General features: G+C 69.4%; 56 protein-coding genes and 1 pseudogene (2 of these 57 only partly in view). 31 read left to right on the forward strand and 26 right to left on the reverse strand.

Features of this window, described 5'->3' with window-relative positions; translation table 11 throughout:
* The 3 genes in view from ACZ7L6_RS17900 to ACZ7L6_RS17910 are tightly spaced (at most 28 nt apart) and all read left to right on the forward strand, a layout consistent with a single transcriptional unit that may run on beyond the window.
* A protein-coding gene (locus tag ACZ7L6_RS17900; RefSeq protein WP_471924846.1) for an isoprenyl transferase crosses the window boundary here: on the forward strand, positions 1-75 show its final stretch. 765 nt of this gene lie to the left of the window's left edge; 75 of the gene's 840 nt are visible here — the last part of the coding sequence; its start codon lies beyond the left edge, outside the window; it ends in the stop codon at positions 73-75.
* A gap of 28 nt (positions 76-103) precedes the next feature.
* A complete protein-coding gene (locus ACZ7L6_RS17905; protein ID WP_471924848.1) occupies positions 104-643 on the forward strand; it encodes a YcxB family protein in 540 nt (179 codons plus the stop codon).
* The gene (locus ACZ7L6_RS17910) at positions 640-1,005 is read left to right on the forward strand and encodes a hypothetical protein (protein WP_471924850.1); all 366 of its coding nucleotides are present in this window, start codon (positions 640-642) and stop codon (positions 1,003-1,005) included. Before ACZ7L6_RS17905 ends, ACZ7L6_RS17910 begins: the two co-directional genes overlap by 4 nt.
* A 38-nt stretch (positions 1,006-1,043) precedes the next feature.
* Here ACZ7L6_RS17910 and ACZ7L6_RS17915 read toward each other — a convergent pair whose 3' ends face one another.
* From ACZ7L6_RS17915 to ACZ7L6_RS17930, 4 genes are read right to left on the reverse strand one after another with little or no spacing between them, the layout of a single operon-like run.
* A complete protein-coding gene (locus ACZ7L6_RS17915) occupies positions 1,044-1,466 on the reverse strand; it encodes a Fur family transcriptional regulator (protein WP_471924852.1) in 423 nt (140 codons plus the stop codon).
* A 59-nt stretch (positions 1,467-1,525) separates the two neighbouring features.
* The gene (locus tag ACZ7L6_RS17920) at positions 1,526-2,428 is read right to left on the reverse strand and encodes a metal ABC transporter permease (protein ID WP_471924854.1); all 903 of its coding nucleotides are present in this window, start codon (positions 2,426-2,428) and stop codon (positions 1,526-1,528) included.
* Entirely contained in the window at positions 2,428-3,195 is a 768-nt protein-coding gene (locus tag ACZ7L6_RS17925; RefSeq protein WP_471924856.1) for a metal ABC transporter ATP-binding protein, read from the reverse strand. The genes ACZ7L6_RS17920 and ACZ7L6_RS17925 overlap by 1 nt, the downstream gene beginning before the upstream one ends.
* Before the next feature lie 19 nt (positions 3,196-3,214).
* Positions 3,215-4,177, reverse strand: a complete 963-nt coding sequence (locus tag ACZ7L6_RS17930; RefSeq protein ID WP_471924858.1) for a metal ABC transporter substrate-binding protein — start codon at positions 4,175-4,177, stop codon at positions 3,215-3,217.
* 175 nt (positions 4,178-4,352) lie between these two features.
* Here ACZ7L6_RS17930 and ACZ7L6_RS17935 point away from each other — a divergent pair, with 175 nt between their 5' ends.
* Entirely contained in the window at positions 4,353-5,735 is a 1,383-nt protein-coding gene (locus ACZ7L6_RS17935) for a glycine--tRNA ligase (RefSeq protein ID WP_471924860.1), read from the forward strand.
* A 113-nt stretch (positions 5,736-5,848) separates the two neighbouring features.
* Here ACZ7L6_RS17935 and ACZ7L6_RS17940 read toward each other — a convergent pair whose 3' ends face one another.
* On the reverse strand, positions 5,849-6,976 hold the full coding sequence (locus ACZ7L6_RS17940) for an endonuclease/exonuclease/phosphatase family protein (protein WP_471924862.1): 1,128 nt from the start codon (positions 6,974-6,976) through the stop codon (positions 5,849-5,851).
* A 190-nt stretch (positions 6,977-7,166) separates the two neighbouring features.
* On the opposite strand from ACZ7L6_RS17940, the gene ACZ7L6_RS17945 reads away from it, so the two are divergent.
* Positions 7,167-7,778 carry a LysE family translocator gene (locus ACZ7L6_RS17945; protein ID WP_471924864.1) on the forward strand — a complete coding sequence of 204 codons (612 nt, stop codon included), beginning with the start codon at positions 7,167-7,169 and terminating at the stop codon, positions 7,776-7,778.
* A 13-nt stretch (positions 7,779-7,791) separates the two neighbouring features.
* On the opposite strand, the gene ACZ7L6_RS17950 is transcribed toward ACZ7L6_RS17945, so the two are convergent.
* Positions 7,792-8,847, reverse strand: a complete 1,056-nt coding sequence (locus ACZ7L6_RS17950; RefSeq protein ID WP_471924866.1) for a chitinase — start codon at positions 8,845-8,847, stop codon at positions 7,792-7,794.
* A 174-nt stretch (positions 8,848-9,021) separates the two neighbouring features.
* Here ACZ7L6_RS17950 and ACZ7L6_RS17955 point away from each other — a divergent pair, with 174 nt between their 5' ends.
* Both ACZ7L6_RS17955 and ACZ7L6_RS17960 read left to right on the forward strand, forming a co-directional pair.
* Complete coding sequence (locus ACZ7L6_RS17955; protein ID WP_471924868.1) at positions 9,022-10,029, forward strand: aldo/keto reductase; 1,008 nt, start codon at positions 9,022-9,024, stop codon at positions 10,027-10,029.
* A gap of 29 nt (positions 10,030-10,058) precedes the next feature.
* Positions 10,059-10,655 (forward strand): TetR/AcrR family transcriptional regulator, encoded by a 597-nt coding sequence (locus tag ACZ7L6_RS17960; RefSeq protein WP_471924870.1) that lies wholly within the window; start codon positions 10,059-10,061, stop codon positions 10,653-10,655.
* A gap of 4 nt (positions 10,656-10,659) precedes the next feature.
* On the opposite strand, the gene ACZ7L6_RS17965 is transcribed toward ACZ7L6_RS17960, so the two are convergent.
* From ACZ7L6_RS17965 to ACZ7L6_RS17975, 3 genes are all read right to left on the reverse strand, one after another.
* A complete protein-coding gene (locus tag ACZ7L6_RS17965; protein WP_471924872.1) occupies positions 10,660-11,301 on the reverse strand; it encodes a GNAT family N-acetyltransferase in 642 nt (213 codons plus the stop codon).
* Positions 11,298-11,516, reverse strand: a complete 219-nt coding sequence (locus tag ACZ7L6_RS17970; protein WP_398818137.1) for a hypothetical protein — start codon at positions 11,514-11,516, stop codon at positions 11,298-11,300. The genes ACZ7L6_RS17965 and ACZ7L6_RS17970 overlap by 4 nt, the downstream gene beginning before the upstream one ends.
* A 146-nt stretch (positions 11,517-11,662) precedes the next feature.
* Entirely contained in the window at positions 11,663-13,093 is a 1,431-nt protein-coding gene (locus ACZ7L6_RS17975; protein WP_471924874.1) for an MFS transporter, read from the reverse strand.
* A 110-nt stretch (positions 13,094-13,203) separates the two neighbouring features.
* On the opposite strand from ACZ7L6_RS17975, the gene ACZ7L6_RS17980 reads away from it, so the two are divergent.
* The gene (locus ACZ7L6_RS17980; protein WP_471925671.1) at positions 13,204-14,082 is read left to right on the forward strand and encodes a helix-turn-helix transcriptional regulator; all 879 of its coding nucleotides are present in this window, start codon (positions 13,204-13,206) and stop codon (positions 14,080-14,082) included.
* A 49-nt stretch (positions 14,083-14,131) separates the two neighbouring features.
* On the opposite strand, the gene ACZ7L6_RS17985 is transcribed toward ACZ7L6_RS17980, so the two are convergent.
* Positions 14,132-15,577, reverse strand: coding sequence for an MFS transporter (locus ACZ7L6_RS17985; protein WP_471924876.1), 1,446 nt, complete (start codon positions 15,575-15,577; stop codon positions 14,132-14,134).
* Positions 15,578-15,672: 95 nt separating this feature from the next.
* On the opposite strand from ACZ7L6_RS17985, the gene dusB reads away from it, so the two are divergent.
* Complete coding sequence (gene dusB, locus ACZ7L6_RS17990; protein ID WP_471924878.1) at positions 15,673-16,815, forward strand: tRNA dihydrouridine synthase DusB; 1,143 nt, start codon at positions 15,673-15,675, stop codon at positions 16,813-16,815.
* A 433-nt stretch (positions 16,816-17,248) separates the two neighbouring features.
* Here dusB and ACZ7L6_RS17995 read toward each other — a convergent pair whose 3' ends face one another.
* The 3 genes from ACZ7L6_RS17995 to ACZ7L6_RS18005 all read right to left on the reverse strand — a co-directional run bounded on the left by ACZ7L6_RS17995 (position 17,249) and on the right by ACZ7L6_RS18005 (position 22,553).
* A complete protein-coding gene (locus tag ACZ7L6_RS17995) occupies positions 17,249-19,000 on the reverse strand; it encodes an alkaline phosphatase family protein (protein ID WP_471924880.1) in 1,752 nt (583 codons plus the stop codon).
* A gap of 176 nt (positions 19,001-19,176) precedes the next feature.
* Positions 19,177-21,114 carry an amylo-alpha-1,6-glucosidase gene (locus tag ACZ7L6_RS18000; protein ID WP_471924882.1) on the reverse strand — a complete coding sequence of 646 codons (1,938 nt, stop codon included), beginning with the start codon at positions 21,112-21,114 and terminating at the stop codon, positions 19,177-19,179.
* A complete protein-coding gene (locus ACZ7L6_RS18005; protein WP_471924884.1) occupies positions 21,111-22,553 on the reverse strand; it encodes an MGH1-like glycoside hydrolase domain-containing protein in 1,443 nt (480 codons plus the stop codon). Before ACZ7L6_RS18005 ends, ACZ7L6_RS18000 begins: the two co-directional genes overlap by 4 nt.
* A gap of 120 nt (positions 22,554-22,673) precedes the next feature.
* Here ACZ7L6_RS18005 and ACZ7L6_RS18010 point away from each other — a divergent pair, with 120 nt between their 5' ends.
* The gene (locus tag ACZ7L6_RS18010) at positions 22,674-23,903 is read left to right on the forward strand and encodes an ROK family protein (protein ID WP_471924886.1); all 1,230 of its coding nucleotides are present in this window, start codon (positions 22,674-22,676) and stop codon (positions 23,901-23,903) included.
* Between the two features lie 417 nt (positions 23,904-24,320).
* Positions 24,321-27,041 (forward strand): pyruvate, phosphate dikinase, encoded by a 2,721-nt coding sequence (gene ppdK / locus ACZ7L6_RS18015; RefSeq protein WP_471924888.1) that lies wholly within the window; start codon positions 24,321-24,323, stop codon positions 27,039-27,041.
* Between the two features lie 331 nt (positions 27,042-27,372).
* Here ppdK and ACZ7L6_RS18020 read toward each other — a convergent pair whose 3' ends face one another.
* The 3 genes from ACZ7L6_RS18020 to ACZ7L6_RS18030 all read right to left on the reverse strand — a co-directional run bounded on the left by ACZ7L6_RS18020 (position 27,373) and on the right by ACZ7L6_RS18030 (position 31,222).
* Complete coding sequence (locus tag ACZ7L6_RS18020; protein ID WP_471924890.1) at positions 27,373-28,152, reverse strand: hypothetical protein; 780 nt, start codon at positions 28,150-28,152, stop codon at positions 27,373-27,375.
* Between the two features lie 1,817 nt (positions 28,153-29,969).
* The gene (locus tag ACZ7L6_RS18025; RefSeq protein ID WP_471924892.1) at positions 29,970-30,209 is read right to left on the reverse strand and encodes a hypothetical protein; all 240 of its coding nucleotides are present in this window, start codon (positions 30,207-30,209) and stop codon (positions 29,970-29,972) included.
* Between the two features lie 674 nt (positions 30,210-30,883).
* On the reverse strand, positions 30,884-31,222 hold the full coding sequence (locus ACZ7L6_RS18030; protein ID WP_471924894.1) for a DUF6233 domain-containing protein: 339 nt from the start codon (positions 31,220-31,222) through the stop codon (positions 30,884-30,886).
* Between the two features lie 1,251 nt (positions 31,223-32,473).
* On the opposite strand from ACZ7L6_RS18030, the gene ACZ7L6_RS18035 reads away from it, so the two are divergent.
* Complete coding sequence (locus tag ACZ7L6_RS18035; protein ID WP_471924896.1) at positions 32,474-32,935, forward strand: GntR family transcriptional regulator; 462 nt, start codon at positions 32,474-32,476, stop codon at positions 32,933-32,935.
* A gap of 1 nt (position 32,936) precedes the next feature.
* The gene (locus tag ACZ7L6_RS18040) at positions 32,937-33,503 is read left to right on the forward strand and encodes an HD domain-containing protein (protein ID WP_471924898.1); all 567 of its coding nucleotides are present in this window, start codon (positions 32,937-32,939) and stop codon (positions 33,501-33,503) included.
* Here the strand turns inward: ACZ7L6_RS18040 and ACZ7L6_RS18045 are convergent.
* Together ACZ7L6_RS18045 and ACZ7L6_RS18050 are read right to left on the reverse strand one after the other, a co-directional pair.
* Positions 33,491-33,964, reverse strand: coding sequence for an NUDIX domain-containing protein (locus ACZ7L6_RS18045; protein ID WP_471924900.1), 474 nt, complete (start codon positions 33,962-33,964; stop codon positions 33,491-33,493). The two genes, ACZ7L6_RS18040 and ACZ7L6_RS18045, sit on opposite strands and share 13 nt — an antisense overlap.
* A 2-nt stretch (positions 33,965-33,966) precedes the next feature.
* Complete coding sequence (locus tag ACZ7L6_RS18050; protein WP_471924902.1) at positions 33,967-34,683, reverse strand: helix-turn-helix domain-containing protein; 717 nt, start codon at positions 34,681-34,683, stop codon at positions 33,967-33,969.
* A gap of 541 nt (positions 34,684-35,224) precedes the next feature.
* On the opposite strand from ACZ7L6_RS18050, the gene ACZ7L6_RS18055 reads away from it, so the two are divergent.
* The 12 genes from ACZ7L6_RS18055 (at position 35,225) to ACZ7L6_RS18110 (ending at position 43,284) form a co-directional block, all read left to right on the forward strand.
* Positions 35,225-35,494 carry a DUF6284 family protein gene (locus ACZ7L6_RS18055; protein ID WP_471924904.1) on the forward strand — a complete coding sequence of 90 codons (270 nt, stop codon included), beginning with the start codon at positions 35,225-35,227 and terminating at the stop codon, positions 35,492-35,494.
* Entirely contained in the window at positions 35,491-35,682 is a 192-nt protein-coding gene (locus ACZ7L6_RS18060) for a hypothetical protein (RefSeq protein WP_471924906.1), read from the forward strand. Before ACZ7L6_RS18055 ends, ACZ7L6_RS18060 begins: the two co-directional genes overlap by 4 nt.
* Positions 35,679-36,548 carry a protein spdB gene (locus tag ACZ7L6_RS18065; RefSeq protein ID WP_471924908.1) on the forward strand — a complete coding sequence of 290 codons (870 nt, stop codon included), beginning with the start codon at positions 35,679-35,681 and terminating at the stop codon, positions 36,546-36,548. Before ACZ7L6_RS18060 ends, ACZ7L6_RS18065 begins: the two co-directional genes overlap by 4 nt.
* On the forward strand, positions 36,548-36,934 hold the full coding sequence (locus ACZ7L6_RS18070) for an RRQRL motif-containing zinc-binding protein (protein WP_471924910.1): 387 nt from the start codon (positions 36,548-36,550) through the stop codon (positions 36,932-36,934). The genes ACZ7L6_RS18065 and ACZ7L6_RS18070 overlap by 1 nt, the downstream gene beginning before the upstream one ends.
* On the forward strand, positions 36,934-37,251 hold the full coding sequence (locus ACZ7L6_RS18075) for a hypothetical protein (RefSeq protein ID WP_471924912.1): 318 nt from the start codon (positions 36,934-36,936) through the stop codon (positions 37,249-37,251). The genes ACZ7L6_RS18070 and ACZ7L6_RS18075 overlap by 1 nt, the downstream gene beginning before the upstream one ends.
* A 2-nt stretch (positions 37,252-37,253) precedes the next feature.
* Entirely contained in the window at positions 37,254-37,424 is a 171-nt protein-coding gene (locus tag ACZ7L6_RS18080) for a pRL2-8 (RefSeq protein WP_471924914.1), read from the forward strand.
* 148 nt (positions 37,425-37,572) lie between these two features.
* A complete protein-coding gene (locus tag ACZ7L6_RS18085) occupies positions 37,573-39,696 on the forward strand; it encodes an FtsK/SpoIIIE domain-containing protein (RefSeq protein WP_471924916.1) in 2,124 nt (707 codons plus the stop codon).
* 204 nt (positions 39,697-39,900) lie between these two features.
* The gene (locus ACZ7L6_RS18090; protein ID WP_471924919.1) at positions 39,901-40,206 is read left to right on the forward strand and encodes a hypothetical protein; all 306 of its coding nucleotides are present in this window, start codon (positions 39,901-39,903) and stop codon (positions 40,204-40,206) included.
* A gap of 20 nt (positions 40,207-40,226) precedes the next feature.
* Entirely contained in the window at positions 40,227-40,547 is a 321-nt protein-coding gene (locus tag ACZ7L6_RS18095; RefSeq protein WP_471924921.1) for a hypothetical protein, read from the forward strand.
* Positions 40,548-40,637: 90 nt separating this feature from the next.
* Positions 40,638-41,546 (forward strand): bifunctional DNA primase/polymerase, encoded by a 909-nt coding sequence (locus tag ACZ7L6_RS18100; protein ID WP_471924923.1) that lies wholly within the window; start codon positions 40,638-40,640, stop codon positions 41,544-41,546.
* Positions 41,543-41,890, forward strand: a complete 348-nt coding sequence (locus ACZ7L6_RS18105) for a hypothetical protein (protein ID WP_471924925.1) — start codon at positions 41,543-41,545, stop codon at positions 41,888-41,890. Before ACZ7L6_RS18100 ends, ACZ7L6_RS18105 begins: the two co-directional genes overlap by 4 nt.
* Entirely contained in the window at positions 41,887-43,284 is a 1,398-nt protein-coding gene (locus ACZ7L6_RS18110) for a DNA primase family protein (protein ID WP_471924927.1), read from the forward strand. Before ACZ7L6_RS18105 ends, ACZ7L6_RS18110 begins: the two co-directional genes overlap by 4 nt.
* A gap of 259 nt (positions 43,285-43,543) precedes the next feature.
* Here the strand turns inward: ACZ7L6_RS18110 and ACZ7L6_RS18115 are convergent, their stop codons facing one another.
* Complete coding sequence (locus tag ACZ7L6_RS18115) at positions 43,544-43,951, reverse strand: hypothetical protein (RefSeq protein WP_471924929.1); 408 nt, start codon at positions 43,949-43,951, stop codon at positions 43,544-43,546.
* 122 nt (positions 43,952-44,073) lie between these two features.
* Between ACZ7L6_RS18115 and ACZ7L6_RS18120 the strand changes: the two genes are divergently transcribed.
* Together ACZ7L6_RS18120 and ACZ7L6_RS18125 are read left to right on the forward strand one after the other, a co-directional pair.
* A complete protein-coding gene (locus tag ACZ7L6_RS18120) occupies positions 44,074-44,262 on the forward strand; it encodes a helix-turn-helix domain-containing protein (protein ID WP_128428301.1) in 189 nt (62 codons plus the stop codon).
* A gap of 78 nt (positions 44,263-44,340) precedes the next feature.
* Positions 44,341-45,576 (forward strand): tyrosine-type recombinase/integrase, encoded by a 1,236-nt coding sequence (locus ACZ7L6_RS18125; RefSeq protein WP_471924931.1) that lies wholly within the window; start codon positions 44,341-44,343, stop codon positions 45,574-45,576.
* 88 nt (positions 45,577-45,664) lie between these two features.
* Here the strand turns inward: ACZ7L6_RS18125 and ACZ7L6_RS18130 are convergent, their stop codons facing one another.
* Entirely contained in the window at positions 45,665-46,327 is a 663-nt protein-coding gene (locus tag ACZ7L6_RS18130; RefSeq protein ID WP_471924933.1) for an XRE family transcriptional regulator, read from the reverse strand.
* A gap of 125 nt (positions 46,328-46,452) precedes the next feature.
* Here ACZ7L6_RS18130 and ACZ7L6_RS18135 point away from each other — a divergent pair, with 125 nt between their 5' ends.
* Complete coding sequence (locus ACZ7L6_RS18135) at positions 46,453-47,841, forward strand: MFS transporter (RefSeq protein WP_471924935.1); 1,389 nt, start codon at positions 46,453-46,455, stop codon at positions 47,839-47,841.
* 209 nt (positions 47,842-48,050) lie between these two features.
* Here the strand turns inward: ACZ7L6_RS18135 and ACZ7L6_RS18140 are convergent, their stop codons facing one another.
* The 6 genes and pseudogenes from ACZ7L6_RS18140 to ACZ7L6_RS18165 all read right to left on the reverse strand — a co-directional run bounded on the left by ACZ7L6_RS18140 (position 48,051) and on the right by ACZ7L6_RS18165 (position 51,561).
* Positions 48,051-48,425, reverse strand: a complete 375-nt coding sequence (locus ACZ7L6_RS18140) for an NUDIX hydrolase (protein WP_471924937.1) — start codon at positions 48,423-48,425, stop codon at positions 48,051-48,053.
* A gap of 1 nt (position 48,426) precedes the next feature.
* On the reverse strand, positions 48,427-48,759 hold the full coding sequence (locus ACZ7L6_RS18145; RefSeq protein WP_471924939.1) for a MazG-like family protein: 333 nt from the start codon (positions 48,757-48,759) through the stop codon (positions 48,427-48,429).
* Positions 48,760-48,849: 90 nt separating this feature from the next.
* Positions 48,850-49,020 (reverse strand): LAETG motif-containing sortase-dependent surface protein, encoded by a 171-nt coding sequence (locus ACZ7L6_RS18150; RefSeq protein WP_471924941.1) that lies wholly within the window; start codon positions 49,018-49,020, stop codon positions 48,850-48,852.
* 77 nt (positions 49,021-49,097) lie between these two features.
* Positions 49,098-49,256, reverse strand: a pseudogene (locus tag ACZ7L6_RS18155) (hypothetical protein); the annotation flags it as partial.
* Positions 49,181-50,959 (reverse strand): SulP family inorganic anion transporter, encoded by a 1,779-nt coding sequence (locus ACZ7L6_RS18160; RefSeq protein WP_471924943.1) that lies wholly within the window; start codon positions 50,957-50,959, stop codon positions 49,181-49,183. The pseudogene ACZ7L6_RS18155 and the gene ACZ7L6_RS18160, both read right to left, overlap by 76 nt.
* The gene (locus ACZ7L6_RS18165) at positions 50,956-51,561 is read right to left on the reverse strand and encodes a carbonic anhydrase (RefSeq protein ID WP_471924945.1); all 606 of its coding nucleotides are present in this window, start codon (positions 51,559-51,561) and stop codon (positions 50,956-50,958) included. Before ACZ7L6_RS18165 ends, ACZ7L6_RS18160 begins: the two co-directional genes overlap by 4 nt.
* A gap of 190 nt (positions 51,562-51,751) precedes the next feature.
* Here ACZ7L6_RS18165 and ACZ7L6_RS18170 point away from each other — a divergent pair, with 190 nt between their 5' ends.
* The 3 genes from ACZ7L6_RS18170 to ACZ7L6_RS18180 all read left to right on the forward strand — a co-directional run.
* The gene (locus tag ACZ7L6_RS18170) at positions 51,752-52,609 is read left to right on the forward strand and encodes a response regulator transcription factor (RefSeq protein ID WP_471924947.1); all 858 of its coding nucleotides are present in this window, start codon (positions 51,752-51,754) and stop codon (positions 52,607-52,609) included.
* Positions 52,606-54,090: a sensor histidine kinase gene (locus ACZ7L6_RS18175; RefSeq protein WP_471924949.1), complete on the forward strand. Its 1,485-nt coding sequence runs from the start codon at positions 52,606-52,608 to the stop codon at positions 54,088-54,090. Before ACZ7L6_RS18170 ends, ACZ7L6_RS18175 begins: the two co-directional genes overlap by 4 nt.
* Positions 54,091-54,318: 228 nt before the next feature.
* Positions 54,319-54,519: the 5' end (the start) of an alkaline phosphatase PhoX gene (locus ACZ7L6_RS18180; protein WP_471924951.1), read on the forward strand. 957 nt of this gene lie beyond the right edge of the window; only the first 201 of its 1,158 coding nucleotides appear in the window; it begins with the start codon at positions 54,319-54,321; its stop codon lies beyond the right edge, outside the window.

Consider the following 54,519-nt stretch of genomic DNA (forward strand, 5'->3'; position numbering starts at 1 on the left):
CGTGACCGGCGGTTCGGCGGGGCGATCCCGAACGAGGAGCTGCTGGCCATGGAGGGCAGGCAGGGCGACTCCTAGTCACCGGCCGACGGTACGATCCCGCGTCATGGTCATGGACATGGGGCGGGATGCCGTACAGGACGGCGTGGTGGAGCTCGAGTACGAGCCGACAGTGCAGGACTTGACGCAGGCACTGCGGGCGCGGCTGCGCGCCAGCCGGTCGGGGCGGATGCAGCGGTGGCTGCCCGGCGCGCTGGCCGTTCTCGCCGCGTTGCAGCTGGCGCTCATGATCGCCACCGGCGGCGGCGGGTCGTTCGCGCTCGTTCTCTGGTCGCTCCTCGCGGCGGTGCTGGTGGCGGCCACGCCCTGGCTCCAGGCCCGCCAGATACACCGTTTCGCCCAACGGCAGGGCACGTTCCGTGCGGTGGTGTCGGACACCGGGGTGAGCGTCGCCACCGACACCACCACGATGACGATCAGTTGGGCCGCCATGCCCCGCTTCGCGGAGACACCCGACGTGTTCGTTCTGCTCAGCAGCGACAACAAGGCCGTCGGCGTCACGGTCCTGCCCAAGCGCGGTATCCAGGACCCCGCCGGCGCCGACCGCCTCCGCGCGCTGCTCGACCGGCATCTCACCCGCGTATGACCGCAGCCCGTGTCGCGCGTGGCTGCGCGGCGGCGGTCGTCTTCGCCTTCGCGGGGATCGTCGTGCTCTTCGGCTTCGGCGGAACGGTCGAAATGGAGTCGTTCCCGGGGCTGCAGCGGAACCACGCGCCGCTGGTCGTCCACATGCTGGTGTTCGCGGCGCTGCTCGCCGCGGGCGGACTCGCGCTCGCCGGGTGGCGGTCGTACGTAGGGTGGGCGGCCGTCGTCGTCCTGACCGCGCTCATGGCGCTGCGGATGTGGACGCTCACGCCGATGCTGCACTGCTGGTCGTACGACAGCGTGGGGCGGAACGACGACGGCTCCTACTCCTGTGTGAACCGAGGCGACAGTGGTGCCTCATGAGCCGCCGTGCCGGTCGCCGGCCCTCGGCGCGCGGTTCTTCAGTTCTCGGCCGCGGCGGCCGCGCACTCGGCGCAGGTTCCGAAGATCTCCACCGTGTGGGCAACATTCACGTACCCGTGCTCCGCTGCGATCGCGTCCGCCCACTTCTCCACCGCCGGGCCCTCGACCTCGACCGCCTTGCCGCAGACGCGGCAGACGAGGTGGTGGTGGTGTTCGCCGGTCGAGCAGCGGCGGTACACCGACTCGCCGTCGGAGGTGCGCAGGACGTCGACCTCGCCGGCGTCGGCGAGGGACTGGAGGGTGCGGTACACCGTGGTCAGACCGACCGAGTCGCCCTTGTGCTTGAGCATGTCGTGGAGCTCCTGCGCACTGCGGAACTCGTCGACCTCGTCAAGGGCCGCCGCCACGGCGGCCCGCTGCCGAGTCGCACGGCCCTTCACGGGCGGTCCAGCGGTCGTCACCGGTTGCCTCCTCACGTCTGCACTTGCCGGGCCATTGTGCCAGTCCGGCAGGGCGGCAGTCAGACGCCGACCTTCCCGTCGCTTCCCCGGCTGGCCGGAATTGCGCACTCCGCGGGGTCGCCGGCGGGCTGTGCGGCGGCCGCGGCGCGGGCCCTGCGGCGGGCCAGCGGGGCCGCCAGTGCCGTCAGCGCGATGAACGCGCCGATGGTCAGCAGCACGATGGTCGCGCCGGGCGGGACGTCCTGGTAGTACGAGGTCACCGTGCCGCCGATCGTCACCGCGACGCCGATGCCCACGGCGATCGCGAACGTCGCCGCGAAGCTGCGGCTGAGCTGCTGGGCCGCCGCCACCGGCACCACCATCAGCGCGCTGACCAGCAGCAGGCCGACCACCCGCATCGCGACCGTCACTGTCACCGCCGCGGTGATGGCCGTGAGCAGGTTCAGGGCGCGCACCGGAAGGCCCGTCACCCTCGCGAACTCCTCGTCCTGACTCACCGCGAACAGCTGGCGGCGCAGGCCGAGGGTGACCAACACCACGAACGCGGCGAGCAGGACGATCGCCGTCACGTCCGACTCGCTCACCGTCGAGAGGGAGCCGAAGAGGTACGAGGTGAGGTTGGCGTTCGACCCCGTCGGCGCGAGGTTGATGAACATCACGCCGCCGGCCATACCGCCGTAGAAGAGCATCGCGAGGGCGATGTCGCCGCGGGTGCGCCCGTACCAGCGGATCAGCTCCATAAGGACCGCGCCGAGGACCGACACCAGCGTCGCCATCCACACCGGGGACCAGGAGAGGAGGAAGCCGAGGCCTACGCCCGTCATCGCGACATGGCCGATTCCGTCGCCCATCAGCGCCTGGCGGCGCTGGACGAGGTAGATGCCGACGGCCGGGGCCGTGATGCCGACCAGGACGGCGGCCAGCAGCGCCCGCTGCATGAAGTCGTAGTTGAGGAAGTCCATCAGCTCAGCAGTCCCGTCCGGATCGGTTCGGCGTCGTGAGCCGCGTGCGGGTGTACGTGGTCGTGGCCGGGCAGCGCGTGCTGGCCGACGGCCTTCGGGGGCGGGCCGTCGTGCAGGACGCAGCCGTCGCGCAGGACGACCGCCCGGTCGATCAGGGGCTCCAGTGGGCCGAGTTCGTGCAGGACGAGGAGGACCGTCGCGCCCGCCGCGACCTGTTCCCTGAGCGTGCGCGCGAGCACCTCCTGGCTGGCCAGGTCCACGCCCGCCATCGGCTCGTCCATGATCAGCAGTTCTGGCGCGGAGGCCAGGGCGCGGGCTATCAGCACGCGCTGGTGCTGGCCGCCGGACAGGGCGTTGACGGAGTCCTTGGCCCGGTCCGCCATGCCGACGAGCTCCAGGGCGCGCCGTACGGCCGCGTGGTCGGCCTTGCGGAAGACGCCGAAGCGGGTGCGGGACAGGCGGCCGGACGAGACGATCTCCGTCACCGTGGCGGGCACACCGCCCGCGGCCGTCGTGCGCTGCGGGACGTAACCCACCCGCGCCCAGTCGCGGAACCGCCCCCGCGGGGTGCCGAACAGCTCGATCTCGCCCGCGCTGACCGGGACCTGGCCGATGATGCTGCGCACGGCCGTCGACTTGCCCGAGCCGTTGGCGCCGAGCAGCGCGACGACCTCACCGCGTCCCACGGTGAGGTCGATGCCGCGCAGGACGGGGCGCGAACCCAGCTCGGCGCGGACGCCGCGCAGCGATATGACGGGCTCGGTCATGCCGTCCTCCGTAGATTGGTCACTTGGCTCCCAGGGCCGTCTTCAGGGCCGTGAGGTTGGCCTCCATGACCCCGAAGTAGTCGTCGCCCTTGGACTTGTCGGTGATGCCCTCGAGCGGGTCGAGGACGTCCGTCTCCAGGCCCGCGTCGTCGGCGAGGGTCTTGGCGGTCTTGTCGGAGACCAGTGTCTCGTAGAACACCGTGGTGACGCCGTCGGCCTTGGCCTCCTCCTGGAGTTCCTTGATCCGGGCCGGGCTCGGCTCGCTCTCCGGGTCGAGGCCGGAGATGGCCTCCTGGGTCAGGCCGTAGCGCTCGGCGAGGTAGCCGAAGGCGGCGTGGTTGGTGAAGAAGACCTTGCTCTTGGTGTTCTTCAGGCCGTCCGCGAACTGCGTGTCGAGGGCGTCGAGCTTCTTGACCAGCGCGTCGGTGTTCTTCTTGTAGTCGGCCGCGTGGTCCGGGTCCGCCTTCTCGAAGGCCGCGCCGACGCCCTTGGCGACCTCGGCGTACTTCACCGGGTCGAGCCAGATGTGCGGGTCGCGGGCGTGCTCCTCCTCTTCGGAGTGCGCCTCCTCGCCCTCGTGCTCATGGCTGTCCTCGAGGTTGCCGTGGTCCTCCAGCGTGGTGAGCGAGGCGGCGTCGATCTTGGTCTTGACGCCGGACTGCGAGACGGCCTCGTCCACGGCCGGCTGCAGGCCCTTGAGGTAGAGGGCGGCGTCGGACTCCTCGATCTGCGCGCGCTGCTGGGCGCTGACCTCCAGGTCGTGCGGCTCCTGGCCGGGCTCGGTCAGGCTGGAGACCTTCACATGGTCGCCGCCGATCTGCTCGGCGAGGAAGGCCATCGGGTAGAACGACGCGACGACGTCGAACTTGTCCGAGTTGCCCGCGGCGGCGCTGTCGGAGGAGCAGGCGGAGAGAGTGCCGAGGCCGAGAGCCGTGACGGCCGCGATGGCGATCCCGGATATGTGCTGTCGTCGTACGTTCATGACAGTCATTTTCAGCCGTGATGGAAACCATTGTCAACAAGCGTGAGCGGTCGCCCACAGAGCGCTACCGAAGAGGGCCACCGATTTGGTTGAGGGGGATCCCCCGCCGGTACCCTGAAGCATTCGCTGTGAAGCGCCTCGCTTCGTCGCCCGTCGTCGTAATGAAGAGAGCACCGTGGCCGCCGACAAGATCGACACCATCGTCAGCCTGAGCAAGCGCCGTGGCTTCGTATTCCCCTGCAGTGAGATCTACGGCGGCCAGCGCGCCGCCTGGGACTACGGGCCGCTGGGTGTCGAGCTCAAGGAGAACCTCAAGCGCCAGTGGTGGCGGTACATGGTGACGTCGCGCGAGGACGTCGTCGGTATCGACTCGTCCGTGATCCTGGCCCCCGAGGTCTGGGTCGCCTCCGGCCACGTCGCCACCTTCACGGACCCGCTGACCGAGTGCACCTCCTGTCACAAGCGGTTCCGCGCGGACCACCTGGAGGAGGCGTACGAGGCCAAGAAGGGGCACCTCCCGGAGAACGGCCTGGCCGACATCAACTGCCCGAACTGCGGCAACAAGGGCCAGTTCACCGAGCCCAAGCAGTTCTCGGGTCTCCTCTCCACCCACCTCGGCCCGACGCAGGACTCCGGCTCGATCGCGTACCTGCGCCCCGAGACCGCCCAGGGCATCTTCACCAACTTCGCCCAGGTGCAGGTCGCGTCGCGCAAGAAGCCCCCGTTCGGCATCGCGCAGATGGGCAAGTCCTTCCGCAACGAGATCACGCCCGGCAACTTCATCTTCCGCACCCGCGAGTTCGAGCAGATGGAGATGGAGTTCTTCGTCAAGCCGGGCGAGGACGAGAAGTGGCAGGAGTACTGGATGGAGCAGCGCTGGAACTGGTACACCGGTCTCGGCCTGCGCGAGGAGAACATGCGGTGGTACGAGCACCCGAAGGAGAAGCTCTCCCACTACTCCAAGCGCACCGCTGACATCGAGTACCGCTTCCAGTTCGGCGGCAACGAGTGGGGCGAGCTGGAGGGCGTCGCCAACCGCACCGACTACGACCTCACCGCGCACTCCAAGGCCTCCGGCCAGGACCTCTTCTACTTCGACCAGGAGGCCGGCGAGCGCTGGACGCCGTACGTCATCGAGCCGGCGGCCGGTGTCGGGCGCGCGATGCTGGCGTTCCTGCTCGACGCCTACGTCGAGGACGAGGCGCCGAACGCCAAGGGCAAGATGGAGAAGCGGACGGTGCTGCGGCTGGACCACCGTCTGGCCCCGGTGAAGGTGGCGGTGCTTCCGCTGTCCCGCAACGCCGAGCTGTCCCCGAAGGCCAAGGGCCTCGCCCAGACCCTGCGCCAGCACTGGAACATCGAGTTCGACGACGCGGGCGCCATCGGCCGCCGTTACCGTCGCCAGGACGAGATCGGTACGCCGTACTGCGTGACCGTGGACTTCGACACTCTGGACGACAACGCGGTGACGGTTCGTGAGCGGGACTCCATGAAGCAGGAGCGCGTGTCGCTGGACCAGATCGAGGGGTACCTGGCGGGGCGCCTTGTCGGGTGCTAGTTGACTGACGGCCGGCGTCTGCCTGGCTTGTGTGATTCGTCGGCTGCGGGTTCGTCGTGGCTTGTCGCGCAGTTCCCCGCGCCCCTTGAAAGGGGTCGCGGGGAACGTGCGTTTCAGAGGTCCAGGTCGGCGTAGAGGGCTGCGTGGTCGGAGGCTGCGTCGACCCTGGAAGTCACCTCGTCGAAGTGCTTGATCTCCGGCGGCGGACGGTCCCAGAAGATCCCGCGCGTCTCCAGGCCCACGTGCTGGATCCGGTGCCACAACGGCGGCGGGAACAGAAGGTAGTCGATCTTGTTCTCGACTGTGGCGCAGGGGGCGAAGGTGCCGGGAACTCCCCGGTAGGTGGAGTGGCTCATCGCGTCGCGCAGACCGGTGTCCAGCAGTTGCGCGACCGGTTCGCTCTCCGGATGGTCGTTGAGGTCTCCGGCGACCACGACGTACGGGGTGCGCTCCCGGGCTGCCTCATAGATCTCCGCGACCCGCTTGGCCTGGGCCAGGCGCAACACCGGGTCGTCGTTGGACTTGCTCTTGAGATGGTTGCCGAGGAGCACCAGAGGCGTGCCGTTGAGCTGGATCTCGAACTCGGGGCAGTCGCGGCTGAACAGGTGCTCCCCGGGACGCTCCGGAGCGGGGTCGAAGATGTGGGGTCGTACGGACGTGATCGGGTGGCGGCTGAGGAGGCCGACGTCGATGCCGCGGCTGTCGTTGCCGTCGATCAGCATGCTGTAGGGATACGGCCGCCTGCCGAGCGCTCCCTCCAGGATCTGCTTGTTGAAGCGCTCCAGGGTGAGCCGGTCCTCCACCTCCAGCACGAGCAGGATGTCCGCGTCGACCTCGTCGACCACCCGGCCGGTGTTCCGTACCGCTTCCGTGTCGATGTCGTCCCGTACGAGCTCGGCCCAACCGGCCCATCCCCCACGGCCCTTGGCGAGGATCCTGACCTCGAAGTCGGGGTCCTCCGGTTTCCCGTCCGTCCTGAAGAGCTTGCCGCCGCTGAAGCGAGTCTGATTGATGTAGATCGGCGGAGGGTCCTCGGGGTTCAAGTCGTAGGCCTTGTGCTTCTTGATGAGCGCGGAGATCCGAGCCTTGTCGTCAGCGTCGTAGGTCGTCAGGTTCAGCAGGGCGACCAATGTGCTGAAGTCCGCGAGGACTTCGTTCCGCTGGGTCGGATCCGGCAGATTGAAGGCCCTTGGTCGGCGGAAGAGGTTCTCCGCGTTGAAGGTGGCGATACGGACGATCATGGGGCGCCTCCCTCGGGCGGCGCAGGTCGCACCGCGCGGTCGGCTGCAGGCGCCGCCTTGGGTGACTGCACGCCGACAAGGTCCATTCTCCGAGGGGTCGGGAGGGGTGTCCAACGGAGCGGATTGGTCTTGTATCCCGGCTGCCGATTGGCCCTGTGACCCGAGGTGTGGCGGCACAAGGGTGAGGGGCATGAGTCTCGCCTTCCTGCTGACCACCCTCGTCGTGGTCGCCACCCCCGGCACCGGCGTCGTCTACACCCTGGCCGCCGGCCTCTCCCGCGGCCGGCGCGCGAGTGTCGTCGCCGCCTTTGCCTGCACGCTCGGGATCGTGCCGCACATGCTGGCCACCGTCACCGGGGTCGCGGCGCTGCTGCACGCGAGCGCGACCGCCTTCCAGATCCTGAAGTACGCCGGTGTCGCCTACCTGCTGTACATGGCGTGGGCCACGCTCAAGGACAAGGAGGCCATCGCGGTGGACGAGGGCGCCGCGCCGCTCTCCGCGGGTCGGGTGATCGTCCGGGGCGTTCTGATCAATCTCCTCAACCCGAAGCTGACGATCTTCTTCTTCGCGTTCCTGCCCCAGTTCGTGAACCCGGGCGAGGAGAACGCCCTGCCCCGCATGCTGCTGCTGAGCGGAGTGTTCATGCTGGCGACGTTCGTGGTCTTCGCGGCGTACGGCATCCTCGCGGCCTCCGTCCGCAGCCACGTCACCTCCCGGCCCCGGGTGATGGCATGGCTGCGGCGGACCTTCGCGGGCTCGTTCGTGGCGCTGGGGGCGAAGCTGGCGTTCACCGCACGGTGAGAGCCGGTGAGGCTCAACGGCCCTGCAGTGCCTTCACGTTGTCGCCGAACGTCCAGTTCTTCGAGCCGTCCCAGTTGATCGACCAGGTCATCAGGCCCTTGAGCGCGGTGCCGTAGTGCCGCCAGGCCTGGGCGACGAGAGACGGTGACATGTGGCCGCCGCCCGCGCCGGGCTGTGCGGGCAGGCCCGGTACCTGCTTGTCGTACGGGACCTTGATGGTGGTGCCCTGGATGACCAGCCCCTTGTTGAGGCAGTCGGTCTGGGCGACGAAGCCCTCGACGGTGCCGGCGGAGTAGGAGTCGCCGGAGCAGCCGTACATGCTGCCGTTGTAGTACTGCATGTTCAGCCACCACAGGCGGCCGTTGTCGGCGTACTTCTTGATGATCGGCAGGTAGGCGCCCCAGATCGAGCCGTACGTCACGCTGCCGCCCGTGACGTATGCCGTCTCCGGTGCCATCGTCAGGCCGAAGTTCGAGGGCATCTGCGCCAGTACGCCGTCGATGATGCGGATCAAATTTGCCTGGGACGTGGAGAGTTGGCCGATGTTGCCACTGCCGACCAGGCCCGTCTCGATGTCTATGTCGATGCCGTCGAAGTTGTACTTCTTCAGGATCGGGACGATCGTCGCCACGAAGCGGTCCGCGACGGCGGTCGAGCTCAGGTCGATGCCCGCCGCCGCTCCGCCGATCGACAACAGGATCGTCTGCCCCGACGCCTTCGCCGCGCACATCTCCGCCGGGGTCGCCACCTTCACGCCCGTGTCCATGCCGTTCTCCCAGAGCGCCGTGCCGTCGGAGCGGATGACCGGGAACGCCGCGTTGATCACGTTGTAGCCGTGCGCGGGGATGCGGGAGTCGGTGATCGGGGTCCAGCCGAAGGGCGGGTGGACGCCGTTGGCGGCGCCGTCCCAGTTCTCCCAGTAGCCCTGGAGGACCTTGCCGGACGGCTTCGACTTCACGGCGCAGGTGTCGGCGGAGGCTGCGCCGGAGGCGGTGGGCGCCGTGGGGAGCTGGGTGAGACAGGCGGTCGCGAGCGCTGCGGTGAGCAGGCTGAGGGCGCGGCGGATCATGCGGGGCCTCCCGGTGGGGGTGCGGTGAGGTGTGGTGGGCATGACAGTTGCGCGGTCCAGACCTTTAGTCAATAGGTCTGGACCAATTCGCATCCAAGGGGGCCGGCGCACATGGCTGACGAATGACAGCTGACAGATATTGAAATCTGTCAGCTGTCATGTCATCGTGGAGCCATGACGATGCGAACCCGAACCCTCGGAACCACCGGCCTCCAGGTCTCCGCCCTCGGCCTCGGCTGCATGGGCATGTCCGGGATGTACGGCGATGCGGACCGCCCCGAGTCGATCGCCACCCTGCACGCCGCCCTGGAGGCGGGAATCACCCTCCTCGACACCGGCGACTTCTACGGCATGGGCCACAACGAGCTGCTGATCGGCGAGGCCCTGCGCACCGCCCCGGCCGCCCTCCGTGAGAACGCGCTGGTCAGCGTGAAGTTCGGCGCCCTGCGAGACCCGGACGGCGGCTGGTCCGGCTTCGACGGCCGCCCGGCCGCCGTGAAGAACTTCGCCGCGTACTCCCTCCAGCGCCTCGGCGTCGACCACATCGACGTCTACCGCCCCTCCCGCCTCGACCCGCAGGTGCCGATCGAGGAGACCGTCGGTGCGATCGCCGAACTGGTCGAGAAGGGCTGGGTCCGGCACATCGGCCTGAGCGAGGTCGGCGCCGAGACCATCCGCCGGGCCGCCGCCACCGCCCCGATCGCCGACCTCCAGATCGAGTACGCGCTCATCTCCCGCGGCATCGAGGAGTCGGTCCTGCCGGCCACCCGTGAGCTGGGCATCTCCATCACCGCGTACGGTGTCCTGTCCCGCGGCCTGATCTCCGGCCACTTCACCCGCGAGCGGCAGCTCGCCGCGAACGACTTCCGGGCGGTGTCGCCGCGCTTCCAGGGCGAGAACCTCCAGCACAACCTGAACCTCGTCGAGGCGCTGCGGAAGATCGCCGAGCAGAAGGGCGTCTCGGTCGCCCAGATCGCCATCGCCTGGGTGCTCTCCCGCGGCGAGGACATCGTGCCGCTCGTCGGCGCCCGCACCCGCGAGCGGCTCACCGAGTCGCTGGGCGCGCTGGACGTCACGCTGGACGCGGCCGACCTGGCGGCGATCGAGGAGGCCGTACCGGCGGACGCCGCCGCGGGCGACCGCTACCCGACCGCACTGATGTCCCACCTCGGCAGCAAGTAGTGCCCGGGCTGCCGGGTACGGTCTGACTCATGGCACCGACCTCCGAGACCCTGACCGCCGAGCGCATCCTCGAAGCCACCGAGGAGGTGCTGCGCCGCCACGGCCCGGCCAAGGCCACCGTGGTCGACGTGGCCCGCGCGCTCGGCGTCAGCCACGGCAGCGTCTACCGGCACTTCCGTACGAAGGCGGCGCTGCGGGAGGCGGTGACGAAGAGGTGGCTGGACCGTACGACGGAGGAACTGGCCGGGATCGTGACGTCCGACGGCGACCCCGAGTCCCGGCTGCGTGACTGGCTCGCGGCCCTCTTCGCCGCCAAGCGCCGCAAGGCGGGCGACGATCCGGAGCTCTTCGCCACGTACTCGGTGCTGGCCGCCGAGGCCTTCGAAACGGTCGTCAGCGAGCACATCGCCGAACTCACCGGCCAGCTGACCGAGATCGTGCGGGCCGGTGCCGACTCGGGCGTCTTCCTCGCCGAGGACCCGGCGGCCACCGCCCGCGCCCTCTTCCAGGCCACGGGCCGCTTCCACGACCCGGGCTACGCCAAGGAGTGGGAACAGCCGGGCGCGGAGAGGGACTTCGAGGCGCTCGTGGACCTCTTGGTCCGGGGGCTGCGGGCCCGCGACTGAGCTGTCAGAGGGTGTCGAGCTCCCGCGTCGTACGGCCGAGGTAGGTGACCGGGCCCGGGTCCGGCACCGCGATCTCGTGGAAGCCCAGGCGGTCGTAGAAGGCCCTGGCCGGGGTGTTGGCCGTGACCATGGAGAGGTGCACGGCCGGGACTCCCTTGTCCCGCAGGGCCTGCAACAGGGTGCGCATCAGGGCGCGGCCGTGGCCCCGGCCCTGCCAGTCGGGGAGCAGGTCGATGTGGAGGTGGGCCGGGTAGGCGGCGACTTCCGGGACGAGCATGCGCTCCGGGTGGTGCAGGAGCCGGATCATCTCCTCGTCCGGGGTGGACGGGGTGGACGAGGTGGTCGGAGGGCCGGGCGGCCCGGGGTGGCTTTCGGCGGCCGAGGGCAGCCACTTGGTGCGGAACGCCGCCACGAAGCGGGGGGTGTCCGCGGCGCCGAGGAGGTAGCCGACCGCCCGGCCGTGACCGTCGTCCAGGACGAAGGCGAGGTCCGGTTCCAGGGCGACGTACGGCAGCGCGAAGGTCGTCGGGAAGATGCCGGGGTCTTTGTAGTGCGGCCGGCTGTCGCCGCCCTCGTGTGCCGTGCGGATGCAGATGTCTTCCAGGGACTCCCGGTCCTCGGGGCCGTAGAGACGTATGAACGTCATCGCTCCTGCTGCGCCTCCGTCGGGTCCACCGTCGCCTGGTGGGCCTCCGCCAGATGTTCCTCCGCCTTCAGCCAGGGCAGGAACTGGGCGCCCTTGCGCCAGCCGCAGGTGTCGCATCTGACCGTGCGCTGCGGGCCTTTGCGCTCCACTCGTACGACGTGCTCCCGTCCGTGTTGGTCCCAGCGGCTCACCTTGCTCGTGTTGATCTCCAGCATGACGCCTCCAGCGTCCGAGGACATCGAGTCCGTTGCGCACGGCCCCGAGCGGCCGCGCGCAGCAGTGAGTGTGCAGCAAGACCAACATCAACAGGGACTCTTGACCGGCGCGTTGACCAACCTGTGGCCACACCCTCACATGTTGGTCAGCCGACGGTGCGCGGCAGACGGAGGCTGAGCAGCCCCGTCAGTGCCACACCGGCCAACTGGACCAGGAGCGTGGTCACCAGGGCGTCCCGCATGCCCAGCCCCGGAACCAGGGAGAGGAAGAGGGTGCCGAGGGTCGCCACGCCGAGTGCCAGGGCGGACTGCTGGGTCGTGATCATCACTCCGCTGCCCACGCCCGCCCGCGCCGCCGGGACCTCGGAGAGGACGATCCGGAAGACGACGGGGAGTTGAAGGGCCTGGCCCGCACCGGCGATGGCAGCGCCGGGGAGCAGTTCGACGAGGCCGAGGTCCGGCCAGGAGCGCCAGGCGGCCAGGGCCATCAGGGCCACGCCCACCGCCTGGACCGCCGCACCGGCGGTCACCACCCGGGTGCCGTAGCGGGCCACCAGCCGCGGGCCGGCCAGCGAGACGAAGAAGAACACCACCGCCATGGGCGCGAGCGCCAGCCCCGCCGCGACCGGACCGCGGCCCGCTCCCTGCTGCAACGCCACCGCGATCACGAACATGAAGCCGCTGAAGCCGATCGAGAACGGCACGATCATCACCAGACCGCGGCGGAGGGAGACGAGGGCGAACAGGCTCGGCGGGACCAGCGGCGTACGGCCCTGACGGTCCGCCCTGCGCTCCACCGCGTAGAACGCCGCCGCCACGAACGGGAACGCCGCCAGCGACAGCCACGTCCACAGCGGCCAGCCCGCCGCACGGCCCTCGGTGAGCGGGGCCAGGAGCGTGAGGAGGGAGACGGCGAGCAGGACCGTGCCGGGTCCGTCCACCGGCTCCGGGTGCTGCGAGCGGGTCTCCGGGACGGCGCGGGCGGCCAGGAACAGGCCGACGAGGACGACGGGGACGTTCACCAGGAACACCGAGCGCCAGCCGGTGCCCGCGATGTCGGCGGCGACGAGGATCCCGCCGAGGATCTGGCCCGCCACCATGGACAGGCCGGCCGTCGCGCCGTACAGCCCCATGGCCTTCGCGCGCCGGGGCCCCGACGTGGCCGCCTGGATGGTGGCCAGCACCTGCGGCAGCATCGCCGCCGACGCCGCGCCCTGCGCGACCCGCGCCGCGACCAGCGTCCAGGCGCTGGGCGCGAGCCCGCACGCGAGCGAGGTCAGCCCGAAGGCCGCCATGCCGCCGATGAAGAGCCGGCGCCGGCCGAACAGGTCACCGAGCCGTCCGCCGAGGACGAGCAGGACGGCGTACGCCAACCCGTAGCCGGCGACGACCAGTTCGAGCACGGCCTCGCTCGCCGCGAGGTCGTGGCCGATGGTGGGCAGGGCGACGTTGACGATGAAGAAGTCGATGAGAGGGAGTGCCGCCGCCAGCAGCACCGTGAAGAGCCCCAGGCCGCCGAGCGAGGGTGACGCGGAGGCGGGGGAGCGGACCTGACGTGGAATGGTTGTTTCGGTCACGAGTACCAGGCTGTGCGCGGGCCCAGACTGGTACCAGAGCCTCCTTATCCTGGTACAAGCACTACCTGGAAACAGCTTCCGTACGGCGCCAGGCTGGAGGCGTGACGACCATGACCCAGGAGACGGTGACCCCGCAGGGCACGACCGCGTCGGCGGTCCGGCGGCACGAACTCGCCGCCTTCCTGCGCCACCGCCGCGAACACATCACGCCCGAGCAGGTCGGCCTGCCCCGCGGCCGCCGTCGCCGCACACCGGGCCTGCGCCGCGAGGAGGTCGCCCACCTCTCCGCGGTCGGCGTCACCTGGTACACGTGGCTGGAGCAGGCCCGCGACATCCAGGTCTCCGTCCAGGTCCTGGACGCCCTGGCCCGCACGCTGCTGCTGGATCCCAGCGAGCGTTCCCACCTCTTCCAGCTGGCCGGCGCGGTCGATCCGACCCCGGCGACGACCTGCCCTTCGGTGACCCCGGCCATGCGGGCCGTACTGGAGCAACTGGAGCCGTATCCGGCCTGCCTGCAGAACAGCCGCTACGACATCCTCGCCTACAACCGCACCTACGGGCTGCTGTTGTGCGACCTGGACGCGGTGCCGCCGGAGGACCGCAACTGCATGATCCTTTCGTACACGCACGAGGAGTGGCGCTCGTCGATCGTGCACCTGACGGAGACCCAACGCCTGATGGCGGCCCGCTTCCGCGCCGCGATGGCCGGCCATCTCGGCGAGCCCGCCTGGAAGATGCTCCTCAAACGCCTGCGCACGGAGTCCGCCGAGTTCTGCGAGGCGTGGGACCGCCATGAGGTGGTGGCACACCGCACGAAGAGGAAGGAGTTCCTCAACCCCCACGTCGGCCGCATCGTGGTCGACCACACGGACCTGTGGCTGAGCCCGGAGGTGGGGCCGCGGATGGTGACGTACGTGCCGGCGGACGGGGAATCGAAGGAGAAGCTGGAGAAGCTGCACGAAATAACGCTGGCAAGGGCAGCGCCCTGAGGGGCGCGGGCACTGCGCGACCAGCCCCCACCGGCTGTCAGCCGCCCATCTACGCAACGACGCTCGACGCTTCGCGCACTTCCCCCGACTCCAACCGCTCAGCCGTACGCTCAGCCGTCCCCCGAGCCCACCCCCCACTGGTCACCAACCCCACGACCAGCACCGCAAGTCCACACCCCGCAACGATCCACCACGCCGGCCGAGCGGCACCGACGAACGCGGTCCGGTACGACGCGGCCCCCACCCCCGAAGCCAGCACGGCCCCGACGACGGCGACCCCCAGCGTCTGGCCCAACTGACGGCTGGTCGAGGCGACGGCGGCCGCAACGCCCGCCTGGGCACGCGGCATCCCGGACACCGCCGTGTTGGTGATGGGCGCGTTGACGAACCCGAAGCCGAGCCCGAACAGGACGTATCCGAGGACCAGCGTGGCGTTCGCGGTCTCCGCCTCGAACGCCGCGAACAGCACTCCGCACGCCGTCATCGACACCCCCGCGATCAGCAGCGGAAGCCGAGGCCCCCGGTTGCCGACCACCCGTCCCGCGACCGGTGCGCAGACGAAGCACAGCGCGGCCATCGGCAGCATCCACAGGCCCGCGTGCAGGGCGTTCAGCCCGCGGACGTTCTGCAGATACAGCGTGGACAGGAACAGGAACCCGCCGAGCGCCGCGAACGCGCTGATCGCGATCACCGTGGCCCCGCTGAACGGCGCCGACCGGAAGAAGCGCAGGTCTATGAGGGGTTCGGCGCGGCGGGGCTCGTAGACGAGGAGGGCGGTCAGCGCGGTCAGGGCGATGCCGCCGAGCAGCAGGATCTCGCCGGCCGGTGCGGTGGGCGCCGCGATGATCGCGTACGTCAGTGAGCCGAACAGGGCGATGACCAGCACCTGGCCGACCGGATCGGCGCGGCGTGCCTTCGCGGCGCGGGACTCGGGGACGTGGCGGAGGGTGAGCAGCAGCGCCGCGAGGCCCACCGGGAGGTTGACCCAGAAGATCGACCGCCAGCCGACCGACTCCACCAGCAGGCCGCCGACCAGCGGGCCCGCGGCCATGGAGATGCCGACCACGCCACCCCACACGCCGATCGCCCGAGCCCGCTCCCGCGGGTCCGTGAAGGTGTTGGTGATGATCGACATCGCGACCGGGTTGAGCATCGAACCGCCCACCGCCTGCACCATGCGGAAGGCGATCAGCGCGTCGAGGTTCGGGGCGAGGGAGCACAGGGCCGAGCCGATGGTGAAGACGATCAGGCCCGCCATGAAGACGCGCTTGCGCCCGATGCGGTCCGCCGTGGAACCGGCCAGCATCAGCAACGAGGCGAGGACGAGGGTGTACGCGTCGATCGTCCACTGCAGGCCGGACGTGCTCGCGTGGAGGTCGCGCTGCAGGGCGGGCAGGGCGACGTTGAGCACGGTGTTGTCGAGGCTCACGATCAGCAGACTCATACAGCAGATCGCGAGGACCAGCAGGCGTCGGCGAGGGGTGAGCTCGGGCATGGGCTCCAGGGTACGCCGATTTCAATAGTGCGTCTAACTAATGACTCTCCTGACCGATGACGGCTGCATGCTTCGGCGTACGCGACAATGGGGGAATGCCCACGACCGCCACGCCCCTGCAGATCGGCCCGCACACCGTCCAGCCGCCCGTCGTCCTGGCCCCCATGGCCGGGATCACCAACGCGCCCTTCCGCACGCTGTGCCGGGAGTTCAGTGGGGGCAAGGGGCTGTTCGTCAGCGAGATGATCACGACCCGGGCACTGGTCGAGCGCAACGAGAAGACCATGCAGCTGATCCACTTCGACGCGACCGAGAAGCCGCGCTCGATCCAGCTGTACGGAGTCGACCCGGCCACCGTCGGCAAAGCCGTCCGCATGATCGCGGAGGAGGGGCTGGCCGATCACATCGACCTGAACTTCGGGTGCCCGGTGCCGAAGGTGACCCGGAAGGGCGGCGGGTCCGCGCTGCCGTACAAGCGGAATCTGCTGCGCGCGATCCTGCGGGAAGCTGTCAGTGGGGCCGGTGACCTTCCGGTCACGATGAAGATGCGCAAGGGCATCGACGACGACCACATCACCTACCTCGACGCCGGGCGGATCGCCGTCGAGGAGGGCGTGACCGCGATCGCGCTGCACGGGCGTACGGCTGCCCAGCACTACGGCGGCACGGCGGACTGGGACGCCATCGCGCGGCTCAAGGAGCATGTGCCGGAGATTCCCGTGCTCGGCAACGGGGACATCTGGTCGGCCGAGGATGCCGTGCGGATGGTGCGGGAGACCGGGTGCGACGGGGTCGTGGTCGGGCGGGGGTGCCTGGGGCGGCCGTGGTTGTTCGCGGATCTGGTGGCTGCCTTCGAGGGGCGGGATCAGGACATCGCGAGGCCGCGGTTGCATGAGGTCGCCGACGTCATGGTCCGGCACGCCACGTTGCTCGGCGAGTGGATCGGCGACGAGGCGCGCGGTGTCATCGACTTCCGCAAGCACGTGGCCTGGTACCTGAAGGGGTTCGCGGTCGGTTCGGAGATGCGCAAGCGGCTCGCGATTACGTCCTCCCTTGATGAACTCCGGTCCGGGCTGGACGAGTTGGACCTCGACCAGCCGTGGCCGGCCGGCGCCGACGGGCCGCGCGGCCGTACGTCCGGCAACAACCGCGTGGTGCTGCCGGACGGTTGGCTCAAGGACCCGTACGACTGCGCGGGCGTGAGCGAGGACGCGGAGCTGGACACGTCCGGGGGCTGAGGTGGTGTGTCTCCGGCGGTGGTGGGGGTGCGCGTTGATGCCTGCGGCGCCTGTGCGGGTTCGGTGGGGGTGCGCGTAGCGCCTGCGGGTGGTTTGTGGGTCGGGGCCGTGCCGGGGGGTGTCCGTCCTCGGACCGGCGGCTGGGCTCAGGCCGGGAGGTGCTGCGTGTTGACGCCGGCCACTGCGGGCGGACACCCCCCGACACGTCCCCTTCCCGCCGTGGGCGGCTGCGGGCCCGTGGGGATACGCGCCTCCGCTCCGGGATGCCCTGCCCGTCGTCCGGTGCCCTCTCAACGCCGGTCGGCGTCTTTCAGCCCGTCCGGCGTTTGAGGACGAGGCCCGTTCAGGGCCGGCGGGGGTCCAGGGGGCGGAGCCCCTTCAGGATGGGACGGGTAGGGGCGGCGGGGGCGAGGAACTTTATCGCCCCCGGGCGCTACTTCGACGGGTTTGGAGTCGAGCCGTAGGCCGTCAGGAAGCGGTCCCGGAAGGAGCTCATCTTCCACACGGGGGCCTTGGGGCCGGGTTGGAGGCCGTCCGTCCAGTTCCAGGCGGCGATCTTGTCCAGGACCTTGGGGTCCTTGGCGACGATCGAGATCGGGACGTCCCGGCTGGCCTTCGCTCCGCTCACCCGGGAGATGGGCTGGTGGTCGCCGAGGAAGACGAGGACCGTGTCGTCGGTGCCGTAGCGCTCCAGCCACTGGGTGAGGCTGGTCACCGAGTACGCGATCGACTTGCCGTACTCCTGCTTGGAGCGGGTGGAGTCGGAGATGATGTCCGCGGGGTTCGTGCCTGCCCGCTGGATGGGCTTGAAGAGCGAGCCGTCGCCCAGGTCGTCCCAGTCGACCATCTTCGGGATCGGGGCCCAGGGCTGGTGGCTGGAGGTCAGGATGATCTCCGACATCAGGGGCTTGTCGCGCTCCTTGCCGTGGACCTGGCGCTGGAAGGCTTCGAGCGCGTACTGGTCGGGCATCGTCGACCAGCTGAACTTTGGTCCCTTGTAGCCGAGTTGGAAGGCGTTGTAGACCTTGTCGAGGCCGTAGTACTTCTGTTCCGGCCAGCCCTTCTGCACGCCCGGCATGATGCCGACCGTGTCCCAGTCGCCGGTCTTCTGGAAGGCCTTGGTGAGGCTGAGGTGGTCGCTGGCCATCACGGTGCGGTAGCGCTGCTGGTTGTCGATCCACAGGCCGGAGAGCGTGGTGGAGTGGCCCAGCCAGCTGCTGCCGCCGTACGTCGCCGACGTCAGCCAGCCGCTCTTCGCGTGGAAGCCGGCCTTCGCGAGGGCTGTGGTGCTGGTGTCCAGGGTGCTGGTCACGCCGGGGGCGATCAGCGGGTCTTCCAGTGCGCTGCGGCCGTAGCTCTCGATGAACGTGAAGATCACGTCCTTGCCGCGCAGGTCCGGCACCAGCTGGTCGGGCGGTGTGTCGCCGAAGGTGTCCGCCTTCGCCTCCTTCGCGAACGCCGCCTCGTCGCGGAGGGTGTCCATCGCCCGGCGTGCGTGGACCTTGATGACGCCGGCGGTGTGGTCCGCGGCGATCGGTACGCCCGCGACCTGGAGACCGAACGCCGTGCACGTGATCCATACGGTGCCGGCGATCAGGGCGCCCCTGGACGCGTCCGCCTTGTGGCGGGCCAGGAGGTCGGCGATGCGTACGGTGGCCAGGGCGACGGCCGCTATGAGGGCTACGGCCAGGAGGACGACGCCGATCGTGAGGAGGACGGTGGTCGTGCCGCCGAGGGAGTCCTTCATGTACGACTGGGCGTCGTCCAGGAGTTCCCAGTCCAGGACGATGTTGAAGTGCCGGCCCAGGTATTCGTTGTAGCCGATGTCGAGGATGTTCAGGGCGGTGAGGGCGCCCAGGGCGGCGCCGGAGATCGCTGCGGTGATCAGGCGGGGGCGGCGGGGAAGGGTGAGGAGTACGGCTGCTCCGATGATGGCCTCCGCGGGGAGGCGCATGAACTCCGTGGGTTTGAGGTTGCCGAGGGTGTTCGGCATCTGCAGGCAGATGTGGATGAGGGCGGCGGCGAGGGCGGTGACGGTCCAGCGGAGGTATTTCCTGACCGGCGACCCCTGTGGGGCTTCCTCACCATCGCCGGCTGTCAGTGAGTCGTCGGTACGTTCGGGGACCTCGACAGTCAAGTCATCGTTCTTGTCCGGCAGTTGACGTAGGCGCGTGAAGACAGGCACCCGAAGGTCCTTCCGTGCGAGGCCCCTGGTGAAGGTGGTGCGGCGGGCCTCGCTGGGGAGGCTGGGGGCCCGCCGTCATCCCGTACGGTCGGGCCCCAGCCCGTGTTCAGCCCCGGTGGCCCAGCGCTCGGCAAACGCCGGGCAAACACCAGGCCAACGGCCTCGCGGCAGCCCTTCTACGCCCCTCCCACCGCCGTCAGCAGCGCCAGCGGGGCCGCTGCCGAGCGGGATTCGCGGACGCAGGCGTGCGGGTAGGGCACCGGTTCCGCGTGGGTGTCGCGGCCGTAGCCCGCGAGGACCTCCGGGAGCCGGTGGCCGGTGGTCGTCGCCGCGTCGACCAGGGCGTGGGCGACCGTGCGGGCCTCGTCGTGGAGGCCGTAGCGGGCCAGGCCCAGGGCGATGAGGGCGTTGTCGTGCGGCCAGACCGAGCCCCGGTGGTAGGAGAGGGGGTGGTAGGCCGGCTGGCCGGACGCCAGGGTGCGGACTCCCCAGCCCGAGAAGAAGTCCGGCTCCAGGAGGCGGCGGCCCACCAGCTCGCCGTACTCCTTGTCCAGCAGGCCGGACCAGAGCAGATGCCCCGCGTCCGAGGCGAGCGCGTCCACCTGCCGGCCCCCGCCGTCCAGCGCCAGCGCGGGGAAGGAGTGATCCGGCATCCAGAAGTCCCGTTGGAAACGGTCGCGGAGGTCGGCCGCCGCCTGTTCCAGAAGGGCCGCGTAGGTCTCGTCCTGCCACACCGTGCGGGACAGCCATGCCGTGCGGCGCAGGGCGTCGTACGCATAGCCCTGGGCGCCCGCCGCCATCACCGGGCCGCCGGGGCGGGTGCCGTCGGCGGAGCAGATGGCACCGGGGGAGTCCTTCCAGTTCTGGTTGGCGAGGCCGCCCTGGTCGGCCCGGTAGACCAGGTAGCCGCGGGAGGTCAGCCCGCCGTGGTCCAGCATCCAGGCGATCGCCGCGCGGGCGTTGGGCTCCAGGCGGCCGGCCAGGGCCGTGTCGGCCGTCTGTTCCACGTACGCGCCCAGCAGGATCAGGAACAGCGGCGTCGCGTCCACCGAGCCGTAGTAACGGCCGTACGGCACCTGCCCGAAGTGCGCCAGCTCACCGTGGCGTACCTCGTGCACGATCTTGCCCGGCTGGGACACGGCGTCGATGCCGGTCTCCGTCGCCTGGGTCGCCGCGAGTGCCGGGAGAGTGGCGGCGGCCAGCTGCGGGCGGTAGGGGAGGGCGAAGAGCGAGGTCAGGAGGGCGTCGCGGCCCAGCAGGGTCAGGAACCAGGGGGCTCCTGCGGCCGGGACGCGCAGCTCCTCCCCGTCCGGGCCCGTCGCCGGGACCTGGAGCGAGGCCAGGTCGGCCAGGCCACGGGCGCAGGCGGCGGCCAGCTCCGGCCAGCCCGTCGGGAAGGCCACGCCCTCCACGAACTCGCCCTCCAGCGCCAGGAGTTGGCCGGTGAGCGCGGCGGGGGAGCGCGGTACGCGCAGGGCCCGTTTGTCGCCGTGCGGGCGGGCCATCACCCGGAGGGTCAGTTCCGCTGTGCCGTGCGGTTCCAGGTCCAGGGCCCAGACCAGGCGGCGGGCGCCGGTGCCGGTCTCCTCGACGCCGTCGGGGGCCGGGTCGGCCGTCACCGTTGTGATCGAGCGCCATTCGCCGCGCTGGTAGGCGAACTCCACGCCGTGGTCCAGGACTTGGCGGGAGCGGGTGGCGCCCGTCTTGGCGTAGGTGCGGTGGTCGGAGCGGAGCTCGAACTGGTCGGTGAAGTCGGCGTCGGCGGTGATGGCGAGGTGGACCGTCGTCGGGACCGGGCGGTTGCTGGTCACGCGGAGCGATTCGACGAACGAGGCGTCTCCGACCGCCTGTTCGCGGAAGAGGGTGTAGGCCGGGGGTTCGTTGCGGCCGCCGCGCGGGACCAGGACACAGCGGGCCGTGTCCCCGTCGGCGACCGGCGAGAGGGCCTCGGGCACGGCCCCGTCCACCGTGAGCTGCCAGCGGCTCAGGTGCCGGGCGTCGCGTACGAATAACCCGTCCGGGGAGCCGACGCCCCGCACCCCGCTGATGTCCCCGCCGTCACCCACGGCGGCGAACGTGCCCCCGTACACGAGCAGATGATGCCGGTCCGTCATCCCCGGTTACCTCCCTTGACTTCCGAGACTGCAGTGACAGTGACTTCCGGGACCGCAGTGCCTGTGGGGCCGCTGTGCAGCAGGTCGAGCGTGAGCGCGGCGGTCCAGCCGAAGCCGGTCGCTCCGCAGGCCTCGCCGGTGTACGGGTCGACGTACTCGGCGAAGTCGGAGGCGTCGGCCAGGTCCAGTGCCGCCGCGCGCAGGGCGTCGGCACGCTGCCGCTCGCCGTGGGTGCGCAGGCCGCGCTCCAGCAGCCAGTTGGTGTTGAACCAGGCCGGGCCCCGCCAGTAGCGGTGTGGGTCGAAGGCCTCGCCGAGGAGGTCGTACGACGGGGCGAGGCGGGTGGTGTCGCCGAGGCCGAAGTGCGGGCCGCGGGCCGTGCGGACCAGGGCGGCGGTGATGTCGCGCGGGAGGGTGGGCAGGAGGAGGGGGATCAGGCCGGAGACGCTGCGTTCCGGGATCAGCTCCCCGGCCGGTCCGCCGCCGCGTACGTCGCGGCAGAAGAACATCCCCTCCGCCGGGTCCCACATGCGGTCGATCAGTGCCGCCGTAAGCCGTTCGGCGCGTGCGTGCCGGGCCGTGCCCGTCGCGCCCAGCTCCCGTGCGATCCGGGCCAGCGCGTGCTCGGAGGCGATGAGCAGGGCGTTGAACGCGGGGTCCTCCACGGCGAAGTCCCCGCCACCGTCGGCGTATCCCTGGTCCCGGTAGTCCGTCGCCAGCCGCACATACCGCCCGTAGTCCAGATCCGTCGGCCGGTCCTCGGCCGCCCCGTGGTCGAGGTCGGCGCGGCGGAAGGAGCGGGCCGGGGCGGGCGTGACCCTGCTCAACGGCGCGTCCCAGCAGGGGCTGTTGTCCATACCCTGTTCCCAGGGGTGCACGACGGACGCCAGGCCGCCCCCGCCCAGGTCCCGCCGGTGCAGCAGATAGCGGTGCCAGGCCGCCAGGCGGGGATACACCCGGGTGAGGAACCCGCGCGCCCGGGACAGTCCCGGGTCGGCGCAGTGCACCAGCCACGCGGCCAGCGCATGCACCGGTGGCTGCACGATGCCCGAGGTCTGTACGGTGCGCGGGGCGCCCGCAGCGCGCCCCGCGGTCGAGGAGCGCCAGAAGTCGGGGCTCGGGAAGTAGGCGTCGAGCGGTACGGAGGGGTTGAAGACGATGTGCGGGATCCGCCCGTCACCCCACTGGGCGTCGAGCAGCGTCTCCAGCTCCGTCTGCGCCCGTAACGGCGACAGGTGCCTGAGGCCGATCGCGATGAACGCCGAGTCCCAGGACCACTGGTGCGGATACAGGCCGCGCGAGGGCACCGTCGAGGTGCCGGTCCAGTTGGTCTCCAGCACCCGGGCGGCCCTGACGTGCAGCGAACCGGCCGCGGGCGGCGGATCGTATGCAATGTCACGCTCGGCGCGACGGGCTGTGAGCTGGGCAGTGCGATCCACTCGGAGCTCCCCGAAAGACGTCCGGCCGACCGGTTCGGTCATGGCTACCGTAGGGTTACGTCTATTTAACACGCAAAACCCAATATGTAATGCAGGGTTGAGAAACACAAGGGGGTGCGCATGACCGGTCAGCCGGGTCGGACGGGCAGGACGACGAAGAGCGGTAGTCAGGCGGGCGTCGGCGATCTGCTCGCACTCGTCCGCAGCGGGCGCGCCACCACGCGCGGCGCCCTCCAGCAGGCAACCGGCCTCTCCCGCGCCACCGTCGGCCAGCGCCTCGACCGCCTCTTCCGCGCGGGCTGGCTGCGCGAGGGCGCCGGCGGGCCCGTGGACTCCCCGCTGGGCGGACGCCCCTCCATCACCCTGGAGTTCGACGGCGAGCACGCGGTCGTCCTGGCCGCCGACCTGGACACCCGGCACGCACGCGCTGCCGTCCTGTCGCTGACCGGCGAGATATTCGCCGAGCACAGCGGCACGCTGGTCGTCGAGGACGGGCCGGACGCGGTGCTGGGCGAGCTGGGGCGCTGGTTCGCGGAGCTGCTGGAGAAGGCCGGCCGCCGGGCCGACGAGGTGTGCGGCATCGGGCTCGCGGCGCCGGGGCCGGTGGACAGTGAGACCGGCCGGGTCGTCCAGCCGCCGATCATGCCGGGCTGGGACGGCTACGACATAACAGGCCGGCTGGCGCGGGCCTTCACGGAGCACACGGGGGCCGGGGCCGTGCCGGTCCTCGTCGACAACGACGCCAACCTCATGGCATACGGCGAACAGCGCACCGGTTACCCCGACTGCTCGGCGTTCGTGCTGGTCAAGGTGTCGACGGGTATCGGTGCGGGGGTCGTCGTGGACGGCTCGGTGTACCGGGGCATCGACGGGGGCGCGGGCGACATCGGGCACATCCGGGTGGGCGCCGACGCGCTGTGCCGCTGTGGGGCGTACGGCTGCCTGGCCGCCGTCGCCAGTGGCGGTGCCGTGGCCCGGCGGCTGGCCGAGGACGGGGTGCCGGCGGCCTCCGGCTCGGATGTGCGGGACCTGCTGGCGTCCGGGCACCCGGGGGCGGCGGCGCTCGCGCGGGAGGCCGGGCGGCAGGTCGGGGACGTGCTGGCGACGGTCGTGACGCTGCTCAACCCCGGGGTGCTGATGATCGCCGGGGATCTGGCCGGAACCGCCTTCCTCACCGGGGTGCGGGAGCTGCTCTACCAGCGGGCGCTGCCCCGCTCCACCGCTCATCTGGACGTCGTGACCTCGCGGCTGGGGGAGCGGGCCGGGCTGGTGGGGGCCGGGGCGCTGGTCGTGGAGCATCTGTACGCGCCGGAGCGGGTGGAGGAACGGCTGCTGGCGATGGGCGTGTGACGTCCGGGTTTCTGTCTTGAGACGCGTCCGCATGACGTCCGCATGGTGAAATCCGGCTCGCTGTGGCAGCGTGATTCTCGCCACCCTTGATAAGGGTTGCGCTCAGATGAGCGGATCTTGAGCGGCTGCACTTCTCCAAGGGGTGGCACTCGGTGCCACCCCTTGATCGTTCATCGATCGAAATCAGACGTGCAGGATGGCCGCTCATCTGAGCGGAAAGCGGCGCCTGTGGGCGCCCTTGTGTTCAAGAAGTGAAAACATCCGCCTGTCTCTGCTTGCCAAGCTTTGACTTTCGATCCGCTGGCGGACGAGTGGTTACGGGCGCATGACGCGTGAGTGGACGTACCCAGGCGCCTTCGATCTGGGTATGTTCCTCGCCGTCAGGGCAGCCACCGCGTCCTCGAGGGAGTCGAGACCGTGTCGGAAAACAAAGAACCCCACGTAGCGAAGTTCGTTTACGACTTCACCGAGGGAAACAAGGACCTCAAGGACCTCCTGGGTGGCAAGGGCGCGAACCTCGCCGAGATGACCAACCTGGGACTCCCTGTTCCCCCGGGCTTCACGATCACGACGGAAGCCTGCAAGGTCTACCTCGACAGTGGCGAGGAGCCGGCGGCACTGCGTGACGAGGTGAGTGCGCACCTCGACGCCCTCGAGACGAAGATGGGCAAGAAGCTCGGCCAGCCCGACAACCCCCTGCTCGTCTCGGTCCGTTCCGGCGCGAAGTTCTCCATGCCCGGCATGATGGACACGGTCCTCAACATCGGACTCTCCGACAAGTCCGTGAAGGGCCTCGCCGACCAGGCCGGCGACGAGCGGTTCGCCTGGGACTCCTACCGGCGCCTCATCCAGATGTTCGGCAAGACCGTCCTCGGCGTCGACGGCGACCTCTTCGAGGAGGCCCTCGAAAAGGCCAAGGAGGCCAAGAAGGTCACGGTCGACACCGACCTGGAGGCCGCCGACCTGAAGAAGCTGGTCACCGCCTTCAAGAAGATCGTCAAGAAGGAGGCCGGCCGGGACTTCCCGCAGGACCCGCGCGAGCAGATGGACCTCGCCATCAAGGCGGTCTTCGACTCGTGGAACGGCGACCGCGCGAAGCTCTACCGACGCCAGGAGCGCATCCCGCACGACCTGGGCACGGCCGTCAACGTCTGTTCGATGGTCTTCGGCAACCTGGGCCCGGACTCGGGTACGGGCGTGGCGTTCACGCGTGACCCCGCCTCCGGCCACCAGGGCGTCTACGGCGACTACCTCCAGAACGCCCAGGGCGAGGACGTGGTGGCGGGCATCCGCAACACCGTCCCGCTCGCGGAGCTGGAGACGATCGACAAGAAGTCGTACGACCAGCTGATGCAGATCATGCGGACGCTCGAGACCCACTACAAGGACCTCTGCGACATCGAGTTCACGATCGAGCGCGGTCAGCTGTGGATGCTCCAGACCCGCGTCGGCAAGCGCACGGCGGGCGCGGCCTTCCGTATCGCCACGCAGCTCGTCGACCAGGGCCTGATCGACGAGGCGGAGGCGCTCCAGCGCGTCAACGGCGCCCAGCTCGCCCAGCTGATGTTCCCGAAGTTCGACGACGAGGCGAAGGTCGAGCAGGTCGGCCGGGGCATCGCGGCGTCGCCGGGTGCGGCGGTCGGCAAGGCGGTCTTCGACTCGTACACCGCGGTGAAGTGGTCGCGTTCGGGCGAGAAGGTCATCCTGGTCCGCCGGGAGACCAACCCCGACGACCTCGACGGCATGATCGCGGCCGAGGGCATCCTGACCAGCCGGGGCGGCAAGACGTCCCACGCGGCCGTCGTCGCGCGCGGCATGGGCAAGACGTGCGTGTGCGGCGCGGAGGAGCTCGAGGTCGACACCAAGCGGCGCCGTATGACCGTCCCCGGCGGGCACGTGGTGGAGGAGGGCGACGTCATCTCGATCGACGGGTCGTCCGGCAAGGTCTACCTGGGCGAGGTCCCGGTGGTCCCCTCCCCCGTCGTGGAGTACTTCGAGGGCCGGATGCACGCGGGTGCCAACGACGCCGACGAGCTGGTCGAGGCCGTGCACCGGATCATGGCCTTCGCCGACCGCAAGCGCCGGCTTCGGGTCCGGGCCAACGCGGACAACGCCGAGGACGCGATGCGCGCCCGTCGCTTCGGCGCGCAGGGCATCGGTCTGTGCCGTACGGAGCACATGTTCCTGGGCGAGCGCCGCGAGATGGTCGAGAAGCTGATCCTCGCGGACACCCAGGAGGAGCGCGAGGCCGCGCTGGCGGAGCTGCTGCCGCTGCAGAAGAAGGACTTCGTCGAGCTGTTCTCCGCGATGGACGGGCTGCCGGTGACGATCCGTCTCCTCGACCCGCCGCTGCACGAGTTCCTGCCGGACATCACCGAGCTGTCGGTCCGTGTGGCCCTCGCGGAGTCCCGCCAGGAGTCCCACGAGAACGACCTGCGCCTGCTCCAGGCGGTCCACCGCCTGCACGAGCAGAACCCGATGCTGGGTCTGCGCGGCGTACGCCTCGGTCTCGTCATCCCGGGCCTGTTCACCATGCAGGTCCGCGCCATCGCCGAGGCCGCGGCCGAGCGCAAGAACGCCAAGGGCGACCCGCGCGCCGAGATCATGATCCCGCTCGTCGGCACCGTCCAGGAGCTGGAGATCGTCCGCGAGGAGGCCGACGCGGTGATCGCGGAGGTCGAGGCCGCGACCGGTACGTCGCTCAAGCTGTCGATCGGCACGATGATCGAGCTGCCGCGCGCCGCGCTGACCGCCGGTCAGATCGCGGAGGCGGCGGAGTTCTTCTCCTTCGGCACGAACGACCTCACCCAGACGGTGTGGGGCTTCAGCCGGGACGACGTGGAGGCGAGCTTCTTCACGGCCTACCTGGAGAAGGGCATCTTCGGCGTCAGCCCGTTCGAGACGATCGACAAGGACGGCGTGGGCTCGCTGGTCGCGGCCGCGGCGAAGGCGGGCCGTGAGACCCGCCCCGACCTCAAGCTCGGCGTCTGCGGCGAGCACGGCGGCGACCCCGAGTCGGTGCACTTCTTCCACGAGGTCGGCCTCGACTACGTCTCCTGCTCGCCGTTCCGGATCCCGGTGGCGCGCCTCGAGGCGGGGCGTGCGGCGACGCAGTCGGAGGGCAGCGACCACCGGTAGTCCCAACGCCGGTCAGCGGTAGGCCCTACGGCCACTGAACTCCGGAGCTGTCGCCCGTCCCCGACCCTCAAGACCGATGGGCGGCGGCTCCGGTGCACTAAGGAGGGCGGCACCCTGTGCGGGGGTGCCGCCCTCTACTGCATCAGCTGCGGAGGCTGTCAAGCGGCGTCGCTGACCAGGGTAAATGGCGTTTGGCGGCGTTGGTTGCCGTTGAGCCAGTCTGAAGGCGTTGTGCCCTCGTTGTGCCCTCCGCGCGCGGCTGGATTCCATCACGAGCCGTCACCACGCGGGCGTCTGAGCGGAGGGCAGTCGAAGCGGCTTGCATCCGCGGTTACCCCATCGGCGCGGCCCGGAACCAGCCAGCCTGTGCCGTCCACGCGATGGCTGGGCTGTCGCTTGCCGTTGTCGACAGCCATACTCCGTCTATGCCTCGTGGCAACATGGGTGCGAGACGTGGGAGCTCTCCTTCTTGGCTCAAGGGGACCGCCTCCATGTACTCCCACCCGTAGATCAGGAAGGCGTGCCGTTCGGCAGCGTCCGCTGCTGCCAGCTGCTTCCGCAGTTTGGTCATAGCCTGGCTGCCCATCAGTTCGCAGGCGGATGAAACAGCCTGGTCTATCTCTGGTACGGCCCCGCCCCACGACGCCGGCATCACGTAGTAACCCGGTGGGTGCTTCTCTGTTGGTGGTATGCAGAACACTGCGTCGATGCCGAGCCGCTCGAACTCCAAGAGAAGCTCGACATCATGCTGCCAAAAGTGATGCGCCGTGCGTGGGATGGCTCCACGTGTCTCCAGTTCAACGAGGAGCGAGGGAGTGCGAGCCAGCGCGTGCTTCCACTTCTTCTGTTGGGCGAGATGTACGGTCCACGAGTATGTGAGGTCCGGGAGAAGCGTGTACCCAAGCTGGCTCGACTTGGTGTCTGCAGCCCGGTGCCGCGGGTCCACGATGAGCTTGACCTCGACGGCGATGGTGCGTCCCTCGTAGTTCAACAGCAGGTCGTGCGCTCCCTGTCGGCCGTCCGTGTCATTCAGCTCGACCTGGACGCCCAGTGTGCGGCTGATGCACCTACTGGCGAGCTGCGCGGCGACGTCTGTCTTCTGGCCTGGCATGGCACGACGGTACGGAGGACGATGCCCCGAGCGCAGCAGGTTTGCGGTCCAGTCGCAGTGCGGGTGACGGGCCCGTGGGAGCTGATGAGAGACACCTCATGTTGCCCGACGGCTACCCCTGGGGGAAAACGCGTATCCCTGACCGGCCCTGACCAGGCGCTTCGCTGCTTGCGGCTCTGGCTCGGTTGTCAATGTCGGTCGCCGTCGGTCGACCTCGGCCGCCGCCGAACGGCCCAGAGACGGCCCAGCTTCGGGACGGCTCACTCAAGTGGCTAGGTGTATTGATCACGAGCGTTGTTGACTCTGGCAGCTGTTCGCTGTGGAGCCAGGTGAAGGTGCGGTCGGGTTCGAGGTGGGCGCCTCCCCAGGTCTCGTGCAGCTCCTCGTACTTCTCGGTCGTGAGCTCGTTATCAAGGAGGAAGAGGCCCTCTTGCGGCTCGGGCCTGTGGCTACGGATAGCCGTTGCCCGAGGCTGCCCAACGGCGACCGGTGGCCACAGTGCTGCCCTTGGCGAACTGACACCGCCTTCAACACCGATTGAACGTTCTCCTATTTAGGGTGCATCCCGGCGGCCCTCTTCTCCACGTGGACACCCACAGACTTCGGGAGCATGATGATTATATGACCGATCGAGAGTATCTCAGAGCATTGGAAGTCCTCGAGGCTGCCGAAAACCAATTCCTTTGGGAGCCCTGCGCGCAAGCGCTCAAGGCTAAAGATTCTCAGTTGCGCAGTTTCGAGAACATAGCAGGGGTAGGAATTGCGGAGCCAGGCGACGGCGCCCTATGCTTGGCGTTCTTTGTGATCAGGAAAGAAGATCCCGCTTCCGTTGCACCGGAAAGTCGGATTCCCGAAAAGTACGACCACATCCCCACGAAGGTTATCGAAAGCGGCGAGTTTGAGGCCCTCGTGGAAATGTCTCGACACCGCCCTGCCCCCAGCGGCGTGTCATTGGGGGTAGCGCGAGACGGCAGCGTAGTGGGAACTCTAGGATTTGTCGCCCATCGCTGGAATGATTTCTTTATCGTCAGCAATAACCACGTTCTAGCATGCGAGAATGAGGGCGCGAGGGGAGATGCAATCCTTCAGCCAGCCGCTATCGACGGCGGCAATAGCGGCGATCAAATCGGCGAGCTGGATTCATGGGTAGACCTGTCGTTCGATGGAGCAGATAACCAAGTTGATGTGGCCATGGCGAGCGTTGAACGATCACTGGTGAGTGCCGCCGTCTGCGCTGAGCCGATAAAGGTCGGGAGACCTCGCGGCCCGAAGCGCCGAATGCGAGTCCATGCTCACGGCAGGACGTCAGGCGCCACTGTCGGTGAAGTCGTGGCTACGGACAGTACGATACGCTGCCGATATCGTCGTGGCTGGGTGATGCTGTCACGCCAACTGGTGGTGAAGAGGCAGGGGGGCATATTCAGTCAGCGGGGCGACTCTGGAGCGTTGGTACTTGAGGAGGGGAGCCACCGGGCTGTTGGCATGCTCTGCGCAGGGACCCCTCGATACTCACTTGTGACGCCCATCTCTCGCGTCCTGGATGCGACCGGAGTAGCGTTGATGCGGTGAACCTGTTGCAGCGAGTTCAACGAGTCCAGCGTGCCCAACGCGTCGAGCGAGTGAAGGCGCGCCATGAACGAGACCTGCTCGCGATCGACGGGGTACAGGGTGTCGGGGTGGGCGACCTGGATGGCCGGCCGGTGATCACAGTGTTCGCCGAGAGCCGATCTACATCGGGGGTGCCTCGCGAATTGGATGGAATCCCGGTGCACATCGAGGAGTCTGGCGGCGCTTTCCAGGCCCTATAAGGACAGAAATCACGGGTTAATATATGCCCCGATGCCAACGAGGGCCAGCCCGATCAGCATCAGGAGCACTCCCGGCCTGAGTCGCTTATCGAACTTTTCGAGCAATTCATTGACTTGTGCTACGAGCTCTGCGACTTCCCCTGCCCCGTGCGGTACTGGAGTTTGCTCGACAGGTCGGATAAACACGATCAGGCCAGCGATCAAGACGACTAGTCCAACGATGATCACAATGATTGACATGGTTTCCATGTCGACAGTGTCCTCGACTGCTACATGGATGACCTGATCAAGTAGGTCGTTCAGGCTATAAATGGCACCTCATTGAGTGCTTTTCCAAGGCGTTTCGGGTGACTTCTGTCGCGGGGTCTACATACCAGTAAAGTTACGCCAACAACCCCCTTGAACGCCACCAGCGTTCCCCTGGCTTCCCCGCCTCGTCGGACAGGCAGGGAAACGCGCCGCAAAACGGCAAGTCGGTCTGGAGACTACCGGTACAGAGTTTGTGTCGCTCGGACGTTGGGGATCCACAACTCGACCGATTATGGCGGGCCAGTAGAGTTCAAGGCTGGCCAAGGCAGGGGTGCCGGCGTCCAGAAGGGAGCGCGGTCGGCGGAACGAATTTAGCCAGGAGCTGATTCGGCGCGAGTGATCATGGCCCCGTAAGCTTCCGGCGCGTCGGGCAGTCTGTGGACCTGCCCGGTAAAGCACGACGTTGGGGCCATGATCTTCTAGGCTCGCGCCAAAGTGGCTGGCTAAAGTCGTGGAGCCGACCGCCCCAGCCACAGCGGGTTTTCTCTCTTCCACCCGCATGCATGCAGCGCGCCGCAGAGGCGGCGCACGCCCGCGCCGTGCGCGGGCCTTGATGGGGCAGGGAAAGTTCAGACCGCAGTAAAGAAGACGTCGGAACGTCGGCCGCACAGCGCCTAGTCGAGGATGCCGAGCAAGGTGTCCGGGCGGCAGTGCGGGCAGTGCGGCACGCCCTGTTCCGTGAGTGCCTGCACCGCCTGGTCCCGGCTGATGCCCTTCGACCGCTTGCCTGCGTTCCAGCAGTCGCCGGCATGGACGTACACCGGGCTCCGGCCGGACAGGCCGCGTTCGAGAAGCCACTCGGGCGCCGGCGGGCGGGCTTGGATCCCGCGCTGTCGTTCGGCCTCGCGCCGTTCTTCGTCCGCGATCCAGCGGCGAGTGCGCTCCAGGTCCCTGAGCTGCACCCGCTCCAGGAAGCGGAGCAGTACGAGTCTCGACGGGACAGGGTCGTTCACATGTTCGATTCTAGCGGTAGAGTGGCCGCTAGCAGCTGTGACGTGAAGCGATAACTGGCCATGTGCGGCGATAATGGGCCTTTGGGCCCCTACCCCGCCTTAGAGGTTGTAGCCAGATGAATGCACCTCCTCCGCCGCAGTCCTGGCGCCCCGACGAGGAGGACTCCCTGATGTGGGTCAGGGGGATCCTTGGCGCTCTGTCTCTGCTGATAGGACCCGCTGGGCCGCTGCTCGTCGCTGGCGGCGAATACGTCTATCGCCGCCGCCATCTCATCTTCGGTACCAATGGCCAGCCGCTCCAGGCCGTCGGTTTGATGGGTGGCCCGCCCCTCGCAACCTACGGAAACCGGACTCAACTCGATGCTGCTGCGACACTCGGCGGCCTCGGGATGCGGAAGCAAGTCCTCTCCGTCGTCCCCCAACTGGATTCTCCGGCGCGCCGGTCAGGGCTGCGCGAAGGTGACCCCGTCTCCCTGCTTCTGGCCCGCCGCAGCGGGATGGCGCAGCGGAACGGCCTGGTCATTCCAGCCCGGATCGGGCATCGCCTCGACGTCACCGTTCCGCGTGGCGAGTACACGATCGCTGGCATGGGGGCGAGCCGCGACGCACTGTTCACTACCCGTGACCCCGTCAGGGGCGCAGGAAGGTTGCAGCTGCGGGCTGGCACCCACCCCACCGCATCGCTCCTATTGCAGCCCCGTTCGGCTCTTAGGCCGCCCGCGCCAAGGCTGCAGATGGATTGCCGCTGGTGCCATCGCCCGGTCCGGGACGTGGTTGCTCACGAACTCTTTTCCTGTCCGAGCCGGCCGCGACCGTATCGCTGCAAGATTTGCGGTGAAGGCTTCTTCAACCAGAAGGCGTGTGAGGAGCACCACCATCAGGAGCATTGGCTTCGGCCACGGTTGGCGAGGCTCTGGGCTGAGGCCGACCAAAGCAGCTGCCCGCACTGCGGCAGCACATACGCTCTCAGCGCCCTGCACATGTTGACCTGTCCCGGCGCCTCGCGCCCATACGCCTGCACGCGGTGCACGGCCACCTTCACCACCGATACGGAGTTGGCCGTCCACCGCCTGCAGCGCCACCCCTGGAAGCTGGCCCTGTGAGAGCGCTCATCGCCGCCGACCGACCAGCACAGCGCATCTGGCGGTGCCGCGTCCTGGGGTCCGGCCGTCGGTCCCTGAGACAGGTTCTGAATGCCGCGACGACGTGCGAGGCTTGGCCATGACGGCGGGTAGACGAGAGGGAGAGTGAGTGGCGCAGCAGGCGAGCCCTCGGGGCACCTTCCAGGAGATTGCGGCAGCGGTGAAGGCTCAGATCAAGGCCGACCCGGAGATGACGCAGCTGCCGTCGGCGGCTGACCTCATGAAGGCACATGGGGTATCGCGCGGGGTCGTACTTCGGGCGTTCAGTACTCTTCAGAAGGATGGCGTTGCCGAACCGGTGCCCGGCGGGCGTTGGCGCGTCGTACGACCCGGAGAGCGGACCGACCGCCGTCCGTTGGAAGACCGCATCGCGGACATCATCGCGGATGACAACCTGCCAGTCGGGGCAGCGTTTCCCAGTGCGTCCGTTCTGGCCGAGCGGTTCGGAGTATCACGCCCCACCGTGACCAAGGCTCTCGACAAGTTGGAGGCCGCGGGCGTGCTCGCGAGTGGTGGACAGGGCAGGGTGCGGACGGTCTGCGCCGTGCCGATTCGAGAGGAGAGTTCCTAGCTTGTCGGAGCTGACGGAGTGGGCCTATCCCCTGGCTGAGTCCCTGCTGGCAGAGCCGCTACCGCGCCGCTGGAAGCACTCTCTGGGGGTGGCCGAGCGGGCGCGCGGCATCGCGCTCATCCTCGGGAAGGACGCTGAGCTTTTGGAAGCCGCTGCCGTCCTGCACGACATCGGCTACTCGCCAGACCTGGCCAAGACCGGCTTTCATCCGCTCGATGGTGCCCGCTACCTCCGCGACGTCGCCCACGCCGACAAGCGGGTGGTGAATCTCGTGGCGCACCACTCCTGCGCGTGGATGGAGGCGGAGGCGCGGGGCATGCGTGAAGAGCTGGAGGGCGAGTTCCCCCGCGAAAGCGCGTATCTGAACGACGCGCTCTGCTACTGCGACATGACCACCACGCCAGACGGCGACCCGACGAACCCTGTGGATCGAGTCAACGAGATTGCCGGGCGCTACGGGCCGGACAGTCTGATCGGCACCTTCATCCGCCGTGCTGAGCCGGAGATCTGCGCAAGCACTGCGCGCGTCCTCGAGCAGGTCGCCGCCGCCAAGCGTCAGCCGATGTAAGGAGTCGTCCGCGTCCGGTCCATGGCGTGATCGATGCGGAGCCGCATCGTGGGATGGATGTCGAGTTTCGGCAGGTCCGTTGCGTTCACCCAACGGACCTGCGTCGTCTCATTGCTCGTACGCAGCTCGCCACCGGACGGACGGGCACGGAAGCAGATGCTGAATTGCTGGCGGACCTCTCCGTCGTCGTACTGCATCACGTGTCCGGGGTCGGTGTAGATCCCGGACATGTCGACGACTTCGGCCTTGATGCCAGTTTCTTCCCAGACTTCGCGCACCACGGTGTCACTGATGGTCTCGCCCACGTCGTGCCCGCCGCCGGGCAGTGCCCAACGCCCGTTGTCTGAGCGCTGAATCATGAGCACCTGGCCCGCATCGTTCTGGACGAACGCCACGACCGAAGGCACGACGGAGTTGGCCGGCGGTGCGTCGGGGTCATGCAGGTAGTCAATGCGTCCCATGGTCAGGCTCCCGTGACGTCGCGGTCCGTAACCTGGCGAGCGCCTCCCCAGGTCTGTTCGATGCTATTCGCGTACGTGTCGAACAGACCGCCGCCCGGCATGCGTCGTAGGTGGAAGATGGGGGCCATGTAGGCGCCGATGCCGTAGACGTGGGGGTTGACGAGCATCTCGTCATCGGACCGGTAGATGGAGTTGTAGAGCGTCGTGGCGTGCAGTCGGAAGCTGATCTCTGGGTGGCTCTCGAAGAGCGGCCGGTAGTTCACCAAAGCGTTCCGTATCTTGCCGTCCATGATGCGGTGTCCCTCGTCTATGCCGCGCTGCCGTACGGCCTCGCAGTCAGGGTCGCCGAGCAGGATGCGCACCTGGGTGGTCCCCTCGACCTTCTTCTTCAGAAGGTCGATGAACAGGGGGTCCTCCGACAGGAAGAGCCCGGAGTAGACGAGGACGTCAAGGTTCCTGTCGGCTCGCGCGTACATCTCGCGCCACAAGCCCGGAGGCACCGTGTGGCGGTGTGGGTAGACGGCCACAATCTCGGCCTTGCTCAGGTCCGTTGCGCTCTCCAGCGTGCGACCGTCGTCCCACAGCGTTGTCACGTCGACCTTGAGCGCTGCGGCCGTGGCGTACTGGTGTCGGCGATACGGCACCTTCCCTTGCGCGATCCAACGTTCGACGGTCTTCGGGTTGACCTTGATTGCGTCGGCCAGGTCCTGAACGGTCATGCCGCGAGCCAACAGGGCTGAACGCAAACGCTCGTTGGACATCTGCCCACCTCTGAGGGACATCTAGGGAGCTCTGACCGTGCCAGATCTCCGCAAGGTTTCCAAGTAGGGGGTAACGAACTCCCCTGACCTGCAGCGATTCTGATGGTGCGCCAAGAAGTCCTGGCGCAAACCCAAGAAGTTCCGTGCCCGTACTTGACGGAATCATATGCAGTACCTGTAAAACAGGTACTGCATGCAGCGCCCGGAGGAAAGCCCGCAGGGGTGACTACGAAGGCAGCGCCAGCTGGTTGAGAACTTCACACAGGGAACTGCCGGTAACCCGTGGTCCGCCTGCCCGAAGGGGTCGGAAACAAGGCGGAGAAGACCGGCGTGCCCCGCACGGCATCCAACCGGTTCGACTCCGGTCCGGGGCACCGGCCGCTACCGGCGGCCGCGCCACCTGTGTACGGCATTCACCTTCAACGGCGCGCACCCCCGGAGATTAGGCCCTCCGGGGGTGCTGTTCGGGCCGTTCACCCTTCGAGAGGAACCACGACCCATGAGCCCCATCGTGACTGTTCAGGACGCTGTTACCGCGTTCGCGGACTGGATCGAACCGACGGACGCGGAGCTGGACGCGATCGAGCAGGAGTTGCCCGCGATCCTGGCGGACGTCGACCTGCTGGACGCGCAGATCATCACCCTGGACCGCACGCCGACCGAGTTGGACGCCCGCCGCATCCGCCGCGCCCACCGCCGGGTGCTGGCCGAGCGTCGCGCGCTGGCCAACCGCACCGCCGATGTGACGCTGCCGGGGGGTGCGGCATGAGGGCGAACACCTCCCCGACCGGCCTGGCCCTGCTGCTGATCGCGGTGGGCCTGCTGATCTCCTTCACCAGCATCACGGCCGCGTTCGTCACCCATGAGCATGTCTGGCGCTACCTGATCGCAGCCGGCTGCTTCACGCAGTTCATCGGCTGGGTGGTCCACGGCCACCGGAACGGGGGCGGACGATGACCGCCAAGACCGTTCTGCCCGCCGCCATGATGACGGCGGTGTCCATGGTGCTCACCCTGGCCGTCGTCGTGATGTGGCTGGGCACGGCCGTGCCGTGGCCCGTCGCCCTGGTCGTCGGTCTGGGCATCGACGGCGGATGGCTGGCCACCCTCGCCTACGAACGCCGCCTCGCCGCGCAGGGCGACCACAACCGCGCAGTGACCGGTGTCGGCTGGTTCTTCGGACTGGTCGCGTCCGGTGTCCTGGTCGCTCACGCGCTCACGGTGGAGGAGGCCGCCGCCGCGTGGCTGGCGGTGGCGTGGCTGCCGATTGCGGCCAAGGCCCTGTGGCTGGTGCACGGGCTGTGGGAGCGCACCGCGCTCACCCCCACCGCGCTGGATGCGATCCGGGGTATCCAGCAGGAGGCCCGCGATGAGGCGGCCGTGGCCCGTGCCCGGCTGCGGGCCGAGGCGAGCACGGAGGAGACCCGGCTTGCGGCCGTGACGCAGGCCGGTGCCCGCGTCGCTCGTGTGCAGGCCAAGACCGCCGAAACCCTCGCGGGGGCATGGTCGACGCTGGAGACGGCGCGCAAGGGCGAGGCAACGGGCAGGGCACTGACCAGCGTGACGGCGCCCGTCACGCCCGGCGTCACGGCCCGCTGGGAGCTCCCGGTGTGGGGTCCGAGTGAGCCGACCGGACTGCCCGCGCTGGAGGCAGGGCCCGCGCTCACCGACGACGCCCTTGACGTGCTGGTCGACGAGATCCGCCACAGCGAGACCCCGGCCCTGTCGTACCGCGAGATGGCCAAGCGCTTCCGCGCGGCCGGTCACTCCGCCTCCGAGGTCCGCCTGCGGGCCGCATGGAACCGCGTCGTGGTGGTGGCCTGATGTCCGCCGCGTGGGGCAAGTGCTTCGACCCGTCCGGCGCCCGCTACGGGGTGCCCACCTACCCGTGGCGGCTGGCCCCGGACGGGTTGGCCACGCGCCGGCAGTTACGGGTCCAAGGGCTTCGTCCGGGCGGTCAGCCGATAGCGGCGCAGGTCATGCGGGTCAACCGGCGCACCGGCACCCCGAGGGTGGCCTACCTGTACCGCGTCGACCTGGCCAAGAAGGTGCGGCCGATGACCTCGCGCAAGTGGGGCGCTCTGGCGTTGGCGATGCTCGCCCGCCAAACGTGCACGACCTGCGGCATCACCTACAGCTACTGCATGCCGCGCTCGCTCGGCTGCTGCGTGCTGTGCGCCTTTCCCGACCAAGCTGCGAGGAGTACGTGATGGGCAACGCCGACATCCGCCGCCTGGACAAGGAGATCCGGCGGACCACGAAGAAGCTGGAAGCCGTGCAGCGGGGCGAGTGGTGGCCGCTGACCAGCCGCGAACGGCTCGCCATGACCCGCGCCATGGCCGGGGGCGCCCGCAGCGTCCACCGGGGGCGCAGCACGAGTGGGGCGGAGGACCGGATGGACTCCATCGGCACGGCCGCCGAGACGCGGCTGAACGCGGAGCTGACCGCGCTGCACAGCGAGCGGCAGCGGCTCATCACCGAGGCCGCCCAGGCGAAGGCCGCCAAGAAGTCCTCGGGGTGGTGGTGACCATGGCCGCACAGCAGACGCCTCCGGGCGAGTGCCCGCAGTGCTGGCAGCATGCCCACGATCGCCGCGCACACCGCCACCTCGGTTCCCGGGAGGACTGCCCGCAGTGCGTGGACCACATGATCAACGGCCACCCCTACATCGTGCCCAAGAAGGAATCCCGCTGGTGGTGACCACGCTCACGCCGCGCGCTCTTCCCGCCGCCTGACGCGCGCCCCGTACACCTCGACTGGCGGGGCGGCCGTCCCTGCTACGGACCCGGCCGCCCCGTCCGCTTTTCTCAACTCCCGCCCCGGCAGGGGCAGTCAGGAGCACCTCAGCATGTCCGAAAGCGTCGTTCACCTCCACAAGACCCCCGAACCGCCTGCCGATGAGGCGACCGTGACCACGCTGACCGTGGTCCCCGACCCGGCACCGGCCGCGTCTGTGCCGTTGTGGGTGCGCTCCGGCCGCGCCGTGCGCACGGTCGTCACCCACGAGACCACTAAGACGACCTTGCGCGCGGTGGCCCGCCACGGCCTCTACACGCTCAACGGGGGCCGGATCGTGGCCCGCCGCACCTGGGACGGCCGCACCGGGGCCCGCTACGAGCGCATGCTTCGCGCCGCCGAGGCCGCCGGGAACTACGAGGTGGCCGAGGAGTGGGAGGACCGGCTGCAGCGCTTCCGCGAGGCGCGGCACCGCCGCCGTATGGACCTGCTGCACTCCCCGGTGGAGGTCGCCAAGGGCGCCGTCGTCGGCACCGGTATGGGCATCGGCACCCTGGTCGCGCTCGGCATCGTGATGGCCCTCAACAGCGGGGAAGTCGGCGATGTCATCACCCCGCTCGCGGCGACCATCGACTTCATCGCCACCCTGATCAGGATCGTGCAGGTGGTGTGGCCCTACGCCGTCGTCCTCGGCCCGCTGTGTGCCCTGCTGGGCATGTGGGCCGTCGGCAGCAAGCAGCAGGCCGCACCGCAGTGGGCGCTTCCGGCGAACGTGCGCTCCGGTGAGGGTGAGCCGATCACGCCGTCCATCGTGGTCAAGGCCCTGCGTGACCTGGGGGTTCCTGCCCTGCGCAACGCCATCAAGGAGATGGGCGACGCCGGCGCGTCGATGCTGTCCCCGATCACGATCGCCGGGTGCGGTGTCGAGGTCGATGTCACCCTGCCCTCGGGGGTGTCGACGATCGAGGTGCAGCAGCGGCGCCGCAAGCTGGCGGAGAACCTGACCCGGCATGAGCACGAGGTGTTCATCACGATCCCCGAGGCGGCCCGCACCGTGCGGCTGTGGATCGCCGACTCCGGGGCGCTGGATGAGCCGATCGGTCCGTCCCCGCTGGTCACCGACGAGACCCTGACCGCGAACTACAAGACCGGCCGCGCCCCGTGGGGGCAGGACCTGCGCGGCGATGCCGCCGCGCTGAGTCTGTATCAGCGGCACCTGCTCATCACCGGTCTGTCCAACCAGGGCAAGACCGCGTCCCTGCGCGCGCTCGCCCTGTGGGCCGCGCTGGACAAGACGGTTGAGTTCCGTCTGGCCGACCTCAAGGGCGGTGACTGGGTCATGTTCGACGGCCTGGCCGCGGTGCTCATCCAGGGGCCGACCGATGACCACGTCATCCAGGCGACCGAAATGGTCGAGGGCGTGGTCGACGAGATGAACCGCCGCATCGAAGCCCGCCAGCACGAGCCGAGCATCGAGTTCCCGCCGCTGATCTGCATCGTCGACGAGGCACAGGTGGCGTTCATGTGCCCCGTCAAAGACGAAGAGGGCCGCCCCTATGGCGGCTCCAAGGCCACCTCCCGTTACTTCATGGCCGTCCGGAAGATCCACAACCAGGGCCGTGCCGTGAACGTGCTGATGTGGCAGGGCACCCAGGACCCCACCGACCAGAACCTTCCCAAGCTGGTCCGCGAGGGCGCCCACACCCGCGCCGCCCTCGCCCTGGGCACCGAGTCGCAGGCGCGCATGGCGCTGGGGGACAAGGCCGTCGACGGCGGCGCCGCCCCCAACCTGCTGCGCCCCGGCCTGGACCAGGGAACCCTGGTCGTCGCGTCCAGCGGCATCGAGATCCCCAAGGGCCAGTCGTCCATCACCGTGCGCACGCACTACATCAGCGACGACGACGCCAAGGCCATCGCCGCCCGCGCCAAGGCGATGCGCGACGGCGTGGCCACCCTGCACGTCATCGAGCGGGGCGAGGAGCGTGACCCGCTCGCCGACATCGCCAGCGTGCTCGGGGACGCCTCGCGGCTGCGCACACAGGAGGTCATCAACCGGCTCGCCGCGCTGAACGCGGACGCGTACGGCAAGTGGTCGTTCCTCGACCTCAAGCGCGTCCTGGACGGCACCGGAGCCGAGCCCTACAAGTCCGACGGCGTCATGGTCGTCGGCCGCGACCGCCTCACCCGCGCCCTCGCCAACCGCGACAGCGACGGTTCCGCTTCCACCTCCGCATGACAGGGAGCCAACCCTGTCCGGGCCAGGGAGGCAGGGAGAACTCCCTGCACGCCTCCCTGACCCGACTACCTGGCCCTGACCTGCACGAATGATCGTTCAGGGAGGCAGGGAGGCACCCCAGGTCAGACCCCTGAAACCCCCTCCAGAGCACTCCCCGAAGGGGGTGGCTCTGCCTCCCTGTGCCACTCCGCGAAGGGATTCCGCATGCACCGCGACCCGCCGGGGATCATCGCCCCGCACATCCCCGCCGACGCCTACCGCCGCGCCGAAGCCACCGGGCAACCGGTCGTCATCGTCGTCCACACCACCGACCCCACCGGACGGCCGCTGCGCAGCTACCTGTACCCGATCGCGGTCGCCGGAGCAGGCGCCATCGGGATCTTCGCCACCGTGGCCGGTCTGCTCGCCCTGCTCGACTTCGCCGTCCACACCGCCGCAGCCATCGCCGCCGCCACCGGGCCGATCAGCGTCGGCGGCATCAGCCTCAAACTCGCCCGCTCCAAGCACTGATCCGGGAAGGGACCACCACATTGGAGATCCGCATCCTCTGCGAGCACCAGGACGTGCCCCGCATCGCCCAAGCCATCCTCGCCACCGTCGATGCCACCTCGGTACGCCGCATGCCGACCAGCGAAGGCACCCGCACCCGCCTGTACATCACCGCCGAACACCGCACCAGCCATGAGGACTGCACCGTCTGCGACGAGGACGGCATGACCTTGTGGGCGCTGCCCGACGGTCGCGAACAGCAGCGTCCCTGCACCGGGATGGACTACGAGGCCCTGCTCTCCGCCGGGCTGCTGCCTCACTCGCCGTACCGCCAGACCTGGCGGCGCAGCACGGAGCACTAGCTACGCCAAGGGCGGCCCCTGTCTCACGCCAATGAATCCGGGGCCGCCCTTGCTCGCCAGCACTCACCCAGAGAACTGGAGACCTCCAGCATGACCCATGACCCCCATCCCGCGCTGCTCCGCGCCGCGCTGGACGCCGCCGAACGCGGCTGGCACGTCTTCCCCCTGCGCCCCGGGACCAAGCGGCCGGCACTGCACGGTGAGAAGACCTGCACCGGTACCGGACCCTGTGCCGACGGGCACGTGAAGTGGGAGCAACGCGCCACAACCGACCCCGACCGCATCCAAGCCGCCTGGACACACGCGCCGTTCAACGTCGGCATCGCCACCGGCCCCTCCAGCCTGCTCGTGGTCGACCTCGACATGCCCAAGGACAAAGGCAGTTCGGACGCGCCTGACGGCGCGACGACCTTCGCGGCGCTCTGCGAGCGCACCGGCCACGCCGTCCCCACCACCTACCGGGTGCGGACCGCGAGCGGGGGGGAGCACCTGTACTTCACCGCCCCGGACGGCGTCCGGCTGACCAACACGGCAGGGAGCATCGCTCCGTTGGTCGACACCCGGGCGCGCGGCGGGTATGTCGTCGCGGCGGGTAGCGTCACCCCCGCCGGACGGTACGAGGCTCTGTGTGCCCCTGTGGCTGCCTGTCTGCCGTCCTGGCTCCAAACCGTCCTGCAACCGGCCCCCAAGCCCGTACTGGCGCCTACAGGGCCCATGACGGGGCAATCGCACCGATATGCGGATGTAGCGCTCGCCAACGAGGCCCGGAACGTGGCCACAGCGGCGGACGGCACCCGCAACGCCACGCTGCTGCGGGCCGCACGCGCCCTGGGTCGGCTGATCGCGTCCGGCGACCTCCTCCGTACGCAGGTTGAGCAGGCTCTTAGGGAGGCAGCGGCCGGCAACGCCACACAGCCGCAGTGCTACTACGACGACGTGATCCGTCGCGGCCTGGACTGGTCCATCGCCAACAACCCCACCCGAGGCAGGGCGGCATGACCCCCCATCCCCCTAAGAGCCTCACCCCCACCAGTACCGGCCTGCACGCCGCCGAACCGGCCGCGCCCACGGCTGCCGTGGGCGAGCCGAAAGGCGCCGCCCGTAAGGGCGTCCGAACTGCTCTTCGTTCTGACCCGCCACAGGGCAACGGCCCGTACATCGTCGCCATGCTCCATATCCGTGCGCCGCGCGGCGCCACCCCCACGGCCACGTCACGGTGCGAGTGCGGGCGGGACCGCAGCGCCGTCGGCCACAAGCGAGTGCTGGCCCTGATCGCGGACCACACCGCCCACCGCGACGAATGCCCGCTCCGCAATCCCCAGGAAGGGAGGCACGCGGCATGACCGACCCCACCATCGAGACCGAGGAACTGCCGCCGCCGTCCAACCCCCTGGCCGTCGCCCGCCGCCTCCTGCCGGACTGGCAGAGCCAGGACGGGCAGTTGGTCTGCCGGCGCTGGCGCGCGTCCTGGATGCGCTGGACGGGAACCTGCTGGCGGGAGGTGGACGAAGCGCAGATCCGCGCGGCTATGTACACCCGCCTCGAACACGCCGTCTACCTCGCCCCGGTCAAGGACGGGGAGTTCGAGGAACGCGATTGGGCCCCCACCAAGCAGAAGATCAGCAACCTTCTCGATGCATTGGGCGCCATTACCCTGCTGCCCTCCGAGACCGACGCTCCCTCCTGGATCGACGGCGACAACGCGGCAGACACCGGGCCGATGGTGGCCTGTGAGAACGGCCTGCTCAGGATCCGGGACCGCGCGCTTCTGCCGCATGGGCCCGGATTCTTCAACCTGGTCTCCGTCCCCTTCGCCTATAACCCCGCCGCGAGGGCACCGACGTGGGAACGCTTCCTGGCGCAGATCTGGCCCGAGGACTCTGACGCCATCGCCGCTCTTCAGGAGTGGTTCGGCTACGTGCTCTCCGGTCGGACCGACATGCAGAAGATCCTGCTCATCGTCGGCCCGTCCCGCTCCGGCAAGGGCACCATCGCCCGTGTGCTCAAGGAGCTGGTCGGCAAGGAGAACCTCGCCGGGCCCACCCTCGCCGGACTCGGCACGAACTTCGGCCTGTCCACCCTGGTCGGCAAGCCGCTCGCGGTCATCTCCGACGCCCGGCTGTCCGGGAACGACAACAGCCAAGTCGTCGAACGGCTGCTGACGATCTCGGGGGAGGACACCATCGACATCGACCGCAAATACCGCGCGGTGTGGACCGGCAAGCTGCCGACCCGGCTGGTGATCCTGTCCAACGAACTGCCGCACTTCGGCGACTCCTCCGGCGTCATCGCCCGCCGCTTCGTCCTGCTCAACATGCGGGTGTCCTGGCTGGGCAAGGAAGACCCCACCCTCTTCGACCGGCTCACCGCAGAGATGCCCGGCATCCTCAACTGGGCTCTAGAAGGTCTCGCGCGTCTTCAGCGAACCGGGCGGATCACCGAACCGGCATCGAGCCGTGAGGCGGTCACCACCATGCAGGACACCGCCTCTCCCACGTCCGCGTTCATCCGGGAACGCTGCACCACCGGACCCACCTGCTCCGTGCCCGTGGACGCCCTGTGGACGGTCTGGCGCGAGTGGGCCGAAGACAACAACGTCCGCCCCGGCACCAAACAGGTCTTCGGCCGCAACCTGCTCTCCGTCATCCCCCAACTCACCCTCACCCGCCCCCGCGACGGCGAAAGCCGGGTACGCACCTACACCGGGGTCGCACTCTGCGCCGCCGACCAGAGCTAGTTCCACAATCCGCCGGGTCGCGGACCATCGCGGACCACCCCTCATGACCTGCGGATTACACCAAACCGCAGAGCAGAACATCGCGGACCGGCCCCAGCCCCGTGGTCCGCGATGGTCCGCACAGTCACCCCACCAAAACCGCAGGTCAAACAAGGTGGTCCGCGATGGTCCGCGACCCACAGCATTGTTAGCCCCACCGATGGGCACTACGAGCCGCCCTCTGCCTCAAGTCCGCCGACGGCCCGGTGGCCAAGCGGCCTCACTGCTTCCCGACAGCCTTGACGATCAACTGGCCCAGCGCTGATTGGCCTTGGTCAAGCTCGGTAAGCAAACAGCCCAAGCTGGCTGAGCTGACGACTGGCATCCACTTGGCGAGAAGATCCATCGCGTCCGGCAACGTGGCGGCGTACACCACCTCGGTCGACACATTCGACGACAGATCGATCAGGTAGTTCGACGGCCCTCGATACAGATGGATGGTCACGTAGTTCGATTCCGGGTCCCCAGACCCGAAAAATTCCTTGTATCCGGCTTCAGAGACTGCCTTGTCCCAGTCCCCGTCACCCGATATCGGGGACGGAATCCGCGTCCACTCCCCGTCCCGGTACAGAAGGTCCTGGTCGTCCGATCCATCTGCGCCCCCAGGGGCCGCTAACGCTTCAGTCATGGCGCCTATCGGACACCCCTGCCCCTGCCCTCCGCAAGGGCGGGCCGCGACCCACAGCAGTGTGACGCCACCACCCCCCCCGGCCCTGCCCGCCGCCACACCTGGTTTTCAGGAAGGACGTCATGAAGAGGTACTTGACGACTGCGGAAGTCGCCGAGCGCTACCGCACGTCGCCCGCAACCGTCCGCTACTGGCGCTACGCCGGAACCGGCCCGCAGTGCTTCATCAGGCGTGGTCGACATGTCCTGTACGACGCCCAAGCGCTCGACAAGTACGACGCTGAAGAGATCGGAGGCCGATGCGCAGCATGACCCGAGACGGCCACCAACCCCACCCGAAGGAATGCCACTTCACTGCCGACTCGGGTTGCTCATGGGGGAGAGGGACTGATGGCTGACGTGTATGACCGCTGGCACCTGTCCCGACCTCCAGCCGACGCCGAGCCGTGCGAGGCGCACAGCACCAAGACAGCGACCGTGTACCCGAGCGCAGACCATGGAGTCGGTAAGCGCTGGCAGGTGCGCTACCGGGATCTGTCCGGCAAGCAGTGCAAGGAGAACTTCGAGAAGAGGACTGCCGCGGACTCCCGGGCCGCCAAGGTGAAGGCTGAACTCGACGCTGGCACGTTCGTGAACCGGGAGCTTGGCAAGCAGAAGTTCAAGGCTGTCGCTGAGCGCTGGCAGGAGACGGCCGTACACCGTGAGCGGACCGAGACGAACGTCGAGCGGGCCCTACGGCTGCACATCTACCCGATGTTCGGCAACCGGCAGATCGGCAGCATCCAGCGGGCAGATGGTCAGAAGTGGATCAAAGATCGGTCCGCCGTCATCGCCCCGTCAACGTTCGCGACGCCCTGGAACGTCTGCACCAGCATCCTGAAGATGGCCCACCAGGAGGGCATCATCCCGAAGTACCCGTGGGAGGGCCTCAAGCCGCCCGAGGTGTTCTATCCGGAGATTCATCCGCTCGACCCGGAGGCGGTGAAGGCACTGATTGTCACGGCGTCCCCGCGATACCGCGCCCTGGTGCGGCAGGCGGCTTCCACTGGCCTCCGCCAGGGCGAGCTGTTCGGCCTAGAAGACGAGGAGCCGGCCACTACCGTCACGGTCAAGCAGCAGCTGATCGGCCCGGACAAGGGCGTGCCGTACCTGGGTGAGCCGAAGACTAAGCAGAGCTACAGAGCGGTTCCCCAGGGGCAGTCCGTTGTCGACGAGATCGAGCGGCACCGCAAGGAGTTCCCGCCCAAGGTCGTGTACATCGAGGACCGGACGAACCCGCGCAAGCCCGTGTGGCGCCATGCTCGGTTGCTGTACACGAGCGAGACGGGTGGGGCGATCCGGCGCGGAAGCTGGGCGAAGCTGTGGGCCCGCAACATCAAGCGGGCTAACGCCTACCTGGCGAAGTCCGGCAGCAAGGTACGCGTCCCCGAGGGCACTACGCTTCACGATCTGCGCCACTTCTACGCCTCGGTTCTGATCAAGAACGGGGCGACGCCGAAGCAGGTTCAGATGCGCCTCGGTCACGCTAAGCCATCGATCACGCTGAACGTCTACACGCATCTGTGGGAGGCGGAGGCCGATCGGACGGCCGACATGATGGAAGCCGTCTTGAGCGATGTGCCCTGAGAGTGCCCTGAGGGTATGAAAAATGGCTGGCTTCCCAGGTCAGGAGGCCAGCCATACACCCTGTGCGGGGGTGCCGCCCTCTCCTGCATCAGCTGCGGGGGCTGTCCAGTCGCGTCGCCGACCCGGGCAAAGGGCGCTTGGTGGCGGTCGGCGGGGCTGGATCGGTGGTGGACGGTCTGGCGCGGACGATGGCTTGGTCTCCTCGTGGACCGAACAGGTGCAGAATCTCCACGGTGCTCGTGTCCGCGGGGCCGAACCAGTGTGGCTCGGTGGTGTCGAACTCGGCCACTTCGCCGGGCCGCAGCGTGAAGTCCTGCGCCCCGAGGATGAGGCGCAGCCGACCGGCGAGGACGTAGAGCCATTCGTAGCCCTCGTGGGTGACCAGTTCGGGCCGGCGGGGTGCCAGCACCTGCTTGAAGACCTGCACTCGGCCCGGGTACTGCGTCAGGGGCACGAGGACGCTGCCGCGCCCCTTGTGCAGGGGCCGGAGGTGTACCCGAGGGTCACCGCTGGCCGGCGCCGCCACCAGCTGGTCGAGTGCGACGTGGTGCGCCCGTGCCAGCGGGATGAGCAGGTCCAGGGTCGGGCGCCGCCTGCCCGATTCCACCCGGGACAGCGTGCTGACGGAGATCCCGGTCGTGGTGGCGAGTGCCTCGAGGGTGAGTCCCCGGTCCCGGCGCAGCCTGCGCAGCCGGGGCCCGATGCCGTCGAGGATCTGCTCCAGTTCCGCGTCCCCGGATTCCGTGTTCATGGACCCAGTTTTGCAGTGTTCGCAAAACTGCTGGGCTGCGGCCGCGGCTCGGCCTGAGCCTTGCCGGGCACTGTTCCCGGACATCAGAGGTAGACGTGACCGCGACGACACACCCTGTTCAACCCATGCTCAGCGCGCGCAGACGCTGGACGGTACTGGCCGTCTGCTGCCTGAGCATGTTCCTGGTGGGCCTGGACACCACCATCGTCAACGTGGGCCTGCCGGCCATCGGCCGCGGCCTGGATGTCGACACGCGCGGTCTCGAATGGATCGTGGACGCCTACACCCTCGTCCTGGCCAGTCTCCTGATCTCCTCCGGCGCACTGGCGGATCGCTTCGGACGCCGCCGCGTGTTCCAGTGCGGGCTGGCCGTGTTCGGCGCGGCCTCACTGGTCTGCGCGCTCGCCCCGTCGGCTGGCGTACTCATCGCGGCCCGCGCCCTGCAGGGCGTCGGCGCCTCGATGCTCAGCCCCGTGGCGCTCGCGATCGTGGTCAACGCGATGCCCGACCCGAAGGAACGGGCGCAGGCGATCGGTATCTGGGCGTCGGTGTTCGGACTGAGCATGGCCGCCGGACCCGTCACGGGCGGCGCGCTGCTCGCCGGGCTCGACTGGCGGGCGCTGTTCTGGATCAACGCCCCCGTCATCGCGGCCGCTCTGCTGCTCAGTGCGGTGTTCGTGCCGGAGTCCCGGGCACCGCGGGCCCGGCGGCTCGACCTGCCCGGCCAGGTCCTGCTGACCATGGTCCTCGCCGTCGTGGTCGGCGTCCTGATCGAAGGGCCGCGCATCGGCTGGACGTCGCCTGCGGCGCTGGCGGGATACACAGGGGCTGCCGTGGCGACAGCCGGATTCGTGTGCGTCGAGTCCCGCCGCCGTGAGCCGCTCATGGATCTGCGGCTCTTCGGGCGCCCGGCCTTCAGCGGTGCCGTCGTGGGCGCGGTGGCGGTCTTCGTCGCCCTGAACATGACGCTGCTGCTGAACACCCTCTACCTGCAGCACACCCGGGAATGGACGCCGCTGGCCGCCGGCATGGCGACCTTGCCCCTGGCCGTCGGAGCGACCGTCTGCGCCCCCTGGTCCGGCCGCATGGTCGGCGCCACCGGACCGCGGCTGCCGCTGCTGCTGGCCGGCGGGTTCATCACGGTCGGCGCCCTCTGCCTGGTCCAGCTCACCCCGCACACGAGCGTGCTCCTGCTGTTGGCCGCATACTCGCTCATCGGCATCGGGTTCGGCTTCGCCAACGCCCCGATCACCAATACCGCCGTCAATGGACTGCCACCCGCCCGTGCCGGCGTAGCCGGGGCGATCACCTCCACCGCACGGCAACTCGGCGCCGCCCTCGGCATCGCTCTCGCCGGCGGCCTGGTCACGGCCACCAGCCCGACGGAGCTCGCACAGGCGTCCCGCCCGGGCTGGATCCTGGTCGCCACCTGCGGCGTACTGCTCTTCCTCGTCGCCCACACATCACGGCCCACGGAAGCCTCCACGGGCCCCGCCTCCCCACAAGCGCGGTGAGCCGTGTGACTCACCGCAACGCACCGTTGGCCGTTGAAGGGCGCCGCCGCCTCGTCGAGCGCTGCCGAACTCGCCCCTTGCTCATGTCGCGCACTGCGCCGCAACCGCTGGACGCCGAGCAAGGCTGCGGCCACTGACGCCGCGAGCGGCCCGCCGAGATGATGTGGCGGCGTTCAGGCGGGCGTCGGCGGCGTGCAGCGTCACCGCCGTCACAGAGGCCGCCCTTCCCGGAGGCACACGACGGTTCCGGAGTGGGCGGCGGTGTGGAGGGCGGTGAGCGTCGGGAGATGTGCCACTGGGCCCGTTCCCTTGACGTCGGCTCGGTGGTCGTAGCCGAGGAATCGAAGAGGCTGGTCGGCGACGATGCCGGTCTCCTCGTACAACTCCCGGCGTGCGGCTGTCGGCGGGTCCTCCCCGTGTTCCAGCATTCCGCCCGGCAGCCACCGGGTTCCGGCGCCCGGCCGGCCCTCGGCATAGCGGAGCAGCAGGATGCGGCCGTCGGGGTCCAGGAGCAGCACGCAGGACGCGACGACGGCCTGCGGGAGGGTTTTGATCCACTCCTCGCGCGGGAGCACTCGCTCCACGTCAGGCCTCCCGTACGGCGACGGTGCGGGCCGCGGCCTGCTTCAGGTGTTCGGTGAACACCGCCTCGGGGTCGGGGACGCCGAGGCGGTGCAGCGCCACCATCGACGTGATGATCACGTCGCAGACCTCCGCCGTGACGTCGTCCCAGGTGTGGCTCGCTCCCTTTCGCGGGTTCGTGCCCGTCGCTCCGATGACGGCCTGGGCGGCTTCGCCGAACTCCTCGCCGATCTTCAGCACTTGGAGCACGCGCCGCTGCGCTGCGGGCACGTGCGCTGTGGCCCCGTCGAGGAACGCGGCGAGCTCGGCCGTGGTCTGCCACGCGGTCCTGTCCACGGTGGTGTTCCTTTCTTCGGGTGGGTGAGGAAGGGGGAGTCCGTCCACCCGAAGGAACGTAACGCGGCGCAGATGGTCACCGGCAGGGCGTCAGCGGGGCGCGCGACGCCTGCGGACCGCGAGCAGTACCCCGCCCCCGGAGAGCAGGGCAGCCGCGCCACCCGCCGCGATGTACGGCGTGGTGTCGTCGCCCCCGGTCGCGGCCAGGTCCGGTGCCGTCCTGGCCCGTCGCCTCGTCGGACGTCGTGTCCTCCCCGGCACCGGCCCCGGCTTCCTGGTCCTCGGCCGGGACGAAGTCCGTGGGGGGCGCAGCCGATGCCGTCGTTGTCGCGGTCCAGGTGGGAGCCGTAATGCTCGTCGCCCTCAGCGATGTTGGAAGGTAGCTCTCCGTGTGGATCCTGCCCTTCCGGTCCCGTACCGCTCAGCCGACCAGCGGTGGGCGCTGGGCGTACTCGTCGTAACCGCCGGGCAGAGGCCGCGTGTCCAGGTAGAACCACTCGGCGTCCGGGCTGGGGGCCGGCGGCGGAAGTGGCGTCGGTGCCGCCGTCGGGACCGGTGCCGGCTCGGGCGGCACAGCAGCCGGCTTCGCCGGTCCCGGCATCAGCAGCTCCACCCGCAGGCCCAACCCCCGTTGCTGTGCCGTGAACTCCTCCACCTGGTTCCGGCACGCGTGGTCCAGGTGTGTCACGCCGGTCAGGTCCAGGCGGATGCGGGGCTTGCCCGAGGCGGCCGCGGACTCCAGGGCATCGATGACCTGGGGGAGGCGTAGGAAGGTCGCGTTGCCGGCCATGACGACCTTCGCGGTGTCGTCCTCGATGTGCTGGCGGATCACCGTCTGGGACATGCGCAGGGCGGCCAATACGATTCCGGCCGCCAGGCCGATGAGGACGCCCTCCAGCAGTGCCGTCGCCACGATGACCAGCGTGGTCGTCGTCATGACGACGAACTCGCCCCTGTCCTGGCGCCACATCTTCGGGAACTCCTCCGGCGCGAACAGCTTCCAGCCGCTGTGGACCAGAACGCCGGCCAGCACCGAGATCGGGATCAGGGCCAGGACCTGCGGCAGCAGAAGCGCGAAGGCCAGCAGCCACAGGCCGTGCAGGGTGCGGGAGATACGGGTCTTCGCGCCGGCCTGGACGTTCGCCGAGCTGCGGGCCACGACCGCCGTGATGGGCAGCGCACCCAGGATGCCCGCGATCGTGTTTCCGGCGCCCTGCGCGATGAGTTCGGTGTTGTAGCGGGTGCGGGGGCCGCTGTGCATACGGTCCACGGCGGCCGCGGTGAACAGGCTCTCCGCGGAGGCGATGACCGTGAAGGTGAGGATGGAGGTGATGACCGCGGTGTCCGCGAGGCCCGCGAACTGCTCGGCCCCGGGGACCTGCACGGACGCCAGCAGGTTGCCGACCTGGAGCGTCTTCACGTCCACGCCGGGCAGCGCGGCGACCGCGATGCCGATGCCCACCGCGACCAGCGCGGCCGGGATCCTCTTGACCGGGCCCGGCACCTTCTTCCACACGAAGCTCAGCACGATCGTGGCGACGCCGAGCAGCGTGGCGATCATCGCCTGGGGATCGGTCAGGATGTCGGCGAACAGGGCCGGGATACCCGCCATGTTGTCGATCGGGGTGCCGGGGGCCTTGGCGTCGGCCATCGGGTACGCCTGGCTGAACATCAGCGGCAGCCCGATGCCGGCCAGCATCCCCTGCACCACGGCCAGGGAGATCGCCTGGAACAGCCGGCCCAGGCGTACGACGCCGAGGACGATCTGCAGGATGCCCGAGAACAGGACGATCACGCCGAGCATCGCCAGGCCGTGCTCCAGCACCGTCTCCGCGACGAGCGCGGCGAGCCCGGCGGCCGGCCCGCTGACCTGGAGGGTGCTGCCCCGGACGGCGCCCACCACCAGCCCGCCGATCACCCCGGAGATGATCCCGAGCTCGGCGGGGACCCCGGACGCGACGGCCACACCGATGCACAGGGGCAGGGCGACCAGGAAGACGACCAGGGACGCGGTGATCTCGGTGGCGAGGTCGGGCTTCGCGCCCCCGGTCTTCGGCGACGTCGCACCCTGGGCCTTCGCTGACGTCGCACCCCCGGCCTTCGGTGACATCGCACCCCCGGCCTTCGCCGACTTCGCGGCCCCGGCCGTCTGCGCACCGCCCTTGGTACGCGTACGCCCGCGCGCATGCGCCCCGCTCATCCGCTATGCACCCGGAACCGGCCGTCGCCCTCCAGCTCGTGCACCTGCCCGGTGTCGACCTCGTAGTACCAGCCGTGCAACCGCAGCCGACCGGCGTCCAGCCGCTGCCGCACCACCGGGTAAGTCCGCAGTACGGCAAGCTGGTTGACGATGTTGCCCTGTGCCACGTCCGGCAGCGACGGGTCGTCGGAGGCGGTCGTGAGGACCGGTGCCAGTTCGGGGCGGGCGAGCTGCAGCCAGGCGTCCACGCCCGGCAGGGCGGTGAGGTCGTCGCCGGACTTCAGCGCGCCCATCGCACCGCAGTGTGAGTGACCGCACACGACGATGTCCTGAACCCCGAGCACCTCCAGTGCGTACTCGATGGTGGCGGCCTCCCCGGACGCGCCGGGGCTGCCGTACGGCGGCACGATATTGCCCGCGTTGCGCAGCTCGAATATCTCTCCGGGCCGTGCGCCGGTAATCAGGGCGGGGATGACCCGCGAGTCCGAGCAGGTAATGAAGAGTGCCTCGGGATATTGCCCCTCGGCCAGTTTCCGGTATTCACCGCTCTCGAAATCGACCCGCCGTTTGAACGAGCGGGCGCGGTCCAGCAATGCCTTCAACGAAAGCCTCCTCGGCTGGGAGTTCGGCCAGGTCATCACACCGTAGAGGGGGCCACACCAGACGAAGGTTAAGCGAAAGCCAGAGCCGGGCCAGGAATTGGACATTCTTTGTCGCGCGACCACGCAAGCGCTTGTTCCCTGTAGCGTGTCGACTTCAGGGCAGAGAATGTCAATTCGAGAGACAGGACCCATGGGCATACAAGTGCTGCTCATCGAGGACGACGAGACGATCGCCGAACCGCTCATCGAGGGGCTGGGGCATTTCGGGCTGACGGTGGATCACGTCACGACCGGCTCCGAGGGGCTGAGGAGGCCGTACGGCGATGTCGTCCTGCTCGACCTCGGGCTGCCGGACATGGACGGCATCGACGTCTGCCGCGGCATCCGGCAGGTCTCGGACGTGCCGGTCATCATCCTGAGTGCGCGGGGTGAGGAGGCCGACCGGGTGCTGGGGCTGGAGCTCGGGGCGGACGACTATCTGGCGAAGCCGTTCAGTGTGCGGGAGCTGGTGGCGCGGGTGCGTGCGGTCACCCGGCGGTCCCAGCGGACGGAGGTGGTGGCCGAGCCGGGGCGCACCGAGATGCCGGTCGAGCGCGGGCGTACGGAAGCGCTGGTGGAGCGGCTGCGCACGGAGGCGGCGGTCGTACCGGCGGGCGCCCCGTCATCCGCGCCCCCGCCGTACGAGCCGGCGCCGGCCGCGGCGTACGAGGAACCCGCACCCTCGCCCCCGTACGCACCCGGCCCCCTCGTCGTCGACCGCCGCACCCGCCAGGTCTGGGTCGGTGAGGTGCCCGTCACCCTCACCCCCAAGGAGTTCGAGCTGCTGGCGCTGCTGGCGGAGGATCCGGGCGCGGTCTACTCCCGGCAGCAGATCCTGGACCGGGTCTGGGATCCGCACTACGAGGGCCCGACCAAGACGCTGGACGTCCATGTCGCCTCGCTGCGGCGGAAGCTGGGCGACCCGGCGTGGATCCAGACGCTGCGCGGCGTCGGCTTCCGGCTGGCGGTGCAGACCGAGCCGGGCGGGCCGCAGGTGTCCTCGCCGTGACCCGCCGGCTGCTGCTGAGCTACCTCAGTCTCGCCGCGCTCGTGCTGCTCTGCCTGGAGATCCCGCTGGGCTTCGTCTACTCGCGCAGTGAGCGGGAGCGGGTGGTGAACGCGGCGAAGGACGAGGCGGAGTCGGTGTCCGCGTATGCCTCGTTGTCCCTGAGCACGGGGCGGGCCGAGCGTGACCTGCCGCGCCGGGTGATGCACTGCGCGGAGCGGATCGGCGGGAAGGTGGTGGTCGTGGACGCCTCGGGGGCCCTGCTCGCCGCCTCGCATCCGCTGGCCGCCGTCATGTCGGCCGACCTCGCCTCCCGGCCCGGAATCGCGGCCGCCCTGCACGGCAAGTCCACGGTGGACGTCCGTACCTCGACCATCGGCGGGGTCGAATACCTCTCGGTCGCCGCGCCGATCCGGCACAGCTCGGGACTCCAGGGCGCGGTGTGGCTGACGCTGCCGACCCGGGCGGTGCACGAACACGTCCATCGCGTCTGGCTGCTGCTCGCCCTCGGCGGGGCCGGGGTCCTGACCGCGGTCGCCGGGCTCGGGTTCGCCATCGCCCGCTGGACCGGGCGGCCCATCCGCGAACTGGAGCAGGCCACCGACGAGTTGGCGGACGGCGGTCTGCCCGCGCCGGTGACGATCACGAAGGGGCCGCCCGAAGTACGCCGTCTCGCCGCCGCGTTCAACCGCACGGCCGCCCGGCTCGCCCATCTTCTCGACGCCCAGCACGCGTTCGCGGGGGAGGCGTCCCATCAGCTCAAGACGCCGCTCGCGGCGCTGCGGCTGCGGCTGGAGAACCTGGAGCCCAGCGTCGCCGTACGGGGCCGGGGCAGTCTCGCCGCCGCGGTGACCGAGACGGACCGGCTCTCGCGGATGGTGGAGGGCCTGCTGGCGATGGCCCGCCTGGAGGAGAACGCCGCGACGCCGGGCCCGGTCGACGTGGGCGCGGTCTGTGCGGAACGGCACCGCACCTGGCAGCCGCTCTTCGCGAAACAGCGGGTCTCCCTCGTGCTCTTCGCCGGCAGCGTCGGCCCGGTGCTGGCGGTGCCGGGCGGGGTCGAGCAGATCGTGGACAACCTGCTGTCCAACGCCCTGCGCGCCTCGCCGCCCGGCTCCACCGTGACCATGGAGCTACGGCTGCATGTGCCGGCCCGCCGCGCCCTGCGTGACGCCCGGCCCGCCTGGGTCGACCTGCACATCACCGACGAGGGTCCCGGCATGACCCCGGAGCAGCGCGCCCGCGCCTTCGACCGCTTCTGGCGCGCGCCGGGCGCCCCCAAGGGCGGGACGGGGCTGGGCCTGTCGCTGGTCCAGCGGCTCGCGCACGCCAGCGGCGGCGAGGCGAGCCTGCATGCGGCGGCCGCGGGCGGGCTGGACGCGGTGATCCGGTTGCCGTCGGCTCAGGCGCCGGGCGAGGGGCACGGGCCGGGTCCGGACCGGGCCGGGCAGCGGAAGCGGGGGCTGCCGGCCCTGCGCGCGTGAGCGCAGGCGAGGGGGCGCACCCGGGCGGTGGCACTCCGGGGAGCGCGCGCGGGTAGCACTCACCTGAGCGCTCATGGGGAGCGCACAGCCAGAACCCAGGTACGCCGTCCGGCGGTCATACGCCGGCCACGACCCGTCCACCAAGCGGCCCTAGGTTCCATGCCGCCCCCCACGCACGACCCCGTCACCGACCGGTGGCGGGGCGGTACGGCACCTCTTGGAGTGAGAGTGGAACGTCGTCACCTCCTGCGTGCGGCCGTCCTCGGCGGCTCTGCCGCCGTGTTCGGCGGAACCCTGTCGCGTGGCGCCGCGTACGCCGCGCCCGCCCAGCCCGGCACCGGCCCCTACGGGCCGCTGGGCTCCCCCGACGCCAACGGCATCAGACTCCCCAGCGGTTTCACCAGCCGCGTCATCGCCCGCTCCGGCCAG

The organism is Streptomyces sp. NPDC107522 (assembly GCF_055657525.1).

What these genes read in the sequence shown, in the direction of transcription:
- ACZ7L6_RS17905 (WP_471924848.1), top strand. Translation starts at nt 104, where the DNA reads ATGGTCATGGACATGGGGCGGGATGCCGTACAGGACGGCGTGGTGGAG.
- ACZ7L6_RS17910 (WP_471924850.1), top strand. Translation starts at nt 640, where the DNA reads ATGACCGCAGCCCGTGTCGCGCGTGGCTGCGCGGCGGCGGTCGTCTTC.
- ACZ7L6_RS17920 (WP_471924854.1), bottom strand. Translation starts at nt 2,428, where the DNA reads ATGGACTTCCTCAACTACGACTTCATGCAGCGGGCGCTGCTGGCCGCC.
- ACZ7L6_RS17925 (WP_471924856.1), bottom strand. Translation starts at nt 3,195, where the DNA reads ATGACCGAGCCCGTCATATCGCTGCGCGGCGTCCGCGCCGAGCTGGGT.
- ACZ7L6_RS17930 (WP_471924858.1), bottom strand. Translation starts at nt 4,177, where the DNA reads ATGAACGTACGACGACAGCACATATCCGGGATCGCCATCGCGGCCGTC.
- ACZ7L6_RS17940 (WP_471924862.1), bottom strand. Translation starts at nt 6,976, where the DNA reads ATGATCGTCCGTATCGCCACCTTCAACGCGGAGAACCTCTTCCGCCGA.
- ACZ7L6_RS17945 (WP_471924864.1), top strand. Translation starts at nt 7,167, where the DNA reads ATGAGTCTCGCCTTCCTGCTGACCACCCTCGTCGTGGTCGCCACCCCC.
- ACZ7L6_RS17950 (WP_471924866.1), bottom strand. Translation starts at nt 8,847, where the DNA reads ATGATCCGCCGCGCCCTCAGCCTGCTCACCGCAGCGCTCGCGACCGCC.
- ACZ7L6_RS17955 (WP_471924868.1), top strand. Translation starts at nt 9,022, where the DNA reads ATGACGATGCGAACCCGAACCCTCGGAACCACCGGCCTCCAGGTCTCC.
- ACZ7L6_RS17960 (WP_471924870.1), top strand. Translation starts at nt 10,059, where the DNA reads ATGGCACCGACCTCCGAGACCCTGACCGCCGAGCGCATCCTCGAAGCC.
- ACZ7L6_RS17965 (WP_471924872.1), bottom strand. Translation starts at nt 11,301, where the DNA reads ATGACGTTCATACGTCTCTACGGCCCCGAGGACCGGGAGTCCCTGGAA.
- ACZ7L6_RS17970 (WP_398818137.1), bottom strand. Translation starts at nt 11,516, where the DNA reads ATGCTGGAGATCAACACGAGCAAGGTGAGCCGCTGGGACCAACACGGA.
- ACZ7L6_RS17980 (WP_471925671.1), top strand. Translation starts at nt 13,204, where the DNA reads ATGACCCAGGAGACGGTGACCCCGCAGGGCACGACCGCGTCGGCGGTC.
- ACZ7L6_RS17985 (WP_471924876.1), bottom strand. Translation starts at nt 15,577, where the DNA reads ATGCCCGAGCTCACCCCTCGCCGACGCCTGCTGGTCCTCGCGATCTGC.
- dusB (WP_471924878.1), top strand. Translation starts at nt 15,673, where the DNA reads ATGCCCACGACCGCCACGCCCCTGCAGATCGGCCCGCACACCGTCCAG.
- ACZ7L6_RS18000 (WP_471924882.1), bottom strand. Translation starts at nt 21,114, where the DNA reads ATGACGGACCGGCATCATCTGCTCGTGTACGGGGGCACGTTCGCCGCC.
- ACZ7L6_RS18010 (WP_471924886.1), top strand. Translation starts at nt 22,674, where the DNA reads ATGACCGGTCAGCCGGGTCGGACGGGCAGGACGACGAAGAGCGGTAGT.
- ACZ7L6_RS18020 (WP_471924890.1), bottom strand. Translation starts at nt 28,152, where the DNA reads ATGCCAGGCCAGAAGACAGACGTCGCCGCGCAGCTCGCCAGTAGGTGC.
- ACZ7L6_RS18025 (WP_471924892.1), bottom strand. Translation starts at nt 30,209, where the DNA reads ATGGAAACCATGTCAATCATTGTGATCATCGTTGGACTAGTCGTCTTG.
- ACZ7L6_RS18045 (WP_471924900.1), bottom strand. Translation starts at nt 33,964, where the DNA reads ATGGGACGCATTGACTACCTGCATGACCCCGACGCACCGCCGGCCAAC.
- ACZ7L6_RS18050 (WP_471924902.1), bottom strand. Translation starts at nt 34,683, where the DNA reads ATGACCGTTCAGGACCTGGCCGACGCAATCAAGGTCAACCCGAAGACC.
- ACZ7L6_RS18055 (WP_471924904.1), top strand. Translation starts at nt 35,225, where the DNA reads ATGAGCCCCATCGTGACTGTTCAGGACGCTGTTACCGCGTTCGCGGAC.
- ACZ7L6_RS18060 (WP_471924906.1), top strand. Translation starts at nt 35,491, where the DNA reads ATGAGGGCGAACACCTCCCCGACCGGCCTGGCCCTGCTGCTGATCGCG.
- ACZ7L6_RS18065 (WP_471924908.1), top strand. Translation starts at nt 35,679, where the DNA reads ATGACCGCCAAGACCGTTCTGCCCGCCGCCATGATGACGGCGGTGTCC.
- ACZ7L6_RS18070 (WP_471924910.1), top strand. Translation starts at nt 36,548, where the DNA reads ATGTCCGCCGCGTGGGGCAAGTGCTTCGACCCGTCCGGCGCCCGCTAC.
- ACZ7L6_RS18075 (WP_471924912.1), top strand. Translation starts at nt 36,934, where the DNA reads ATGGGCAACGCCGACATCCGCCGCCTGGACAAGGAGATCCGGCGGACC.
- ACZ7L6_RS18080 (WP_471924914.1), top strand. Translation starts at nt 37,254, where the DNA reads ATGGCCGCACAGCAGACGCCTCCGGGCGAGTGCCCGCAGTGCTGGCAG.
- ACZ7L6_RS18085 (WP_471924916.1), top strand. Translation starts at nt 37,573, where the DNA reads ATGTCCGAAAGCGTCGTTCACCTCCACAAGACCCCCGAACCGCCTGCC.
- ACZ7L6_RS18090 (WP_471924919.1), top strand. Translation starts at nt 39,901, where the DNA reads ATGCACCGCGACCCGCCGGGGATCATCGCCCCGCACATCCCCGCCGAC.
- ACZ7L6_RS18100 (WP_471924923.1), top strand. Translation starts at nt 40,638, where the DNA reads ATGACCCATGACCCCCATCCCGCGCTGCTCCGCGCCGCGCTGGACGCC.
- ACZ7L6_RS18105 (WP_471924925.1), top strand. Translation starts at nt 41,543, where the DNA reads ATGACCCCCCATCCCCCTAAGAGCCTCACCCCCACCAGTACCGGCCTG.
- ACZ7L6_RS18110 (WP_471924927.1), top strand. Translation starts at nt 41,887, where the DNA reads ATGACCGACCCCACCATCGAGACCGAGGAACTGCCGCCGCCGTCCAAC.
- ACZ7L6_RS18115 (WP_471924929.1), bottom strand. Translation starts at nt 43,951, where the DNA reads ATGACTGAAGCGTTAGCGGCCCCTGGGGGCGCAGATGGATCGGACGAC.
- ACZ7L6_RS18120 (WP_128428301.1), top strand. Translation starts at nt 44,074, where the DNA reads ATGAAGAGGTACTTGACGACTGCGGAAGTCGCCGAGCGCTACCGCACG.
- ACZ7L6_RS18125 (WP_471924931.1), top strand. Translation starts at nt 44,341, where the DNA reads ATGGCTGACGTGTATGACCGCTGGCACCTGTCCCGACCTCCAGCCGAC.
- ACZ7L6_RS18130 (WP_471924933.1), bottom strand. Translation starts at nt 46,327, where the DNA reads ATGAACACGGAATCCGGGGACGCGGAACTGGAGCAGATCCTCGACGGC.
- ACZ7L6_RS18135 (WP_471924935.1), top strand. Translation starts at nt 46,453, where the DNA reads ATGCTCAGCGCGCGCAGACGCTGGACGGTACTGGCCGTCTGCTGCCTG.
- ACZ7L6_RS18160 (WP_471924943.1), bottom strand. Translation starts at nt 50,959, where the DNA reads ATGAGCGGGGCGCATGCGCGCGGGCGTACGCGTACCAAGGGCGGTGCG.
- ACZ7L6_RS18170 (WP_471924947.1), top strand. Translation starts at nt 51,752, where the DNA reads ATGGGCATACAAGTGCTGCTCATCGAGGACGACGAGACGATCGCCGAA.